General features: G+C 59.1%; 46 protein-coding genes and 1 pseudogene. 36 read left to right on the top strand and 11 right to left on the bottom strand.

Features of this window, described 5'->3' with window-relative positions; all coding sequences use genetic code 11:
- Nucleotides 1–385: 385 nt before the first annotated feature.
- Complete coding sequence (locus E4P00_RS16735) at nt 386–658, top strand: DUF1652 domain-containing protein (protein ID WP_005788459.1); 273 nt, start codon at nt 386–388, stop codon at nt 656–658.
- Nucleotides 659–738: 80 nt separating this feature from the next.
- On the opposite strand, the gene E4P00_RS16730 is transcribed toward E4P00_RS16735, so the two are convergent.
- Nucleotides 739–3,183: a UvrD-helicase domain-containing protein gene (locus tag E4P00_RS16730; protein ID WP_248132188.1), complete on the bottom strand. Its 2,445-nt coding sequence runs from the start codon at nt 3,181–3,183 to the stop codon at nt 739–741.
- Nucleotides 3,184–3,401: 218 nt separating this feature from the next.
- Between E4P00_RS16730 and E4P00_RS16725 the strand changes: the two genes are divergently transcribed.
- Nucleotides 3,402–4,097, top strand: a complete 696-nt coding sequence (locus tag E4P00_RS16725) for a pirin family protein (protein WP_032875247.1) — start codon at nt 3,402–3,404, stop codon at nt 4,095–4,097.
- A gap of 115 nt (nt 4,098–4,212) precedes the next feature.
- On the opposite strand, the gene pgm is transcribed toward E4P00_RS16725, so the two are convergent.
- From pgm to E4P00_RS16705, 4 genes are all read right to left on the bottom strand, one after another.
- On the bottom strand, nt 4,213–5,856 hold the full coding sequence (gene pgm, locus E4P00_RS16720; protein ID WP_248132186.1) for a phosphoglucomutase (alpha-D-glucose-1,6-bisphosphate-dependent): 1,644 nt from the start codon (nt 5,854–5,856) through the stop codon (nt 4,213–4,215).
- Nucleotides 5,857–5,961: 105 nt separating this feature from the next.
- The gene (locus E4P00_RS16715; protein WP_078821400.1) at nt 5,962–7,365 is read right to left on the bottom strand and encodes a PLP-dependent aminotransferase family protein; all 1,404 of its coding nucleotides are present in this window, start codon (nt 7,363–7,365) and stop codon (nt 5,962–5,964) included.
- A 36-nt stretch (nt 7,366–7,401) separates the two neighbouring features.
- Nucleotides 7,402–8,826, bottom strand: a complete 1,425-nt coding sequence (locus E4P00_RS16710) for a hypothetical protein (RefSeq protein ID WP_179119830.1) — start codon at nt 8,824–8,826, stop codon at nt 7,402–7,404.
- A 703-nt stretch (nt 8,827–9,529) separates the two neighbouring features.
- A complete protein-coding gene (locus E4P00_RS16705; protein WP_005788465.1) occupies nt 9,530–10,552 on the bottom strand; it encodes a zinc-dependent alcohol dehydrogenase family protein in 1,023 nt (340 codons plus the stop codon).
- 268 nt (nt 10,553–10,820) lie between these two features.
- Between E4P00_RS16705 and E4P00_RS16700 the strand changes: the two genes are divergently transcribed.
- The 24 genes from E4P00_RS16700 (at nt 10,821) to E4P00_RS16585 (ending at nt 38,389) form a co-directional block, all read left to right on the top strand.
- Entirely contained in the window at nt 10,821–11,735 is a 915-nt protein-coding gene (locus tag E4P00_RS16700) for a LysR substrate-binding domain-containing protein (RefSeq protein WP_032875232.1), read from the top strand.
- A 340-nt stretch (nt 11,736–12,075) separates the two neighbouring features.
- The gene (hxsD, locus tag E4P00_RS16695; protein WP_228309857.1) at nt 12,076–12,375 is read left to right on the top strand and encodes a His-Xaa-Ser system protein HxsD; all 300 of its coding nucleotides are present in this window, start codon (nt 12,076–12,078) and stop codon (nt 12,373–12,375) included.
- Entirely contained in the window at nt 12,372–13,859 is a 1,488-nt protein-coding gene (gene hxsB, locus E4P00_RS16690) for a His-Xaa-Ser system radical SAM maturase HxsB (RefSeq protein WP_248132184.1), read from the top strand. Before hxsD ends, hxsB begins: the two co-directional genes overlap by 4 nt.
- Nucleotides 13,859–15,094 carry a His-Xaa-Ser system radical SAM maturase HxsC gene (hxsC, locus tag E4P00_RS16685; protein WP_248132182.1) on the top strand — a complete coding sequence of 412 codons (1,236 nt, stop codon included), beginning with the start codon at nt 13,859–13,861 and terminating at the stop codon, nt 15,092–15,094. Before hxsB ends, hxsC begins: the two co-directional genes overlap by 1 nt.
- Nucleotides 15,091–15,699 (top strand): His-Xaa-Ser repeat protein HxsA, encoded by a 609-nt coding sequence (gene hxsA / locus E4P00_RS16680; RefSeq protein WP_032875191.1) that lies wholly within the window; start codon nt 15,091–15,093, stop codon nt 15,697–15,699. The genes hxsC and hxsA overlap by 4 nt, the downstream gene beginning before the upstream one ends.
- Nucleotides 15,700–16,016: 317 nt before the next feature.
- The gene (locus E4P00_RS16675; RefSeq protein WP_248132180.1) at nt 16,017–17,792 is read left to right on the top strand and encodes an SIR2 family protein; all 1,776 of its coding nucleotides are present in this window, start codon (nt 16,017–16,019) and stop codon (nt 17,790–17,792) included.
- Between the two features lie 344 nt (nt 17,793–18,136).
- Nucleotides 18,137–18,427, top strand: coding sequence for a type II toxin-antitoxin system ParD family antitoxin (locus E4P00_RS16670; protein ID WP_248132178.1), 291 nt, complete (start codon nt 18,137–18,139; stop codon nt 18,425–18,427).
- Between the two features lie 2 nt (nt 18,428–18,429).
- A complete protein-coding gene (locus tag E4P00_RS16665) occupies nt 18,430–18,825 on the top strand; it encodes a type II toxin-antitoxin system RelE/ParE family toxin (RefSeq protein WP_248132176.1) in 396 nt (131 codons plus the stop codon).
- Nucleotides 18,826–19,107: 282 nt separating this feature from the next.
- The gene (locus tag E4P00_RS16660) at nt 19,108–19,836 is read left to right on the top strand and encodes an AraC family transcriptional regulator (protein WP_032875173.1); all 729 of its coding nucleotides are present in this window, start codon (nt 19,108–19,110) and stop codon (nt 19,834–19,836) included.
- A 182-nt stretch (nt 19,837–20,018) separates the two neighbouring features.
- On the top strand, nt 20,019–21,083 hold the full coding sequence (locus E4P00_RS16655) for an SDR family oxidoreductase (protein WP_081883348.1): 1,065 nt from the start codon (nt 20,019–20,021) through the stop codon (nt 21,081–21,083).
- The gene (locus tag E4P00_RS16650) at nt 21,080–22,339 is read left to right on the top strand and encodes an aminotransferase class III-fold pyridoxal phosphate-dependent enzyme (RefSeq protein WP_248091271.1); all 1,260 of its coding nucleotides are present in this window, start codon (nt 21,080–21,082) and stop codon (nt 22,337–22,339) included. The genes E4P00_RS16655 and E4P00_RS16650 overlap by 4 nt, the downstream gene beginning before the upstream one ends.
- Nucleotides 22,340–22,354: 15 nt before the next feature.
- A complete protein-coding gene (locus E4P00_RS16645; protein WP_032875168.1) occupies nt 22,355–22,798 on the top strand; it encodes an SRPBCC family protein in 444 nt (147 codons plus the stop codon).
- A 3-nt stretch (nt 22,799–22,801) separates the two neighbouring features.
- On the top strand, nt 22,802–23,944 hold the full coding sequence (locus E4P00_RS16640) for an acyl-CoA dehydrogenase family protein (protein ID WP_032875165.1): 1,143 nt from the start codon (nt 22,802–22,804) through the stop codon (nt 23,942–23,944).
- Entirely contained in the window at nt 23,941–24,768 is an 828-nt protein-coding gene (locus E4P00_RS16635) for an SDR family NAD(P)-dependent oxidoreductase (protein WP_248132174.1), read from the top strand. The genes E4P00_RS16640 and E4P00_RS16635 overlap by 4 nt, the downstream gene beginning before the upstream one ends.
- Before the next feature lie 10 nt (nt 24,769–24,778).
- Complete coding sequence (locus E4P00_RS16630; protein ID WP_216091325.1) at nt 24,779–25,738, top strand: fatty acid desaturase; 960 nt, start codon at nt 24,779–24,781, stop codon at nt 25,736–25,738.
- 46 nt (nt 25,739–25,784) lie between these two features.
- Complete coding sequence (locus tag E4P00_RS16625; RefSeq protein WP_032875157.1) at nt 25,785–26,600, top strand: DUF3050 domain-containing protein; 816 nt, start codon at nt 25,785–25,787, stop codon at nt 26,598–26,600.
- 29 nt (nt 26,601–26,629) lie between these two features.
- A complete protein-coding gene (locus E4P00_RS16620; RefSeq protein WP_032875154.1) occupies nt 26,630–27,697 on the top strand; it encodes an HlyD family secretion protein in 1,068 nt (355 codons plus the stop codon).
- Nucleotides 27,694–29,211 (top strand): DHA2 family efflux MFS transporter permease subunit, encoded by a 1,518-nt coding sequence (locus E4P00_RS16615; protein WP_148853193.1) that lies wholly within the window; start codon nt 27,694–27,696, stop codon nt 29,209–29,211. Before E4P00_RS16620 ends, E4P00_RS16615 begins: the two co-directional genes overlap by 4 nt.
- Before the next feature lie 22 nt (nt 29,212–29,233).
- Entirely contained in the window at nt 29,234–30,577 is a 1,344-nt protein-coding gene (locus tag E4P00_RS16610) for a TolC family outer membrane protein (protein WP_248132172.1), read from the top strand.
- A gap of 84 nt (nt 30,578–30,661) precedes the next feature.
- Nucleotides 30,662–31,558, top strand: coding sequence for a LysR substrate-binding domain-containing protein (locus E4P00_RS16605; protein ID WP_032875145.1), 897 nt, complete (start codon nt 30,662–30,664; stop codon nt 31,556–31,558).
- A gap of 178 nt (nt 31,559–31,736) precedes the next feature.
- Nucleotides 31,737–32,978 (top strand): multidrug efflux RND transporter periplasmic adaptor subunit MexE, encoded by a 1,242-nt coding sequence (gene mexE / locus E4P00_RS16600; RefSeq protein ID WP_248132170.1) that lies wholly within the window; start codon nt 31,737–31,739, stop codon nt 32,976–32,978.
- 15 nt (nt 32,979–32,993) lie between these two features.
- Entirely contained in the window at nt 32,994–36,173 is a 3,180-nt protein-coding gene (locus E4P00_RS16595) for an efflux RND transporter permease subunit (RefSeq protein ID WP_032875142.1), read from the top strand.
- Nucleotides 36,170–37,585, top strand: coding sequence for a TolC family protein (locus E4P00_RS16590; protein WP_216091321.1), 1,416 nt, complete (start codon nt 36,170–36,172; stop codon nt 37,583–37,585). Before E4P00_RS16595 ends, E4P00_RS16590 begins: the two co-directional genes overlap by 4 nt.
- A 279-nt stretch (nt 37,586–37,864) precedes the next feature.
- Entirely contained in the window at nt 37,865–38,389 is a 525-nt protein-coding gene (locus E4P00_RS16585) for a hypothetical protein (protein WP_078821409.1), read from the top strand.
- Nucleotides 38,390–39,109: 720 nt separating this feature from the next.
- On the opposite strand, the gene E4P00_RS16580 is transcribed toward E4P00_RS16585, so the two are convergent.
- Nucleotides 39,110–40,129, bottom strand: coding sequence for an AraC family transcriptional regulator (locus tag E4P00_RS16580; RefSeq protein ID WP_078821410.1), 1,020 nt, complete (start codon nt 40,127–40,129; stop codon nt 39,110–39,112).
- A 168-nt stretch (nt 40,130–40,297) separates the two neighbouring features.
- On the opposite strand from E4P00_RS16580, the gene efeU reads away from it, so the two are divergent.
- From efeU to efeO (E4P00_RS16560), 4 genes are read left to right on the top strand one after another with little or no spacing between them, the layout of a single operon-like run.
- Nucleotides 40,298–41,143, top strand: coding sequence for an iron uptake transporter permease EfeU (gene efeU, locus E4P00_RS16575; RefSeq protein ID WP_103735213.1), 846 nt, complete (start codon nt 40,298–40,300; stop codon nt 41,141–41,143).
- 10 nt (nt 41,144–41,153) lie between these two features.
- On the top strand, nt 41,154–42,356 hold the full coding sequence (gene efeO, locus E4P00_RS16570; protein ID WP_216091320.1) for an iron uptake system protein EfeO: 1,203 nt from the start codon (nt 41,154–41,156) through the stop codon (nt 42,354–42,356).
- Nucleotides 42,357–42,369: 13 nt separating this feature from the next.
- Nucleotides 42,370–43,674, top strand: a complete 1,305-nt coding sequence (efeB, locus tag E4P00_RS16565; RefSeq protein ID WP_216091319.1) for an iron uptake transporter deferrochelatase/peroxidase subunit — start codon at nt 42,370–42,372, stop codon at nt 43,672–43,674.
- A gap of 24 nt (nt 43,675–43,698) precedes the next feature.
- Nucleotides 43,699–44,517 carry an iron uptake system protein EfeO gene (gene efeO, locus E4P00_RS16560; RefSeq protein ID WP_216091318.1) on the top strand — a complete coding sequence of 273 codons (819 nt, stop codon included), beginning with the start codon at nt 43,699–43,701 and terminating at the stop codon, nt 44,515–44,517.
- A 69-nt stretch (nt 44,518–44,586) separates the two neighbouring features.
- Here efeO (E4P00_RS16560) and pssA read toward each other — a convergent pair whose 3' ends face one another.
- The gene (gene pssA, locus E4P00_RS16555) at nt 44,587–45,930 is read right to left on the bottom strand and encodes a CDP-diacylglycerol--serine O-phosphatidyltransferase (protein WP_032875119.1); all 1,344 of its coding nucleotides are present in this window, start codon (nt 45,928–45,930) and stop codon (nt 44,587–44,589) included.
- A 125-nt stretch (nt 45,931–46,055) separates the two neighbouring features.
- Between pssA and E4P00_RS16550 the strand changes: the two genes are divergently transcribed.
- A complete protein-coding gene (locus tag E4P00_RS16550) occupies nt 46,056–46,607 on the top strand; it encodes a TetR/AcrR family transcriptional regulator (protein ID WP_005788500.1) in 552 nt (183 codons plus the stop codon).
- A gap of 56 nt (nt 46,608–46,663) precedes the next feature.
- Nucleotides 46,664–47,143, top strand: a complete 480-nt coding sequence (locus E4P00_RS16545) for a nuclear transport factor 2 family protein (protein WP_032875113.1) — start codon at nt 46,664–46,666, stop codon at nt 47,141–47,143.
- A gap of 62 nt (nt 47,144–47,205) precedes the next feature.
- Here E4P00_RS16545 and E4P00_RS16540 read toward each other — a convergent pair whose 3' ends face one another.
- On the bottom strand, nt 47,206–48,363 hold the full coding sequence (locus E4P00_RS16540) for a PQQ-dependent sugar dehydrogenase (protein ID WP_103735217.1): 1,158 nt from the start codon (nt 48,361–48,363) through the stop codon (nt 47,206–47,208).
- 12 nt (nt 48,364–48,375) lie between these two features.
- Nucleotides 48,376–48,690 (bottom strand): hypothetical protein, encoded by a 315-nt coding sequence (locus E4P00_RS16535; RefSeq protein WP_078821416.1) that lies wholly within the window; start codon nt 48,688–48,690, stop codon nt 48,376–48,378.
- 184 nt (nt 48,691–48,874) lie between these two features.
- Here E4P00_RS16535 and E4P00_RS16530 point away from each other — a divergent pair, with 184 nt between their 5' ends.
- Together E4P00_RS16530 and ligD are read left to right on the top strand one after the other, a co-directional pair.
- The gene (locus E4P00_RS16530; protein ID WP_216091315.1) at nt 48,875–49,714 is read left to right on the top strand and encodes a Ku protein; all 840 of its coding nucleotides are present in this window, start codon (nt 48,875–48,877) and stop codon (nt 49,712–49,714) included.
- Nucleotides 49,715–49,738: 24 nt separating this feature from the next.
- Nucleotides 49,739–52,258 carry a DNA ligase D gene (gene ligD, locus E4P00_RS16525; protein WP_248132168.1) on the top strand — a complete coding sequence of 840 codons (2,520 nt, stop codon included), beginning with the start codon at nt 49,739–49,741 and terminating at the stop codon, nt 52,256–52,258.
- Between the two features lie 19 nt (nt 52,259–52,277).
- On the opposite strand, the gene lpxO is transcribed toward ligD, so the two are convergent.
- The gene (lpxO, locus tag E4P00_RS16520) at nt 52,278–53,177 is read right to left on the bottom strand and encodes a lipid A hydroxylase LpxO (RefSeq protein ID WP_032875099.1); all 900 of its coding nucleotides are present in this window, start codon (nt 53,175–53,177) and stop codon (nt 52,278–52,280) included.
- 264 nt (nt 53,178–53,441) lie between these two features.
- Complete coding sequence (locus E4P00_RS16515) at nt 53,442–54,779, bottom strand: Wzz/FepE/Etk N-terminal domain-containing protein (protein WP_078821418.1); 1,338 nt, start codon at nt 54,777–54,779, stop codon at nt 53,442–53,444.
- 337 nt (nt 54,780–55,116) lie between these two features.
- Here E4P00_RS16515 and E4P00_RS16510 point away from each other — a divergent pair, with 337 nt between their 5' ends.
- Nucleotides 55,117–55,503, top strand: a complete 387-nt coding sequence (locus E4P00_RS16510; protein ID WP_032875090.1) for a TIGR03067 domain-containing protein — start codon at nt 55,117–55,119, stop codon at nt 55,501–55,503.
- A 94-nt stretch (nt 55,504–55,597) separates the two neighbouring features.
- Nucleotides 55,598–56,119 (top strand): annotated as a pseudogene (locus E4P00_RS16505) (hypothetical protein).
- Nucleotides 56,120–56,366: the final 247 nt, after the last annotated feature.

The following is a 56,366-nucleotide window of genomic DNA, read 5'->3' as shown; positions in this document are numbered from 1 at the left end:
CGCTTTTCGAAAGTGACCCGCTGTAAAAGCGGAACCAATAGTGGCCGTTACCCAAACAACGGATATGTACTCGGCTGATCCAGCACCCTGGTCGGCCCTGAGGCCGCCATCGGGAGCAAGTCGAATCCTGCGCCAGCACAGCGAACAAAATGCTTGAGATTGCCTAAATCTACCCGCCCCCCACAATGGCCAGACGACCATTCGAAGTAATGGCCTTTTGCCTAATCTGCTGTAGGACATGATCCACATCAAAATCAGGTAAAAGAACCGCCGAACGGGGCCGAAAAACTCACCTTGTACTTGCGAACGAATGCTATTTTTAAGTTCTTCGCCGTCTTGACCAACGAAGGTCCTGACCCCTGCCGCGAGCTAAAGGAAGCGCTCAATGAACAAGGTGGGCAATATGAACAAAGTGACTTTTCCCAATGCGTGCCAGTTGATGCGCTGGCATTTTCATCCGATGGGCTTCGAGGGGAGTATGGATGCCCCCGGCAGCATGATCGCCCGCCTGTTCGACCGCGCCAGCGGTGAAACATTGATCGCCATCGCCGGCATACCTTGCGCCACAGTGATGAACGCCGCTGATGTGGAGCGCATTATCGAGGCCGTGGAGGATGAGCTGGAGTGTTTTGTGCCGCCGTTGTCGTTGCGGGCCTGAATAGTATTTGTCAGCCGCCGATTACCTGATGCGGGAGCGGACAAGCCCCTCCCGCATTTTGCTGTGTGTCAGCTGAAGGTTCAGCGCTGATCGTCGAAAAACGCTTTCTTGCCATCCACCCGCTCGGATGCCCTGGGCACATTTACACCCTGGCCCTCCGACTTTTCCACATACCAGTAGCAGTGGCTGACCGCTCGGGTAATACCGACGTAGGCCAGTCGTAGTATTTCGTCCTTTTGCGCATTGTCGTACGGCTCGCTGTCACCTTCCTTTCCCAAGCCCGCCATGCGGTAGACCTGGTTTTTGTAGGGCGAGCTGGTGAGATGCTGGCAGTCCCCAAGCAGAAATACTGCATCGGCCTGCAGGCCCTTGGCGCTGTGGTAAGTGAGCTGTTTCAGACGGCGCTCGTGGACCGGCAAGCTAGAATCCACATTAACAACAGACTGAATATGCTCTTGAATCAGCAACTTATCGCTGCTTTTTCGATAAAGCATCAAGACCGTATCCCCGCGTTGATAATGCTCCAGCAACCGCCGACCGAGCGCCGCGTCGTCGCGCTCCAGCACGGTGACCGGCACCAATGCCTTGGACTCGCCACTGGCCTTGGCCTTCTTGCCGGGGATAGCCGGTGCGGTGCGCACGATATGCTCGGCCGCGTCGATGATGTGTTGGTGGCTGCGGTAGTTCTCGCCCAGCATCACGCGAGTGGTGCTCGGTGCGACAAATTCCTGGTTGAACTTCATGAAGTACTTGGGCGAACTGCCGCGCCAGCCATAAATCGACTGCCAGTCATCGCCGACACACAGCAAGGATGAGCGTTGCGCCCCACGCCCGACGTGCATGGCCGGGCCGCGACTGCGGATTTCCCGCAGCGTGGCACGGATCCACGAGACAATCTGCGGCGATACATCCTGGAATTCGTCGATCATCAGGTGTGACATCGGCCGCAGCAAGGGATCACTGAGCAGCTTGAGGTTCTCCGGGGTATTTTCGCCAAACAGGGAAAACATTCGGTTGTAGGTCATGATCGGCGGTGATTGATCGAGCAGGTGGTCTTCCAGGGCCTTCCAGAAAATGCTCAAGGCCTCGAAGAACAACCGATCCGGGTCATCCTTGGCGAAGCTCATCTGGCCCACGGCCGTCGGTACGTCCAGCCCGAGGTTCTCGATAAACCCGGCCGCCATGACAAAACTGTCCAGCAGCGGCGCCGAGGCGAGTTCACCCTTGACCTTGTAATCAAAGCCAGGCCCTGCCGTGGCCTCGCCGGCCAGACTGCTTAAAAGGCGCTTGGATGACTCGTAGTTATCCAGCCATATCAATGGCTTATTGCAGAAAGCTTGAAACAGGGTGCGCTTTACCGCCCACTCTGCGCGCACCGATAATTTTGAGTTTGGGCGGCTGATCCCGGCGTTTTCCCGCGCATCGAAACCCAATACGACCCAGGCATCCAACTGCGGGATATAGCCGTGGCAATGAAACTTGGCACTGTTGATTTCAAAGGTCTGACGGCTGGGTTCGATGCCTTTGATCGGCCAGGCGCCCGCGCGGAACCACAGGTCCTCGATCACGTCGCAGAGTTCTTCATCACGTTTGGCCGCCAACTCGGTCACGGCCATGCGCTTTTGCACGTCCGGATGATCGCGTTCCAGCTCCTTGAGCTGCAGGCCCTGGCGAGCCAGCGGCGCAATCAACTCGCGAAAACGCGCATGATGCCCCTGCAAACGGTGATAACAGGTGTTCATATGCTGGCGCTGGGCATCACTGATACGTAGATCGAAGGCATTGCTATCGGCGTCTTCAAAGCCGCCACTGAGGTTTTCGAAGGCTTGCAGCCGTTCAAAACCCGGCAGGCTGCGCACCATCGGCAGGATGCGCGAGTGAAACGTACGCACCACCGCCTGGGCTTGTTTCAGGTCAAGGGGTTGGCCCCACAGGCTCAGAATCTCCATGAGCTTGTTGATGAAGTCCTTGCGCGACTCGCGGGTGAACGTCACCACGGTCATCGAACTCAACTCAAAACCCAGGTAATGGGTGAGCAACAGGATACGCAACACCAGGGAGGTCGATTTACCTGCGCCGGCGCCCGCAATCACCGAGGTCGAGGGCGTGTCGCTGAAGATCATCTTCCACTGCGCTGTGCTCGGCTGCGCGTGGGCTGGCAGCAGGCGCGCCACATCCGCCTTCATGCGCTTCTTCACATCGGCGGTGAGCGGCAATCGCCAATCGTCGAACAGGCTGTCATCCACACCGGGCGCTCGGTGCTCATCAGGGCGAAAGTCGCGAATCAACAGGACTTGCCGGCCCTCTTCAAGACCATCGGCCTTACCCTCGCGATACCCATATTCCACACCGGCTTCATGCCCATTGCGAAAACCGTCGGCCTGGCCATGCAGCCAGGAAAACCGGTGCTGCGCGCGCAAACGGGTGAGGCCATGGCCGAACAGGCGAGCGGCCAGCCGCTTCAATAACGGCATTTCAGCCAAGGGGCGCAGTTCAGGGGGCAGATCAGGCTTTTGTTGCGGCACGCGGACTCCTGCGATGAGCTTGGCTTTGACAAGGCCGCCATGGTCGCCGGAATCGACGCTCAGTTCCAGCCAATTGCTTTACGGTCATGTAGTTAGGCGATGAAGTGAAAGTTGAAACAGGTTTAAATGATCGAATTGATGGATAGGAATCAGGCATTTTTTACGCTTTTTATCGATCATGCGCTGCTGGATGATGGGCTCATTCACAGGAGACGATCATGCTTGAACTTCGACCTTTCAACACCCTCGGCGGCGCCCATCATGGCTGGCTCGACGCCCATCACCACTTTTCATTCGCCGAATACCACGACCCCGAGCGTATGCACTGGGGCAATTTGCGGGTATGGAACGACGACATCATCGCGCCTGGCAGCGGTTTCCCCCAGCACCCGCACCGCGACATGGAAATCATCACCTACGTACGCGAAGGCGCAATCAGCCATGCCGATAACCTGGGCAACAAAGGCCGCACCGAGGCGGGCGATGTACAGGTGATGAGCGCTGGTACCGGGATCGCCCACAGCGAGTACAACCTGGAAGCCACCCCGACCAAGATCTTCCAGATCTGGATCATCCCGAATGAGGCCGGCTTGCCACCGTCCTGGGGTGCCAAGCCGTTTCCGCAAGGTAATCGTGAAGGCTTTGTGACGCTGGCCAGCGGCAAGGCTGGCGACAGTGAAAGCCTGCGCATTCGTGCCGATGCACGCTTGGTGGCGGCGAACCTGAAAGCTGGGGAAAGCGCCGAATACCGGCTGGACAACGGACGCCGGGCGTACCTGGTGCCGGCAACCGGCGTAATTGAAGTCAATGGTTTGCGCGCACAGGCGCGAGACGGCGTGGCCGTTGAGGATGAGCAAGTGTTGCGGGTGACGGCGATCGAGGACAGCGAGATCGTGCTGGTCGACCTGGCCTGATCTTGCATCATGCTGCTATCTAATGTGGGAGGGAGTTTGCTCCCGATGAGGTTATGCCAGTCAACACATCTGTGACTGACCCACCGCTATCGGGGGCAAGCCCCCTCCTACACCGTTACTGGGAAATTGCGCCGTCCACCAGCACCTGCGCCTCTTCCACCAGCTGCTTGAGGTGTTCTTCGCCGATAAAACTCTCGGCGTAGATCTTGTAGATGTCCTCGGTACCCGATGGCCGCGCAGCAAACCAGCCGTTTTCCGTCATGACCTTCAAGCCGCCAATCGCCTGGTTATTGCCCGGGGCATGGCTGAGGATCTGCTGGATGCTCTCGCCGGCCAATTGGGTGGACGTCACCTGCTCCGGCGACAGCTTGCCCAGCAGGGCTTTCTGCGCCGGGGTCGCCTTGGCATCCACGCGAATGGCAAACGGTTCGCCGAGTGCATCGGTCAGGCCGCGGTAGATCTGGCTGGGATCCTGGCCCTTGCGCGAGGTCATTTCCGCTGCGAGCAAGGCCGGGATCAGGCCGTCCTTGTCAGTGCTCCAGACCGTGCCGTCCTTGCGCAGGAACGAAGCACCAGCGCTTTCTTCGCCGCCAAAACCCAACGAGCCTTCGAACAAGCCATCGGCAAACCATTTGAAGCCCACCGGCACTTCATACAGGCGCCGGCCCATACGTGCAGTCACGCGATCGATCAGGCCACTGCTGACCACGGTCTTGCCCACCGCCGCATCGGCTCGCCAATCAGGACGGTTCTGGAACAGATAATCGATGGACACCGCCAGGTAGTTGTTCGGCGCCAACAGGCCGCCGGAGGGCGTGACGATACCGTGACGGTCATGATCCGGGTCACAGGCAAATGCCACGTCGAAGCGTTCCTTGAGACCAATGAGGCTCTGCATGGCGTAGCTGGAGGATGGGTCCATGCGGATCTGTCCATCCCAGTCCACGCTCATGAAGCGGAAGGTGGAATCCACTTCGGTGTTCACCACCTCCAGGTTCAGGCGGTAGTGCTCGGCAATCGCCGACCAGTAGCGCACCCCCGCCCCGCCCAAGGGATCAACGCCCAGGCGCAGATCAGCGCTACGGATCGCGTCCATATCGATCACATTGATCAGGTCGGCCACATAGCTGTTGAGGTAGTCATGGCGATGAGTGGTGTCCGCCTTGAGCGCCTGGGCATGGGTGATGCGCTTGACCCCAGCAAGCTTGTTGGCTAGCAGTTCATTGGCTTTGGCTTCAATCCACTTGGTGACGTGGGTATCGGCCGGGCCGCCATTGGGCGGGTTGTACTTGTAGCCGCCACTCTGCGGCGGATTGTGCGACGGGGTGATCACAATGCCGTCCGCCAGGCCGCTGGTGCGGCCGCGGTTGTAGCAAATGATGGCGTGGGAAATCGCCGGGGTCGGTGTGTACTCATCGCCCTCAGCCAGCATGACGTGCACGCCATTGGCAGCCAGCACTTCCAGGGCACTGGCACCGGCCGGCGTGGACAATGCATGGGTATCCAGGCCAACGAACAACGGCCCTGTGATGCCTTGGGCTTCACGGTACAGGCAGATCGCCTGGCTGATCGCCAGCACATGCCATTCATTGAAGCTCAGCTCGAACGAACTGCCTCGGTGCCCGGAGGTACCAAAGGCTACACGCTGGGTAGAGATTGCTGCATCAGGCTGGCCGGTGTAATAGGCCGTGACCAGTCGCGGGATATCCACCAGCAACTGAGCCGGTGCCGGTTTGCCCGCAAAAGGACTGATAGTCATGCATAAACCTCGGAAAATAAGGATTCGGAAAAAATGACAGTTTACTCAGAGTTGGACTACTGAGCGATGTTATCGATCCCACAATTCGGAAAGAAGTTTCACACATTAATCGGTCTGTGCCTGGAGCAGCGCCTGAGCCAGCGCATTCAGGACAATATCCAGATTGGGGTGGCCGCTGAACGTATGACTCAAGCGCATATGCTGGTGATGCAAGCCTAAGAGGCTGAACAACTCCCCCGGCGCAATCACGACCTGCTGGGCGAGCATGCGCTGGAACACCAGACGCATATCCACCGGCGCCACCGACTGCAACCAGAAACTTGCCCCGGCGATAGGCATTCGATAACTCACACGCCCTTGCATATGCACATCCAACCGATGGCTCATGGCTTGCGCCTGTTCCTGGAGGCGCTGGCATAACGTCTGCAGGTGCTGATCCAACCGCCCGCTCTCATATAGCCGAGCAATGGCGCGTTGCCGAATGGAGGAAAGTCGAAATGAGCGCAGCAAAAACTGGCGCTGCAACTCACTGCCCATTTGCTGCGTCAGTAGGTACCCAAACGGCGCTTCTGGCCCCAACACCTTTTCGAACGAAGAAAACACAATCAGCCGCTGCGGGTTGACCAGGTTGCGCAAAGCCGTCTGCGACGACGCGAAGCTCAGCTCACCAAACGTGTCGTTCTCCAACAACCAACAGGCGTGCCGCTCCAGCAAATGCGCTACTTGCAGCCGTTCAGGTAGCGTCAGCGCGTTACCCGAGGGCATGCTGACCACGGAGGACAGCAGCACAAGGTGCACCGGTTCGTGCTTGAGCAGGTGCTCGAACGTGGCCAAGTCGAAGCTGCCATCGGCGTGCCAGGGCAGTTCGATAACCCGCACGCCAGCGCTCTGTAACAGGCGCAAGACCAGGTAATCGCAGGGCGATTCAGCCAGCACCACCGTGCCCTCGAGGCCAAGCGTGTCGATCAGGATTTGCAGTACGCCCTGAAGATCGGCGCCGATATACACCTCGTCGGCCTGCCAGCAATGGCTAGGCGACGAGGTATAACGGGCCGCCAATGCCGCCCGTAATTCCCATACGCCAGAAGGTTGCGACGGTTGCAGGTGGTGTGGATACCTGCGCACCAGCTGGCGCTCCAGCGCAAGCAAAGCGCCATCCAGTGACCCCAACAACGCCGGCTCATCACCACTGAGCACAACCATGGTCGGGCGTCGCGCCGCCGCATACAGCCGCTCAAGCAGGTCGGCGCCCGCCATGACCGGCGGGTTTGTCGCCACAGGCCAGGCGAAATAGCCAGACTTGGCCACCGAGTAGACCCGCCCTTCCTTTTCCAGCAAGGAGTAAGCGTACTGAATCGTCGAGATCGACACGTTCATGCGTGTCGACAACTGACGCAACGACGGCAACTTGACCGGCGTTTCCAGGCTGACTTCGTTGATCAGGTTGATCATGTAGCGGTACACCGCCTGATAGGCAAAGTCTGCCTGCCGCTCTCCCCTCAGGTTCATCGCCGCTCACCGGCATCTATACGCCAATGCACGGTGCTAGCGCCCCGACACTTGGGCGATCCGGGCCTCGGGCCGGCTAAACAGTTGTTTGTGGATGCGAGAGCCGTGCGCAGCCGGCAATGTTCGCTTGCGATACAAATGCTGCAATAAGGCCAGCGGCAAACCACTGGTGTCTACCAGCCACTGATGCAACATGTCCGCAGCAGGCTTGCCCTGCAGCGCCTTGTGCAGTTCGGGCAGTGCCACCAACATGCCGGGATGGCATTGACGCAAGAAGCCCTCCAGCCGTTCGCCATGCTGAACGAAAGGCGCGAACAGCAGGCAAGTCAACTGACTTTCGTCCAGACCAAAAAACGCCTGGGCGTAGGTGGTCGACAATACCCGCCCATCCGGGCTGGACGCCTCGGTGATCAACTCAATGGGAACGCGTCTGCGCAGCATGTAGTCTGCCGCGTGACGAACAAAACCTTCGACACCGTGCTCATAGGAGAGCTCACGCAGGCATTGGGCCTGCAAGCCATACATATGAGCCATGAGCAACGGGTTTGGATAGGCTGGGTGGCTGAACTGGAACTCGAACGGGTCGCGCTTGTGAGCCAGAAACTCTGCAAGCAGCGGCGCGCGCGCGACGTCGACATCGTCGAGCAGGTCGGCAATACCGATGTAGGCTAAATGCCGGTGCCCGCCCCGGCCTGGGTTCTCGGTGCCCGCGTAGTGCTCGCCATAGAGGTCGCGGTAGCAGCCGACGCTCCATTCTTCCATGCGTGCAAACAACCCGTTGAGCGATGTCGGCTTGCCGGACGCGAACGCGAGACCGGTTGCCAGGGCATTTTTCTTCAGCCACGCGATGTATTGGCTTTGCTTGCGCACCGAATCGCCGCTGACCACCGCGTGCACACCGCCGTTCCAGGTAGCAACCCGCTGATAGAAATCGCCAAGGGCCAGATACGTGTCGTTGCGCAGGATGGCGCGAATGTCCCCGGACGTCAGGTGCCCTATCATCAGCATATTGCGCTGGCTGACTTCACGCCCGGCACTGGACGCCGGGCGCTGATGATTAAAGGGCAGTACTTCATGGTTTTCGACCATCAGCAGTTCAACCCGAGAATCATCATGGAAGAACAACGCGCCATAGCCCTGGTGCAGTGAATCAAGCGTTGCCTGAGTCATACCCGGATGCCGCAACGTTGCCACGCGCAGATGAAAAGTCTTGGGTGCACGCCCGGCGATGCTCAGTTGCGCCGCACGCAACAGCGCCAGGGTGTAACTGCTGACCTCACCCCCGCCGTGAGCAATCAGCACTTTGTAGTTGCCTACTTGTTCCATGCCACCGGCCGCTACCACAATTCGCTGGATCAACAGTTGCAGTGCGGTACGTTCGTCACGGGTAAAGTGCCCGACCAACCGTTGCAGAACTTGCTGGTAAACATAGTTCATGGCTTGCTCATGAATAGCGCTCATCGTTCTACTACCTGAATTGAAATATTAGCTTCAAGCAATTATCAATTGTCATTGCTCGACCCATTACATCTATAAGTTTGTCGTCAGTTGCATCGTGCGAGGTTGATTCAACATTAGCACCCTGCAACAAAATCGCAGGACCGCTCACCGGAGCAGTCAATGGCGCCACCGATGCTGAGTCGTGGGCGTGCACGGCTTCCAGCGCGGCTGGCCGCATGTCTTAGGAATATTCCGACAACGCCCTACACCACTTTAACTAAGCAACTAAGGAAACGTCCGACGCATATTAGTTACCCGCTCATTGTTGGCTCAGGTAAAGCGACTGCGTATTTGTTTTGCACTTTCGAGAAGGCGACCCGTGCATCGCTAGTTTCAGAGGTGCGAGACGTTAATGTCAGGTATTCAATCATTGCTCAATCCTTGAGATGACAGCGAAGACACAATTATCGGCACTCAAATAATGATTAACAGATACAGAACAACGCCTGAAAGCAGTTCAGATGGGCAGGCGACCGAACTTTTTTGGCGCGCACGCAACAGCGCCGCGCTGGAATTCAGGGCGGCGTAAGGAAAAAAGGTATTGTTTGCAGGGCGCAACACCCTCGCGGCGGCTCAACCCTGATGCGGGTTAAGCCCTGTCAAATGGCGCATTTGCCTCATAGGCTCAGACGCCAACGTATTCATTTACGAATACTCCTACAGCTCAAACAGCTTCAACCTGCAAAGCCACACGCTCACGACACGGGCATTCGTCCATGTATCGATGCGCTTCGACGAACTTACCGAACGGAAACACCGTGGTTTTCAGTGGGACCAGCACCCGATCGGCCGTCAGTTGGTTGATCTCACGCAAGGCGCGCTGCACTGCCACCTGGTCCTGGATGATGCCCAGTTCCGGCTTGCCGGTGAAGTTGCCGATACAGTGCACGAAGAACTGAATGTTCTTCTGGAACGCCGCACAGGCCGGGAACGGCGTCTGGTTGCCGCCTTGCAGGCCATACAGCACCAGGCTGCCACGCGGTGCCAGCACATCACCGAGCAGCGACATCTGCGGGCCACCCAGGCCATCGAATACCACGTCCACGCCACGGTTATCGGTGAACTTGTTGATCTGCATGAGCAGGTCTTGTTCTTCGGTGACGATGACTTTTTCTGCCCCAAGGGACAGCAGGTATTCGCGCTCGGCACTGTCTTTGGTAGCGGCGATCACCCGCACACCCAAGGCCTTGCCCAGTTGTACAAACGATGGGCCGGAACAATGGCTGGCATCGGTCACCAAGGCAAACTGCCCCGGTTTGACCCGCGCCAGATCCATGTAGGCAAAGTAGGCAATCAGCAACGGCGTGTAGTGCACGCTGGCTTCAATCGGGCTCAAGACATCCGGGTAACGGGTCAGCGCCGAACGGGGCAGGACGATCTGCTCGCCGTACACCGGGTAATCATTGGGGCTCTCGGCCGGAAAACTGGCCACCTTGTCGCCCACTGCCAAGTCATCCACGCCATCGCCGAGGGCGACAACAACACCGGCCATTTCATGACCAAGGCCCGAAGGCAAGCGCGCATGGGAAGACGCCAGGTTCTGGCGCCACAGAATGTCGTACCAGCTGATGCCAATTGCCTCGACACGCACCTGCACTTCGCCCGGTGCGGGCTGCGCGGCTGCATGCTCTTCGCATTTGAGCACCTCGGCCGGACCAAACTTGTGAAAACGGATCGTGCGGGACATCGCAAACCTCGTCAAAGTAACCTCTAATGCCATGAACTTTATCTGGGCTTTCCAGGTAAGACCACCGGTCGCCATTAATAGTCGACATGCCTGTCATTGATTCCGCGAAGGAGGAGCAGACCTCAACTATCGTAGGAAAAATCAATTAGCCGGTGCAGAGTACCAGCCTTTCCCCGTAAGATTCATGCCGGTCATGCTTCTGAATAGGACCTTATGGGTTCCTGTGTGACCGCTCACATCAAGTTTGCAGACTCTTCCAGGACACAAGATGAACCGTAACGACCTGCGTCGTGTCGACCTTAACCTCTTGATCGTATTCGAAACCTTGATGCATGAGCGCAGTGTGACCCGCGCGGCCGAGAAATTGTTCCTCGGCCAGCCGGCCATCAGCGCGGCCTTGTCGCGCCTGCGTGGGCTGTTCGATGACCCGCTGTTCGTGCGCACCGGGCGCAGCATGGAACCCTCGGCCCGCGCCGTAGAAATCTTCGCCCTGCTCTCCCCGGCCCTGGACTCGATTTCCACCGCCGTCAGCCGCGCCGCCGAATTCGATCCCGCCACCAGCACCGCCGTGTTCCGCATCGGCCTGTCCGATGACGTGGAATTTGCCCTGCTTCCGCAATTGCTCAAACGCCTGCGTTCCGAAGCCCCCGGCATTGTGCTGGTGGTACGCCGCGTCAATTACATCCTGATGCCCAGTCTGCTCGCCTCCGGTGAAATCTCCATCGGCGTCAGCTACACCGCCGACCTGCCGGCCAACGCCAAGCGCAAGGTACTGCGGCGCAGCCTGCCAAAACTGCTGCGCGCCGACAGCGTGCCCGGCTCGCTGAGCCTGGACGACTTCTGCTCACGCCCCCATGCATTGGTGTCATTCGCCGGCGACCTGAGCGGGTTTATTGATGAAGAGCTGGAGAAACTCGACCGCAAACGCCACGTAGTACTGGCCGTGCCACAGTTCAACGGGCTTGGCACCTTGCTGGCGGGTACCGACATTCTGGCCACCGTGCCGGATTATGCGGCTGAAGCGTTGACCGCGGCGGGAGGGTTGCGCGCCGAAGACCCGCCGCTGCCCGTGCGCTCGTTTGAGCTGCATATGGCATGGCGGGGGTCGCAGGATAATGATCCGGGGGAGCGGTGGTTGAGGTCGCGGATTCAGATGTTTTTCGGGGATCCTGAGAGTCTTTAGGCTTTGTCGGGCAGGTTGTTTAGCTGATCATTTCTGGCTTTTCATAGGCCATGGAGATCCATTCACTTCCAGTGGATTGCTACATTGGGGGCAAATCTGAGGGTATGCTGGTTTGAAAAGAATGCCCCCAGCCTGAGGCCAAGCAGGCTATTGATGAGGATGGGTGAACTGAGGGAGATATGAACCCTCGGCCCTACCCCGTATCAATGGCCGAGCCGTAGTGAGCGCACCACCCACCACGCTGAACAAATGCGTGCAAATGTAAAAAATTATGATGGCATAATGCCTCGGCAACCTGCAAAATCCACACGTTTCCAACGGATTTGAAGGAGCGGTTCCGATGACATGGCCAGTCACGCTGAAACTCGACAGCGCAGTCTACCCGCTCAGCGTGGTGAAACGCGCCGCTTATTCCCTGGCCGACACTGTCGCGATCCAGGTCGGTATTGAAACCAATCAGATAAGCATCACGGCCCACCCCGCTGAAGCAAGGCTAACGCTTTCCCCGGAGCAGGCTCACTCGCTGATCCTCCAGCATCTGAACGACTTCGCCCTACGCGACCATATAAACCGCGAAACAGCAGGGTTGCGCGAAGTCCTGGCCCGAGCCGCGCTCGCTGGATGTGGGGTTTCGCAGTGACACTGATTGCGACAGACGCCAAGCACTACCGCTTGCTGCCTTTTCGATTCATGCGCATGAACACGGGACATGACCGTGACATCCTACTCACCTCCGATACCGGTGAGTACATGCACGTGAACGACGCGCAATTACGAGCCCTCAGTTACTTCGACGTTCAAGCAAGTACGCCTTTTTACAAGGACCTGCTGGCCCGCCACTTCATCTACGAACCCGGCCGCCACGACCCGTTCCCAGAAATGGCCGCGCAGTATCGCAGCCGCAAGGACTTCATCTTCCAGGGCCCTGCACTGCACTTGTTCGTGGTTACATTGCGCTGCAACCACACCTGCCAGTACTGCCAGGTGTCGCGGGCCCCTCTGGGAGGATCCGGCCACGACCTGTCGGAAGCGGATGCACAGGCGGCGGTCGATCGCCTGTTCGAATCGAATGCTCCCGCCCTGACTGTGGAGTTTCAGGGTGGCGAGCCGCTTCTGGCCTTCGAGCGCGTCCGCCAGATTGTCGAATGGGTCGTTGAACGGAACGTGGTCGAACAACGGGATATCCAGTTCGTCATCACCACCACGCTGCACCACCTGACGGAGGAAATACTCGACTTCGCAGAACAAAATCGCATCCAGTTTTCGACCTCGCTCGATGGGCCCGCGCCCTTGCACAATGCCAACCGCCCTACCCCGTCACGAGACTCCTACGAACGCACTGTAAAAGGCATCCAGTGGGTCCGTGAGCGCCTTGGCCATGATGCAGTTTCCGCGCTGACCACGCTGACTTCAAGAAGCCTCGAACAACCTGAAGCGATCATCGATGAGTATGTAAGCCAGGGCTTCTCCAGCATCTCGCTTCGGCCTCTGAGCCCTTATGGGTTTGCCACCAAGAGTGCCCATCGACTTGATTATCCGATTGAGCGATACCTGGCCTTCTACAAGAAGGCACTGGACTATTTGCTGCGTATCAACCAGCAGGGCGTGTACCTGTCGGAGAGTTACACGAGCCTGCTGCTGAAGAACATCCTCACGCCCTTCTCCTCCGGCTATGTGGACCTGCGCTCCCCTGCTGGCGCAGGCACTGCGGCGTTGGTTTACAACTATGACGGTTATGTCTATCCCTCGGACGAAGCCCGAATGTTGCTGGAGATGGGTGAAGATAGCTTGAGGCTCGGCACCGTACAGCAACACTTGTCTGAACTACTGGCATCGCCCGTCATGGAGGCATTGCTTGCCAGTGGTGTTGCGGAGGCACTGCCGGGCTGCTCGGACTGCGCACTGGTCCCCTACTGCGGCGCAGACCCCATCGAACACTATGCGCGCCAAGGCGACCCAATCGGACACCGGGTGTTCAGCAGCTTCTGCAAGAAAAACATGGGACTGCTGAAGCATTTATTCGGCCTGCTTCGCGATGGCGACGACAACGCGCAGAGGGTGCTGTTGTCCTGGTTGAACAGGCGCTCCTACAGCGATGTTCGGTTCCCGGGTTACAGGGGCTGATGGCGATGCTGCGCAAAGACACCCATTTCGAAATCCATCACCTGAATGAGCCAAAGCTGCTCAAAGTCATCACCCTGGATGAGTTTATCGAACAAGGCCTGGCTGTATGTGCCGGAAACGCTGAGGTCGGTGAGCTGCTGCTTTGGCTGCCAAACCAAGAACGGCTACGGAGCCCGAACCTGCTTTCATTGCCCGTGGGTGGATTCCTGACCCCAGAGCCATTGATTGGCGACTTCGACAGCGAGCGGCTACACCTGCACACACCCAAAGATGCGGATGTCGTGCAGCCCGGCGATGTCATTGCCATCACACCAGGCAACGCTTTGGTGCGAGTGCTGTATCGACGAGGCTCGGACAGCAACCTGCTGTTCATGACCGATCGTTGCAACAGCCTCTGCCTGATGTGCTCGCAGCCACCCAAAGATATCGATGACCGTTGGCACATCGAGGAAAACCTTCGGCTGATCGACCTGATGGACCCGGGCGAGGAAAACTTGGGCATCAGCGGCGGCGAGCCAACACTCTATCGCGACGGCCTACTCGAAACTCTGGCCAAGTGCAAAGCCGTTTTGCCGCAGAAATCCATTCATGTGCTCAGCAATGGGCGCCTGTTCAAAGATCCGAGCTGGATCCAAGCACTCTCTACTATCGACCACCCTCAGTTGAGCTGGGGTATTCCGCTGTATGCCGACAATGCCGAAGACCATGATCATGTGGTGCAGGCTCCCGGCGCGTTTAGCGAAACCCTGCAAGGTCTTTACAACCTGGCGCGTGCCAACCAGATCATCGAGATACGCGTGGTGCTCAATCGCCTGACCACGCCACGCTTGCCAGAACTTGCCCACTACGTGTTCAGGAACCTGCCCTTCGTGCGGCATGTTGCGCTGATGGGTATCGAGAGTACCGGCCTGGCCAGGAAGCACTATGAAGAACTGTGGATTGACCCGCTGGACTATCAGGAGTCGTTGAGCCAGGCCGTGTATTTCCTGTTCAACCGCGGAGTGCCGGTTTCGATCTACAACTTGCCCCTGTGCCTGATCCCGGCCCACCTCTCGCGTTTCGCCCGCCAGAGCATCTCGGACTGGAAGAACCTGTTCATCGATACCTGCCAGCAATGCGCTGCCGTCAAACATTGCTCTGGCTTCTTCAAATCCCACACCGACCGCTGGCAGAGCCGCGGCGTACAACTACTATCGACCGAGGTCTTTAGCGCCTATGCAAGGAGTGCACAGTGAAATTGCTCGATCGCTGGAAAGTCCTCATCAGTGGGATCAGCCTGCTGCCAATGGCAAGTACCACCCTGGCACAGGCGGGCCATCTGTCGCTCGCGGATGCGAACTGGCAACCCCCCGACAAGCTACAGCCCCCGGTATTTGCCGATACGCTCAATGCGCCAAACACCGTCAACATCTATGCGGCACATCGCTCGCACAGTTCTCACCGGTCCCACAGTTCGCACAGTTCTCACTACAGCGGCTCGGGTGGCTATAGCGCACCTCGCTACTACAGCCCACCCGCTACCAGCACCCGAAGCTACAGCGCGCCGAGTGCTTCGAGCAGCATCCCAAGCAGCAACAGCCTTTATCGGTCGTCTGGCACTACCAGCGGGACAAGTTCGAGCACTTCAAAGAGCCGCGCGACCAATGAGCAGAAAAGCAACCTGGTCACCCGTGTGCAGACCGCGCTGATGGTGCGCCAGTATTACCAAGGCACCATTGATGGGGTGATGGGCAAGGCGACACGTGGTGCGTTGATGGCCTTTCAGATGGACAGTGGGCTGACCGTGAATGGCCGGATGGATACACCATCGCTGAATGCGTTGGGGATCAAGATTCCATAAGTTGTTGGCGCTGATGCGATTTTTGACGCCGGCTACCGGAACTCATTGACCCACCCGAGTACTCAAGAAATGATTACCTTGCGGGTGATTTCGGAGGCAGCGTGTGGGTCAGTCAAAATCAGCAACCTGGGTCAAAATCGCATCAGCGCCGACAATCATGGGCTTATCTTGCACCGCAAATAGGTCGATTGGCTGGAGATGCAGCAAGTCGTCACCAGCCACCGTCGCTGCCACCGACCGACACGGATCTGACTACTCTTAGATAAGCCGATGCTCGCGCAGAAACCTCGCCTCCCCGCTGAAATTTAGGAATGTGCATGACTGCTGCCATCAGTGATTCAACAGCCCAAATCGCGTTTTCAATGTTTGAAAACAAAGGCGTCTACGCAGTGCTTCTTGGCTCGGGGGTATCACGCTCGGCGGGAATACCGACCGGCTGGGAAATCACCATGGAGCTGGTGAAACGATGGGGCATAGCGTCTTGTGCCGGCGAACAGGAAGATTGGCTCGCGTGGTACGTAGGTCAAACAGGAGAGCAGCCCAATTACTCCACGTTGCTCGAACGCCTGGCGACAACCCAGACTGAGCGGCGAGCGATGATTCAAGGCTTTCTGGAACCTAGCGAAGACGAGTTAGAGGATGGCCTTAAACTGCCTACCCCCGCACATCGAGCGATCGCTGCGATGGTCAAAGCGGGTTATGTGCGCGTGATCATCACGACGAACTTCGACCGACTCATGGAAAATGCACTTCGCGATGTCGGCGTTGAGCCAACTGTCGTCAGCTCAGAAGACACCCTCGGAGGAGCGGAGCCACTCACTCATGCGTCCTGCTACATCCTGAAGATCCATGGTGATTACAAGGATGCCAGGATCCTCAATACCGATGGGGAGCTGGGCAAGTATCCGCCAGCGTTCAATACGCTGCTTGACCGCATCATCGATGAGTTTGGGCTGATCGTCGCGGGCTGGTCAGGTGAGTGGGATCATGCGCTGAGGGCGGCGTTTTTGAGGGCGCCCTCCCGTCGCTATCCGACCTACTGGCTTTCGCGAGGAAAATTGAGCGAGCGTGGCCAAGAGCTCATCACTCAGCGGCGCGCCAACGTCGTGACGGGTCTGGATGCCGACACCTTCTTCGATGGGCTGAACCTCAAACTGGAAACCATCCAGCAATCCCGCCTGCAGAACCCAGCCGGCATCGAGTTGACTCTCGCTATGGCCAAACGCTTTATGGCCAGACCCGAACACAGGATTCAGCTCGATGATTTAGTGACAAGCCAGGCTCATCAAGCGATCAGCCATCTGGCTCCTCTCTTCACAGAACGACCTCAGGGCAGCACGGCCAAGGACTTTATCGATCTGGTTGAGATATACGAAGCGGCCATCGAGCCACTAGCACGCCTTTGTGCAGTGTTAGGGCGATGGGGTGCAGGTGTTGAGCATTCGATCGTTTTGGATGCGATCAAGGGCCTGCACGCTGCGTCTCAAGTCGAGCAGTCAGGCTGGGTAGCTGGGCTTGCATTGAGGAGTTACCCGATAGCACTTGTTACCTATGCGTATGGCATGGGACTTGTGCGGGCCAATCGCCTGAGCGAGCTAAACGAGCTGTTTAACACGACCCTTATCAACCGGCGCGAAATGCCTTTCCCTGTGGGAGTTGATCTATCACCGTTCTACATTGAGGGAGCCAATGGCCTGCTTGAATTATGGAGGAGCTTCGAAGACCAAAGTAGAGCTCTTACCCCTTTGTGCAACCGACTCCATGACCGTCTTGCGCCTCGGTGGGCGCCTGACTTCGCAGGTCTGCAGGATCACGGGCTGCTTTACGAACGGTTTGAGTTTTTCAGTTTCCTGTTCTTCTGCGAGCAACGCGGAGTCAGTGAAGAATCGCTCGCGGATGCCGTGAAAAACCACGATTTCAAAAGAATCGCATTGGGCCGGCTTTCCTGGCATTCAGAGACCATCAACCGCTTCGCTCACGAATATGCGACCGAAGAGTACAGGGCCCCGCTGCTGGCAGCAGGGTTCGCACTTGGGTCGCAAAGCTACCTGGAGCAAATTCTTGAAGGACTGAAGCGGCTGTCCAGGTACTGACGCCTCACGCATTCCAATTAATGCAAATACGATTCAAATGGGGTACATGCGTTTGCTGCTGAAACTCTTAGACAAGTTTTGATTCTGGCAGCAGGCATCGAGGGAGGTGATTTATGCGTTCTTCATCAACGAACGAGGTAGCTTGCTGACTGCCTGTAGGGCTGCGTTGGGGCTATTCAGTCCACAACGCCCCCCCCTGCGACAGCCTTTTTTCGAATGGAGCAAAGGATGACGCCGTACGACACAGTCCTTCAGATTAAAATCCAAAACCATGTGTTCGTAAGCAAAATGGCATAATATGCCAATGATCGCAAGAAACTGTTTACCGAAAGCTGGAGCTCATTATGGCAACGAGAAACGTTGTACTTACCCCTCACCAAGAACAGGTTATTCAGGATCTGGTGCAGTCCGGCCGTTATCAGAATGCCAGCGAAGTGATGCGAGAAGGTTTGCGTTTATTGGAGCAGCGCGTCGCCGAAGACACCGCCAAAATTGAGGCACTGCGTCAGGCGACCTCGATCGGCATCATGGATCTTGAGCACGGGCGGTTTACTCAGGTGAACGAGGGTGATCTGGAGCACTACCTCGAGAGCTTGAGCCTGGAGGCAACCCTCCCTGCGAGAGAGAAACACTGAGCATGCCGCAGTATCGGATTTCCAACGCGGCGCGTGCCGACATTGTCGACATCCTTAGGCTCTCCCAGACGCAGTTCGGCGATCAAGCACGCCAGCGCTACCAGGCGCTGATCCTCGCGGCGCTGCAAGCGCTTGCCGACAAGCCTTATCGCATTGGCAGCCACGACCGCGATGAACTTGCACCGGGCCTTCGCAGCTATCACCTCATCTATTCACGCCAGCAGGCCAAACAAACCCATGGAACGGTCAAAAGCCCACGCCATATAGTGTTCTATCGTGTGACAAACGACGACGTGATCGAGGTCGTCAGACTCCTTCATGACGCCATGGAAGTGCAGTTGCACTTGCCTAACGACTGTTTAGCGACCTGGCCCAACGGCTTAACTGGCCAGGAATAGCGAAGTCCGTCGGAGATCGCCATTTGCGATCACTCGCACACTCGGTATGAATGGGGGGCAAAAGTGGGGGCAAACGAAAGTGTTATCGACCTGAAAACATTGTCCCAGAGCCTAGCCAAAATGTTCTTCGGGGATCCGGATAGCCTCTAGCGAGCGTCGGCTTGATATGCACTCGCTGTGCAACGAAAAGACAGCGACCCAGCGCCGCGCTTGAATCCAGCCCTGCGCAGGCCTACCCTGCACGCGTCGAACAATCACCCAACACGTCAAGGAAGACTTCAAATGTGGGATGGCAGCGTTACCTTTGGCGACTCGTGGGCCGGCTACATTGGCCGTGCGGATCAAAACACTGCTCACTCCCATGTCGCCATCCAACTGTGCATCGGCGTAGGTCACCCCGCCACCCTTGAGTTGCCCGGAAGGGTGCTCCGTGCGGCAGGTGTGATCATCGGTCCCAACGTCGAACACCGTGCCGTGGCGGAGAGTCATCCGGTAGCGTTTTTATATGTCAGCCCGGACACGGCGTTGGGCCGTGCACTCAATGCGTTGCTCCAGGACGATGGCATCGCCCTGGCCAGTGATGAACTGCTGACGTGCTTTCGCCGTAGTACATCCCTGTCGCACTTTGTCGATGCCCTCTCGCGTTTGCTGGCAATTACCCCGCCGATCGACCATAGGCTCCACAAAGCCCTGAATATTTTGCGCCTGGACCGCGACGGCCCAGGTTGCGTCAGTCGCGCTGCCCAGGCGGTGGGGTTGTCCAGCCCCCGGTTGCGCTGCGTCGCCACCCACCAGATGGGGGTTTCCCTCTCCCAGTGGATCATCTGGAACAAATTGGAACGGGCCTCCAAATCCCTGGCCGGCGGTTCGACGTTATCGGACGCGGCCGCCGACGGCGGTTTCTCCGACCAGGCGCATCTGGCTCGCATGATGCGCCGCATGATTGGCATGACGCCGCGCACCGCCGCTGAGGTTTTGCGTAAGACAAGCGTTTCGTTCAAGACGCACTGATATCAAAACGCCAATATCGATCGCATCTTATTCGCGACAACGTTAAGCGCTGATCACCTCCTCCCAGAGCACCTCAGCGCCACCGAAAGTGAATAGAAGAGTGTTCGCCCGGGGCACCTGTGCCTGCAATTCGGCGAAACGCACCATGAATTCTTTCGATGAATCCGCAGGATGCGCCCTACATGTCAGCACAGCAAAAACTAACCGTCCTTCTCACTGGAGGCTCAGGGGTGCTCGGTGAGTCACTGATCGACTGCCTGGCAGAGGACTTTCACCTGGTCTGCCTGGCGCGCAAGAGCCGTATCCGCGATCCCCGAGTGGAAGTGCTCAAGGGTGATATTTGCAGCGCTGACCTGGGCTTGGCCTGCGACGTTTATGCGGCGCTGGTTGAGCGTGTCGACTGGGTGATCCACGCCGCGGCAGTGACGCGCCTGGACGGCGATATCGATCAGATCTTTTCGGTGAACTACCTCGGCACCGAAAACGTCGTGGCCTTCGTGCAGCAAGCCAAGGTGCCGCTGTATCACATCAGCACCGCCTTTACCCACCCTTGCGACTATTACGAAGGCGTGCAAGCGGAAACGCCATACGAAGTCGCCAAGCGCCAGGCCGAAACCCTGGTGCGCTCGGCTGGCATCGATGTGTCGATCTTTCGTCCATCCATCATTATCGGTGACGCCAGCACCGGGCATATGCCCAACTTTCAGGGTTTCCATATGACCATGGGGCTGATGATGTCTGGCGTACTGCCCATCGTACCCTGCCCGCCTGCTGGCTATGTCGACCTGATCGCCCGTGACGTCGCGGCCCGAGCGATTGCCAACGCGCTGCACCAGCGTTTGATCGGCGACGACTACTTTCTCACCAGCGGCCCACAGGCTCTGGATCTGACGGGGCTGCTGGACCTGATGTGCCAATCCATGGAAGCCCAGATGCAACCCTTCACACGGCCACGCTGCATGGCGCCGGATATTTACGAACGGTTGATCCGCCCGGTATTTCTGCCGGCGCTGAGCGGCAATATCCAGGCTGCCCTGACCCGTGCCACTCAGTTGTGCCGCTATGCCTGCCTGCGCACGCCACTGCCCACTTCATTGCCACAGTTACTCGGTGAGCCGGCGTTCAGCCAGCGTGATGTTGGCCGCGAGTTGCTGCTGTCGCTCAACCACCTGGCACCCAAGCTGGGGGCACTGACGCGCATGCTCAAGCAGCCGGTGACACCGAACACAGAAGTGAGCGTGGCATGAACCCGACAGTCATCGAACCCACCCTCGACGCCGCACAGGTCGACCAATACCTGCGCCAACACGTCAACTCGGGCTACGCACGCCTCGCTTCGCTGATGAACCTGCCGATCGAGCAATCCAGCCGTGGCGTCTACATCTACGACGAGCAAGGCCGTCAATATCTGGATGCAGGCGGCTATGGCGTGTTTTTCCTCGGGCACGGCCACCCGGTCGTCGTGGAAGCGGTTACTCGGCAACTGCAGCAAAACGCTTTGGCCAGCAAGTTGTTGCTCAACCCGCAACAGGCCTTCGCCGCACGTGCCCTGGCAGCGCAGTGCCCGGGCGACCTGGACTATGTGTTCTTTTGCAATTCAGGCGCCGAGGCCACCGAAGCCGGCTTGAAGCTCGCGCGCCTCAACGGTTGCCGTCGTACGCTGTCGACCTTCGGGGGGTTCCACGGCAAGACCCTCGGCGCCCTCGCCGTCACCGGCCGCGAGAGCTACCGAGAACCCTTCAATGGGTTGCTCAGCGACAGCGAGTTCGTGCCGTTTGGCGACAGCGTCGCACTTGAGCAGCAACTACGCGCATCGCCGGACAAGGCCTGCGTGATCCTCGAACCGATCCAGGCCGAAGCGGGAGTCATTCTGCCGCCATCGGGTTACCTCAGGCGTGTGCGCGAGCTGTGCAATCAGTATGGCGCCGTGCTGATTATCGACGAGATCCAATCTGGCCTGGGCCGCACCGGCTATTGGTGGGGCTGTGACCAGGAACAGGTGGTGCCCGACATCATGCTGGTAGGTAAAAGCCTGTCCGGCGGTTGCGTACCGGTGAGCGCCATGGTCGCCAGCGCCACGATCTATGCGCCGTTCAATCGCAACCCTACGGTCCACACCTCGACCTTCGGCGCCAACCCGCTGGCCATGGCGGCCGTGCAGGCCACGCTGCAAGTGATGGTGCAAGAAGACCTGGTCGCGCGTGCCCGGTTACTGGGCCAGGACCTGCACGCCCGCTTCAGCGCGCTGTTGCAACAAAGAGGTTGGGCCGAACGTGTGCAACTGCGCAGTGCGGGTTTGCTGTTGGGCTTTGAGTTCGCCGAGGCCTCAATCGCCGCCAATATGGTCATGGCCCTGATCGAGCAGCGCATCATTGTGTGCCACTCGCTCAATGATCACCGGGTGATAAGGCTCACGCCGTCGCCATTGCTGACGGCCCAGGATTGCAACTGGTTGATCGAAGGCTTCACCCAGGCACTGACCACTTCGATGCCATCCCTTTAAATGGAGTTTTCCCCCATGCAAGAAGTCAACGTGCAGGCCCATATTCCCCATGCCTGCGCTGATGAAGTATTTGCGGTGATCAGCGATTTCAGCAATTACGTCGAGCTCTGCGAGTCGGTGCGCGATATCAGCATCAACAAGGTCAGCGACCAGGTGTCGTTTACGTCCTGGGAGGTCAACTTCCACAGCGGCATTCTCAAGTGGCAGGAGCGTGACACCTTCAATGCCGACACCCGGGAAATTCATTTCGAGCAGATGGCCGGCGACGTCGATCACTTCTCCGGCACCTGGCACGTCTTGCCGGACGGCAAGGACGCGATCATCTCCTTCAAATCGCGCTTCGACCTGGGCCTGCCGATGCTCGCGGACATGCTCGACCCTGTGGCCAAACAAGCCATCCGGGACAACATTCACTCGATCATCACCGGCCTGTTTCCGGCGAGCTACTTAAAGGCCTGAACCATGTCACTGTCGTTACTGAATCGCTCACGCGATCTGCTTCAACGCTACGCCCCTGGTTTTGACGAGCGTCTGGCGGCCATTCCTCCGGCCCAGCGTGAGGCGCCACAGAGCGAGGTCATCGCCCTGTTCAAGCAACATGGCCCGGTGGGTTTGCTGGTCAACCGCGAAGCCGGCGGGCTGGGCGCGAATATCCTCGACGCGGTGCATGTGCAGATCGCCCTGGGGGCCCGCTCGCCCTCGCTGGCAGTGGCCAGCACCATGCACCAGTTTTCCGTGGCGAGCTTATTGGCACTCACGCAGAACGGTGGCGGCGCCGAAGGCCTGTTGCTGGCTGCCGTCGCGCAAAAACGCTTGTTGCTGTCTTCGGGGTTTGCCGAGGGCACCAGCGGAGCGGGCATTCTCGACTCGGCCATGCAAGCGGTGCACACCCCAGAGGGGGTGTTACTCAGCGGCAGCAAGAAGCCCTGCTGCCTCGGACAGTCGATGGACTTGCTCACCGCCAGCTATATCCGCCAAACCCCTGGCGGCGAAGAGCTGATGGTCGCATTGATTCCGGCCACTGCGCCGGGCATCAGCCGTAATCCCTTCTGGCAGAACAGCGCCTTGGCCGGCGCTGAAAGCATCGAAGTGCGCCTCAACGAAGTGCTGGTGCCCGAGCGCATGGTGTTTTCCGCCGGTTACACCCACCAGCTGGGCGACGTGCAAACCGTGGGTTTTATCTGGTTCGAACTGTTGATTTGCGCATCCTATGTGGGTGCCTGCGCCGGCCTGATCGAGTCGGTCACAGACGCCGCCCGCTGGACCGCGCATCACCGCGTGGACCTGGCAGCCGACCTGCAATTGGCGATCAGCGCGCTGGAAGGCGCGGCCCTGGATATCGAGCGCAACCCACAGGACTTGCCTAACGTGCTGGCCCGTCTGCTGCTGGTGCGTTACGGCATCGAGCAACGCCTTGCCCAGCTCTCCGACCAGGCTCACGCCATGTTGGGCGGGATGGCGTTCATCACCAGCAACCTGAGCTCCAACGGGTTGATGGCCTGCCGCGGTCTGCAATTTCATCCACCGGCCAGGATCTCGATGGCGACCAACCTTGACACCTACTTGTCCGCATCAACCTTCAGCATGACCGGAGCGCACTCATGAATCTGCTCGGAAAAACCATTGTTATCACCGGCACCGCGCGCGGCCTGGGTTTCGCAGCGGCCTGCAAACTCAAGCAACTGGGCGCCACCGTGATTGGCCTGGATATTCTCGCACCGCAAGACAGCGGTCTGCTGGACGCGTTTTATCAAGTCGACCTGTGCGACCGCCACGCCGTGGCCAACGTGATCAGCGCCATCAGCACCGATTTCGGCGACATCGACATTCTGGTCAATAACGCCGGCACCCTGACGCTGGAACGCGGCGAAACCGGCGTCACCGATGAGGTGACCCGCGCGGTGGATGTCAACCTGTTCGCGCCTTGGCAACTGACTTCGGGGTTCCTGCCGGGGTTGCTGCGAAAGCGCGGCAAAGTGGTCAACGTGTCCTCACTGTTCGCGCTGGTGAATGCACCCTACGTGGCCGCCTATGCTGCGAGCAAACGTGCGCTGAGCGCTTATTCGGATGTGCTGCGCATGCAGTATCGCGGGGAACTTGACGTGGTCACGGTGTACCCGGGGTTCATCGACACGGCGATCCACTTGCCCGCGCAGCGTGTTGGCCTGTCGGTCAAACGCCTGGTGACCTTCAAGTGGGGTGACAAGACCCTGCTGTCCCTCGAAGAAAAGCTGGATGCCGCCGCGAACGGCCTGGTACGTGCCTGCCAGAAAAATGGCCTGCGCAACCGGGGGCTGACGTTCATGGGCACGCTGGCCATGTATACCGCACGCAGCGTGCCGAGCGTGGTGGATGGCTTTATCGCCATGCGCCTGCGCACGCTCACGCGCGGCGGCCACCTGGTGCTCAACCCTGAACTGATCGAGTAAGCCGTCGCCAATGGCCAGCCACCTGCACCCCAAGCCCCAGGTCCGTCTCGACCGCGCCTTGTTCAAGGCCCGGCCGAGGGAGTCCTTGCTGATCATCGCCTACGCCTTGAGCCTGTACCTGTTGCCACTGGCACTGTTTGTGTGGGTGACGACCACAGCTTCCACCCTGTGGACGCTGGTGTGTTTGCCGTTGGTGGTATTGGCGGGATACGGGTTATTTCTGCAAGCGATCCTTGGGCATGAAGGTTTCCACTTCAACCTGAGTGCGAACCCCATGCGCAGTTGCTACCTGGGCATTGCCACCAGTTCGCTGCTGCCGGGGTTCTATGTGACCGGTTACTTTGTAGACCATTGGCAACACCACCGTTACAGCAACAGCACGAAGGACCCGGACTACCGGCTCTTTTCGCGTTACCACACACTGGTAAGCCGCATCACCCTGTCGCGCTTGATCGCCACCTTGAGCTATCTGCAGACCACCTGGCGCCTGGCGTTCGGGCCATTGGGCAATCCCTCGGCGCTGCCGTTGAGTTCAGCCCAGGTGCAATGGCTGGCGCGCTGCAATATCGCCTGTCAGGTTGTATGGCTCAGCCTTTATGGGCTGGCCATGTGGCTCATCGACGGGTTGCTGCTGGGGTTTTCCTTGAGCCTGGCGGTGGCGTTCATGCTGTCGGCGGTCAATGCCTATCAAGAACATGCTTTCGACGCAGGCCCGCACTTGCCGCCAGCGCGTTCACGCACTTCGCGCCTCAACACCTGGCTGCACGCGGGTTCGAACTTTCACCTGGAACATCATTTTTACCCCGCGGTGCCTTGCTGGCGACTGCCCAAGGTACACCGTCAACTGCTGGACGCGGGGTGGTACGAAAACCGGCAATACCTGCTGGAAAAGCACTTCGTGCGGTCTTTCCGGTATGCCACCGGGCGCCACCCCTACCGTACAAACACGGTAAACGACACACACCCTTAATTTCCGCTGGATTTTCTGCCTGACCCTTCAGGCCGCAGGAGCACGCATGCCTTTTGATATCGATAGCCACATTGAAACCGAGCGCGAGCAGCTGTTCAGTCACCCCTTGTTCGCCAGTATCCGCACCGTAGAAGACGTGCGCACCCTGATGGAATTTCACGTGTTCGCCGTCTGGGACTTCATGACCTTGCTCAAGCGTATCCAGCGCGACCTCACCTGCGTGGAGTTGCCCTGGGTACCGCCGGTACACATCACCGCCGCCCGCCTGATCAACGAAATCGTGGTCGGTGAAGAGACCGACGAGCATCCCGAGGGCGGTTTTATCAGCCACCTGGACCTGTACCTCGCGGCCATGGATGAAATCGGCGCCGACAGCAGCGTATTCCGCCGCTTCCTGGCCGCTATCCAGGCCAAGGTTCCGCTGGCCAAGGCGCTCAACCACGGAGAGATTCCAACGGCGGCCAAAGTGTTCATGTGCCAGACCCTCGATATTGCGCAACACGGCAGCACCGAAGCGGTCCTGGCGTACTTCTTCTTCGGGCGTGAAGACATTATCCCCGACATGTTTGGTCGCCTGCTGTCGCAATGGTCGGTCAGTGAAAGCGAGGTACCGATGCTCACGTATTACTTGAAGCGCCACATCGAGATGGATGGTGACGATCACGGCCCGGCGGCCAAACGCATCATCGCCGAAATCGTCACCAGCCCCGCGCAACACCTGCACATGGTCGAGAGTGCGAAAACCGCAATCAACTCACGGATTGACCTGTGGAATGGCGTGCATCAGTTCCTGCTGGACAAGGCTCAGCCGACGGTGAGCCGTCCTGCGCGGGAGGTCCACACCGTTTCTGAGCCTGCTTGACCTCAACGTGCATCGACAGGGAGTACCACATGACCAAAGGCAAGTTGATAAAACTGACGCTGTGCGGCGTCGTGGTCGGCGGGTTGCTGATACTGGGCTGGCAGCGCTGGCAGTATTCCAGCACCTACGTGAGTACCGACAACGCCGAACTCGACGGGGTGATCATCCCGGTACGGGCCAAGCTCTCGGGCGTGGTGATCAGTGTGCCGGTGGTGGACAACGTCACGGTACAAAGCGGCGACCTGCTGTTTCAGATCCGCGACAGTGAATACCGCTACCAGCTGCAGCAGCGCGAAGCACAGTGGCAAGCGCTGCTCGCCGCCGCCGGGCGCGCAGGCGTGCCGGGGGCGCTGGACAGCCAGGTGCTCGGTGCAGTGGCCATGCGCGAGGCCGCGCAAGCGGCCCTGGCTCAAGCGAGCGCCAACCTTGAGCAAGCGCGTAACGACTACCAGCGTGCCCGTCGCCTCGGCGCTCAAGGCGTGCTGAGCACCCAGGACCAGGAAGTCGCCAAGGCGCGTTTCGATGCCCTCAGCCATGCCCAGGGGGTAGCGCGCAGCAACGCCCAGGCCGCGGCCCAAAGCACCTTGGCCAACAAGGCCGAACTCAAGGTGCAGGACTATCGGATCGCGGCCGCGCAAGCTGAGCTGGAACAATCCAGGATCCAGCTCAACGACACCCGCCAGACCGCGCCGTTGCGCAGCATTGTCTCGAAAAAAGAAGTGGAGCCTGGCCAGTTTGTAGTCGCCGGCCAAAAGCTCATGAGCCTGATCGCCACCGAACCGCTGTGGATTACCGCCAACTTCAAGGAGACCCAGGTGGGCCGCGTGCGCGTCGGCCAGAATGCCCGAGTTACCGTGGACGCCTTCCCCGGGCACGCCTTCGACGGCGTCGTCGAAAGCCTGGCACCGGCCACCGGGGCGAAATTCTCATTGCTGCCCCAGGAGAATGCCACGGGCAACTTCACCAAAGTGGTGCAGCGCGTGCAGGTGCGCATCGCGCTCAACGCTGTGCCGGATGACTACAAGTCGCTGTTGAGCCCGGGCATGAGCGCGTTCGTCGAAGTGGCCGCACCTGACGACGCCGGCCAGACGCTATGAGGTCGCCCTACCTGATTGCGTTTACCGTCACGCTGGTCTCGATGATGGAGCTGCTCGATGTCACCATCGTCAACGTCGCGATTCCCAGTCTGATGGGCACCTACGGGGCGTCGGTGGATGAAATCTCCTGGGTCTCCACCGGTTATGTGGTGGCCAACGTGGTGATTCTTCCGGTCAGTGGCTGGCTATCGGCGTGGTTCGGCCGGCGTACTTATTACCTGGTCTCTACTGCGCTGTTCGTACTGGCATCGTTGGGTTGCGCGATGTCTGCCGAACTCTGGCAACTGGTCGCGTTTCGGGTGCTGCAAGGCCTGGCGGGCGGCGGGTTGCTGGGCATTTCCCAGGCCATCATCTACGACGTGTTCCCCAAGGAAAAAGTCAGCAGCGGCATGGCGTTGTACGGCGTGGGGGTGATGATGGGGCCAACCCTCGGCCCGACCGTCGGCGGCTACCTGATCGACACCTTGTCGTGGCACTGGATCTTCTTGATCAACTTGCCGATCGGTGCCGTGGCCTTGTTGCTGTGCTGGCTGTGTATCAACGACTCGCCCAACGAACAAAAACCTTCCAGCGTCGACTACAGCGGCTTCTGCTTGCTGGCTCTGGGCGTCGGCAGCCTGCAGATCCTGCTGGAGCGCGGCGAACACTGGGACTGGATGGCGTCCAACTGGACCGTAGCCTGCCTGTTGCTCAGCAGCTTCAGCCTGGTGGGCTTCTTCTGGTGGGAGCGGCGTGTGGCCAACCCAATCGTTAACGTCGCACTGTTCCAGAATCGCGAGTTCCTGATGGGATGCATCTGTGCATTTTGTGTGGGCTTCGGGCTGTACAGCACGTTGTTCATGGTGCCGCTGTTCTTGCAGACCTTACTGGCGCAGAGCGCTTACCAGAGCGGGCTGGTGATTTTCCCCGGGGCAGTGGCCAGCGCCATCAGCACCTTGGTGATCGGCAAGCTGTCCCAGGAAAACAAGATCGACGAGCGCGTGTTCGTCACGCTGGGCATCGTCATGTACTGCTATGCCATGTTCCTGCACACCCAGTTCACCCTCGACAGTAACCCGGACACGCTGTACTGGCCCTTGGTGATCCGCGGCCTGGGCCTGGGCATGATCTTTGTGCCGCTGACCAACCTGGCGATGCGCCGCCTGCCGCTGACATTGATCTCCGGTGCTTCAGGCGTACTCAACCTGATGCGCCAGTTGGGGGGCAGCGTGGGTATCGCCATCGCAGCCACCCTGCTCACACGGTTCTCGTGGGAACGCTACCGCCTGCTTTCCGAACATGTCACCGAATCGAGTCTGGTTGCCAGCGGCTGGGGAGGTGTGGAAACCGACCCGCTGTTTCTTTCCCTGGGCCTGGCGAGCCATCAACAAGCCCTGGCCCTGATGCCTTACCTGCAAGCGCGCGAACAAGGGCAAATGCTGGCGTTCAGCATGCTGTTCGGCACCTTGGGAGCGGTGATGGCCATCGGGATTCCCATGGTGCTGATGATGCGCAGAAGCCACATCAGTCGATAAATCTTTCAGTGGAGCACACCCCTTGCGTATTCCAGGTTTGCATCTCAACACCACCTCGCTGCTCACGCCCCTGTATTGGCTGGCACTCGCCTGCGCGCCCACCCAGGTATCGGCAAATGACTTGTACCACCTGTACCAGAAGGCACTGACCCACGACATGCAGTTCGCCGCCGCACAGGCCCAGCAATTGGCCACGGCAGAAAAGGAACCGCAAAGCCGTGCCAACCTGCTGCCAGACCTGTCTGTCACCGGCGGCGCGGCCTGGGTCGATGCCGAGGACTCTTCCGATTATCATCGCAATCGCAATAACACCAACGCCTACGCGGTGGTCCTCACACAGCCGCTGCTGCGTTGGCAGAATGTGATCGCCCACGACCAAAGCAAACTGTTGATCAGCGCCAGTGAACTGCACACTGAACAGGCGCGCCAAGCGCTGATGCTGCGCGTTGCCCGCGCTTATTTCGACGTGCTGCTCAATCAGGAACTGTTGAGCACCCGCACACAACAGCTACAAACCCTGCGCCAGAGCCAGACGCGCAGCCAGCGACTGCTGGCCGACGGGGCTACCACCGCTAACGCGCTCGCGCAGGTTCAGGCCAAATACGACCAGGCATTCGCCGAACAGATTGCCGCCCGTGGTGCATTGGACATCGCCAACGAAACACTCACCCAATTGACTGCCGCACAGGCGGGGCCGTGGTCAGGCAAAGAGCCGCAGTTCAGTGCCCCGGTGCCCGCTGTCATCGATGATTGGGCCACGACCGCGCAACAGGGCAACCTCGCCGTACAGGCGGCGCAGATTGCCCAGCGCCTGGCCGAAATGGACATCGACAAGGAACGGGCCGGCCATTTGCCCACCCTTGATCTGATCGCCGCCCATGGCCGCTTCGCCTCTGTCGGCGGTGATGTATACGATGTGACGTTACCGGAAAATCGCTATAACCAGACCGTGGTCGGGGTCAAACTGAGCGTTCCGCTCTACAGCGGTGGCCGCACCAGCAGTCGCGTGCGCGAAGCCCATGCACTGCAAAGCAAGGCAGCGGACGAAGTCGAAGACGCACGCCGCAACGCCGGGATGAAGGCCCGTCAGGCCTACCTGCAAGTCACCAACGGCATGAGCCAATATCAGGCACTCAAGCAGGCCTTGAACTCCAGCCAGATCAACCTCGCCGCCGTGACCCACGGCTTCGAAGCCGGTTCCCGCATCAACACCGACGTACTGGATGCGCAACAGAAAGTCACCGATACCCAACAACGCCTGGCCCAACAACGCTATGCGATCCTGATGGCCCAGTTGCACCTGTTGGCGTCCACCGGCAACCTGAGCGACGCACGCCTGCGTGAGGTCAGCCGTACACTGAACTGACGCGCGGATGAAAGCGCTGACATTCGCTCAACGTAGGGCCTGAGTTGGATTAAGCTGGGGCATCTCAAAAATGGAACACTGCCCATGTTCGACCTGAACGAACTCTTCCTTTACGCCAAGGTGGTCGAGCACGGCGGCTTTGCGGCGGCGGGTCGAGCGTTGAACCTGCCCAAATCGACCCTGAGTCGCAGAGTCGGTCAGCTTGAGGCAAGGCTTGGGGCTCGGCTGATACAGCGTTCGACGCGCCAGTTCCAGGTTACCGATATCGGCCAGGCTTATTATCGACATTGTGTGGCGATGATTGCCGAGGCCGAGTCGGCAGAAGATGTGGTGGCCTTCAACAAATCAGAACCTCGCGGCTTGATTCGCCTGAGTTGCACCACCGCGCTGCTCAACTATTGGGTGGCGCCGATGCTGGCTCAATTCATGGCGCAATGCGGTAATGTCGAGCTGAATGTGAAGAGCTTCAACCGTAAGGTCGATGTGATTGCCGAGGGTTATGACCTTGCCTTGAGCCTGTGTTTCCCACCCCTGGAAAGCAGTGAACTGGTGATGAAACTGCTCGGTAAAAGTACTCAGGTGCTGGTGGCGAGCGCGGCTTTTTTGCAGGACTATGCCCTGCCCTCGCAACCCGCCGACCTTGCCGGGCTGCCCACCGTGCACTGGGGCAACCTGATGATTCAGTACGTGTGGGAGCTGACCGGCCAGGATGGCGCGACGACGCAGATCCAGCACACGCCGCGCCTGGTCAGCGATGATGTGCCGACTTTGAAAAACGCGACACTGGCGGGAGTAGGCATCGCCAACCTGCCATGGGTGGTGGTCAAGGAGGATGTCGCCGAGGGGCGTCTGGTTGTCTTGCTGCCTGAGTGGCAGCCCGTGCAAGGCGTTATCACGGCGGTATTTCCATCCCGGCGCGGGCTGATGCCGTCGGTGCGCGCCTTGATCGACTTTCTGGGTGAAGCATTCGATGCACCTTAGGCAACAGTCTTTTGTCATCAAGGCTATTGATAGCTCCCTAACGAAACCCCCATGCTAGAGGGCTGACTCCCCTCTTATATCATTCCGAATGATAGTTACCTTTGCTTCATTCGATTCGTGACATAGCACCCCGCCGCGCATGATCCGCCCATCTCAAATACATTGGCGGATGCACCTCATGGAACAGTCACTCAAACTTTTGCGCTTCCCCCTGGCGATTCTGGCCGTGGTGGTGATGAGCGCGTGCGGCAAGTCTCCCGAACAAGCGGCCGCCATGCCCCCAGCCAAGGTCAGCGTGGCCAAGGTACTGGAACAGCCGGTCAACGAGTGGGACGAATTTACCGGACGGCTGGAAGCCCCGGAAACCGTGCAGATTCGTCCTCGGGTGTCCGGCCAGATTGACCAGGTCGCTTTTACTGAAGGCGCTTTGGTCAAGAAAGGCGACCTGCTGTTCCAGATCGACCCGCGCCCGTTCCAGGCCGAAGTGCGCCGCCTGGAAGCCCAGTTGGCTCAGACCAAAGCCGCCGCCACCCGCAGCGAAAACGAAGCGCAACGCGGCGAACGCCTGCGCCAGAGCAATGCGATCTCCGCCGAACTGGCCGACTCGCGCACCACCGCCGCCCAGGAAGCCCGCGCCGCCATGGCCGGGATCCAGGCGCAGTTGGACCTGGCCCGCCTGAACTTGAGCTTTACCCGTGTCACTTCGCCGATCAGCGGCCGCGTCAGCCGTGCCGAAATCACCGCCGGCAACCTGGTGACCGCCGACACCACTCCGCTGACAAGTGTGGTATCCACCGACAAGGTCTACGCCTACTTCGACGCCGACGAGCGTGTGTTCCTCAAGTACACCGAACTGGCCCGTGAAGGCCGTCGCGGCGCAACCACCCCGGTGTATCTGGGCCTGTCCAACGAAACCGGCAACCCGCACCTGGGCCAGATGAACTTCGTCGACAACCAGGTCAACCCGTCCACCGGCACCATCCGTGGCCGTGCGGTGTTTGACAACAGCAAGGGCGAATACACCCCTGGCCTGTATGCGCGCTTGAAGCTGGTCGGCAGCGGCACCTACTCCGCCGTGCTGATCAACGATGAAGCCGTCGGTACCGACCTGGGCAAGAAGTTTGTGCTGGTGATGGACGGCGACAAGCCGGCTTACCGCGCGGTGGAATTGGGGCCCAAGATCGAAGGCTTGCGCATCGTACGCAGCGGCCTGACCAAGGACGACACCGTGATCGTCAAGGGCCTGCAGCGTGTGCGCCCCGGCTCACCGGTCGCGCCGGAAACCATTCCGATGGCCAGCAAGGAAACCCTCGCCGCCTTGGCCCAACAACGACAAGCGCTTGAAGCCAGCAACCTGGAGCAAGTGGCGCCGGAAACGACCGCGCCCAAGCTCGCCAGCACTGCGACTCCACGCGGTTAAGGGATAAGACTCAAGATGAATTTTTCCAAGTTCTTCATTTCGCGGCCGATCTTCGCAGCGGTGCTGTCGCTGTTGATCCTGATCGCGGGTGCAATCTCGCTGTTCCAACTGCCGATCAGCGAATACCCGGAAGTAGTGCCGCCGACTGTGGTGGTACGCGCCAACTTCCCGGGTGCCAACCCCAAAGTCATCGGCGAAACCGTGGCCGCACCGCTGGAGCAGGCCATCACGGGTGTCGAGAACATGCTGTACATGTCCTCGCAGTCCACCGCCGACGGTAAGCTGACCCTGACTATCACCTTCGCCCTGGGCACCGACCTGGACAACGCACAGGTGCAAGTGCAAAACCGTGTGACGCGGACTCAGCCAAAGCTGCCTGAGGAAGTGACACGCATCGGTATCACCGTGGACAAGGCTTCCCCCGACCTGACCATGGTGGTGCACTTGACCTCCCCGGATCAGCGTTACGACATGCTGTACCTGTCCAACTACGCGATCCTCAACATCAAGGACGAACTGGCCCGTTTGGGTGGCGTCGGCGATGTGCAGCTGTTCGGCATGGGTGACTACTCCCTGCGTGTTTGGCTGGATCCGAACAAGACCGCCTCGCGCAACCTGACCGCTACCGATGTGGTCACGGCGATCCGCGAGCAGAACCGCCAGGTGGCTGCCGGTGCCCTGGGCGCTCAGCCTGCGCCGAGTGACACCAGCTTCCAGTTGTCGGTCAATACCCAAGGCCGCCTGGTCACCGAGGAAGAGTTCGAGAACATCGTGATTCGTGCCGGCGCCAACGGTGAAATCACGCGCCTCAAAGACATCGCCCGGGTCGAGCTGGGCTCCAGCCAATACGCGCTGCGCTCGTTGATCGATAACCAGCCGGCCGTTGCGATTCCGATCTTCCAGCGCCCCGGCTCCAATGCCATCGACATCTCCAACGATGTGCGCAGCAAGATGGCCGAGCTGAAAAAGAGTTTCCCGGCGGGCATGGATTACCGCATCGCCTATGACCCGACCATTTTTGTACGCGGCTCTATCGAAGCGGTGGTGCACACACTGTTCGAAGCGCTGATCCTTGTGGTGCTGGTGGTGATTCTGTTCCTGCAGACCTGGCGCGCCTCGATCATTCCGTTGGTGGCGGTGCCGGTATCCTTGATCGGTACGTTTGCGGTGATGCACCTGTTCGGATTCTCGCTCAACGCCCTGTCATTGTTCGGCCTGGTACTGGCCATCGGTATCGTGGTGGATGACGCGATCGTGGTGGTGGAGAACGTCGAGCGCAATATCGAACTGGGCCTGGAGCCATTCCCGGCCACCGAAAAAGCCATGAGCGAAGTTACCGGCCCGATCATCGCTACAGCGCTGGTGCTGTGTGCGGTATTCATTCCAGCCGCTTTTATCAGTGGCTTGACCGGGCAGTTCTACAAGCAGTTCGCGTTGACCATCGCGATCTCGACCGTGATCTCGGCGTTTAACTCGCTGACGCTGTCCCCTGCCCTGGCCGCCGTGTTGTTGCGCGGTCACGATGCGCCGAAGGATCGCTTCTCGAAGTTCCTCGACAAGCTCTTCGGTGGCTGGCTATTCCGTCCCTTCAACCGCTTTTTCGAAAAGGCCAGCCATGGCTACGTGGGTACCGTACGCCGAGTGATTCGCGGCAGTGGTATTGCCCTGTTCGTATACGCCGGGCTGATGGTGCTGACGTTCTTCGGGTTTGCTCACACCCCGACCGGTTTCGTACCGGCCCAGGACAAGCAATACCTGGTGGCCTTCGCTCAACTGCCCGATGCTGCAAGCCTGGACCGCACCGAAAACGTGATGAAGCGCATGTCGGAGATCGCCCTTAAACAGCCCGGCGTGGAGGCCGCGATTGCCTTCCCGGGCCTGTCGATCAACGGCTTCACCAACAGCCCGAACAGCGGCATTGTGTTTGTGACCTTGAAGCCCTTCGATGAGCGTAAAGACGCGAGCATGTCGGCCGGGGCGATTGCCGGGGCGTTGAATGGCCAATACGCCAACATTGAAGAAGCGTACATGGCGATCTTCCCGCCGCCACCGGTACAGGGCCTGGGCACCATCGGCGGGTTCCGTCTGCAGATCGAAGACCGTGGCAACCTCGGCTACGACGAGCTGTACAAAGAAGTCCAGAACGTCATTGCCAAGAGTCACAGCGTGCCTGAACTGTTCGGCCTGTTCACCAGCTACACAGTGAACGTGCCGCAAGTCGACGCCGCCATCGACCGCGAAAAGGCCAAGACCCACGGCGTGGCGATCAGCGACATCTTCGACACGCTGCAGGTCTACCTGGGTTCGTTGTATGCCAACGACTTCAACCGCTTCGGGCGTACCTACCAGGTCAACGTGCAGGCCGAGCAGCAGTTCCGTCAGGACTCCGACCAGATCGGCCAGCTGAAAGTGCGCAACAACAAAGGCGAGATGATCCCCCTGGCGACCTTTATCAAGGTCAGCGACACCTCGGGCCCGGACCGCGTGATGCACTACAACGGCTTTATCACCGCTGAAATCAACGGCAACGCCGCACCGGGCTACAGCTCCGGCCAGGCCCAGGCTGCGATTGAAAAGCTGTTGAAGGATGAACTGCCCAACGGCATGACCTACGAGTGGACTGACCTGACCTATCAGCAAATCCTCTCGGGCAATACCGCGCTGTTCGTGTTCCCGCTCTGCGTGCTGCTGGCGTTCCTGGTACTGGCCGCCCAATACGAAAGCTGGAGCCTGCCGCTGGCGGTGATCCTGATCGTACCGATGACGCTGCTGTCGGCCATTACCGGGGTGATCATCTCGGGCGGCGACAACAACATCTTCACCCAGATCGGCCTGATCGTACTGGTGGGCCTGGCCTGCAAGAACGCGATCCTGATCGTCGAGTTTGCCAAGGATAAACAAGCGGAGGGCCTCGACCCGCTGGCCGCGGTACTGGAAGCCTGCCGCCTGCGTCTGCGGCCGATCCTGATGACCTCGTTCGCGTTCATCATGGGTGTGGTGCCGTTGGTATTGTCCAGCGGTGCGGGTGCCGAGATGCGCCATGCCATGGGTGTGGCGGTGTTCTCCGGGATGATTGGTGTGACCTTCTTCGGTCTGTTGCTGACGCCAGTGTTCTACGTACTGATCCGTCGCTATGTTGAGCGCCAGGAAGCGCGCAAAGCGGCCAAGGCCTTGAAGCTGGAGACACAGCAATGAGTGTGAAAGTATTCCTGCCGAGCTTGCTGGTACTGGCGCTCGCCGCCTGTGCCGTAGGCCCGGACTACAAGACCCAGCAACTGGAGGCGGCCAACATCACGGCCGCCGCCGACAGCAAAAGCTACGACCATGCCAAGTACGAAGGCATCTGGTGGCAGCAGTTCGAAGACCCGACGCTCAACCAGCTGGTAACCCAGTCGCTGAGCGGCAACCGTGATTTGCGCGTAGCCTTTGCCCGCCTGCGGGCAGCACGGGCTATCCGTGACGACGCGGCCAACGACATCATGCCAGTGGTCACCTCCCGCGCCAGCAGCGATGTGGGCAAGGGCCAGATTCCCGGCCAGACTACCAAGCGTGTCAACAGCGAGCGCTATGACCTGGGCCTGGACATGGCCTGGGAAGTGGATTTGTTCGGGCGCATCCGCCGCAACCTGGAAGCCAGCGACGCTGACCAACAGGTGGCCGAAGCCGACCTGTACCAACTGCAAGTCACCATGATCGCTGAACTGGTGGATGCCTATGGCCAACTGCGCGGGGCGCAACTGCGTGAACGCATCGCCCTGGACAACCTGAAGAACCAGCAAGAATCACGCACCATCACCGTCAGCCTGCGCGATGCCGGCGTGGGTGATCAACTCGACGTCGAGCGTGCCGACGCACGCCTGGCGGCGGTGGAAGCCAGCGTGCCGCAGCTGCAAGCCGAACAAGTGCGCGAGCGCAATCGCATCGCCACCCTCCTCGGCCAGCGTCCCGACAAGCTGAGCGTGGACCTGAGCCCCAAAGACCTGCCGGCAATCGCCAAGGCCCTGCCGATTGGCGACCCGGGGCAATTGCTGCAACGGCGCCCGGACATCCTCAGCGCCGAACGCAAGCTGGCCGCCGCCACCGCGCGTATCGGCGTGGCCAAGGCCGACCTGTTCCCACGGGTCAGCCTCAGCGGCTTCCTCGGCTTTACCGCCGGACGTGGTTCGCAGATCGGCTCGGCTGCAGCGAATGCCTGGTCCCTGGGCCCGAGCATTACCTGGGCCGCGTTTGACCTGGGCAGTGTGCGTGCGCGTTTGCGCGGTGCGAATGCCGAGGCCGACGGCGCCCTGGCAACCTACGAGCAGCAAGTGCTGCTGGCCCTGGAAGAGTCCGAGAACGCCTTCAGCGATTACGGCAAGCGTCAGCAACGCCTGGTGTCTCTGATCCGCCAAAGCGAATCCAGCCGCGCCGCCGCCGACCTCGCCGCGATCCGCTACCGCGAAGGCACCGTGGACTTCCTGGTACTGCTCGACGCCCAGCGCGAACGCCTGGCCGCAGAGGACTCCCAGGCCCAGGCCGAAGTGGATCTGTATCGCGGCATTGTGGCGATCTACAAGGCCTTAGGGGGTGGCTGGCAGCCGGATACGGTGGTGGCCAGCAGCAAGTGAGGTAAAGAGCTCCTTTGGTTGGTCGCATCCAGCCAATTTTTAGCCCTGCGATCCATTCGGTCGCGGGGCTTTTTTTTGCCGGGACGTCCTAAAATGTTGAAAGTAACTTCTGTAAGTCAAATAAGAAGGCCTTCGTAGGTAATGTCCTAGTCCCGCGCTGTACCTCGCCGTCAGGCTTTAATGCCTCACAACCAACTCACATTTCAGACGCCACGCGCCATTAAAGTAATACGCACATGCGTCGACAACGAAGTGTCACTTACTAATGGAGGAAGGGACATGGCTATCTTGTTGACTGCTGAACAGATGCGGTATACCAAGGCAACCAATGCGTTCGCGATCAAAAATCCAGAGCAGACAATGAATGCATTCACAATTACAGAGAAGAAGGTGGCAGCTGACACCCTACAGCTCAATGATAACAATCAAATCACCCAGCTGAAGGCTTATTTGAAAGATTATGACATGACGTCCATAAGTTCAGATGACCTAAGAAAAGTAGGGCGCACACTATTTGAGCACGAAATGATTGATATCTATGCATTCAGAATGTTCATAGGTGGTAATTTGCATACCGATGCGAAAGGTGTTCCAACAGAGACGCACGTAAAATTCAACGCAATTGCCTTATTTAATGAGCGACTGGTGGAGTACAGTGAATTCCTGGAAGACAACCCTGCAACCGCAAACGAGCATACGTTGAGATGGCGGCAGGGAATGGTTGCAGCTAATCACGCCATGGGGGCACTGGTCTATTTTGTAAACTCTTCCAATACGGCTTTATCCATAGATGAAAAAGCTTGATTCAGATGCTCGCAAATAGTGCGCCAATAACCTCGTGGCGCACTGTTTAGCTTAACGACTCAGCGACCGTATCGTGCGGTGCCAGAGTAAGATTGCACCTCCGAACCAGAATTAATCATGACGACTCGATAGGTTCCAAACACACCTGAGAAGGACGTACTACTTCCAAAGGTTCCAGCAACATCTCCCCAGGAAGCCCCGGTCTGCTTTTGAATTATCAACTGCGGCGCCCTCCCCCCACCGCTTGTGGAAGCAGAAACATCAATGGTCGCACCAGCACACCCATTAGCCGACGTTATTGTGAACGGACCATAAACTGCCGTTTCCACGCCTGGCTGCAAAAGCCCGCTATAGCTATCAGTTATATACAGACACAAGGCAGACACCTGAGCAGACAAAAGCATTAACGCAAGACACGGCAACGCAATAAGACCTTTCATAATCTCACCTCAAATCAATAAATAATTCATTTGAAAGCAGCTGATCACTTTATTTGCCCATAAGCGCACTCCACGATAAAACCTCGGATCCCAGTACGCGAAGTTCAATGTTCACCAAGCAGACATTAAGTGCCCGAAAACATGGATAGGAACACGTTGCTTACAGTGCACGAAATCAAGCGCCAAATATGCCGGCCGCGTCCTAAAATATCGAAGGAGCGTTCTGTCATACTGGGGTGAAGGAATGAGTAAGAAATGTCTTACTTGCGCATAACGAAGGTTAGAACCGACTCGAGTCGCTCAAAATCAAACTCCGATAATGCCCCGGATTCGACCCCGCCCACTTGCGAAACGCCTTGTAGAACGAACTCGCATCGGCAAACCCCAGCCGCGTGGCAATCTCGGCAAAGCTGATCTGCGGTTCAGCCAACCACACAATCGCCAGTTCTTTGCGCACACTGTCTTTGAGGCCCTGATAAGTCTGCCCCTCTTCCGCCAGGCGCCGACGCAGGGTGGACGCAGAAATACATAGCCTGGCTGCAAGGCCCTCCGTTTCCGGCCAGGTGTCGGGAGGCATCTGCCGAAGGTCGTGCTTGATGCGCGTGGCGAGGCTTTCAGGGTCGCGGTATTTGACCAGGATGTTAGCGGGTGCATGGGCCAGAAAACGTTGGAGCTCCTGCTGACTGCGTTTGATCGGCAGGTCCAGGCAGTCGGCAGAAAAGATCATGCGGGTACGAGGTCGATCAAAGCGCAGGTTGTCGGAAAACATTACCTGGTAATCGTCACAGAAGTCCGGCTGCGCGCAACGCAGCTCAATGGCCAGGATCGGGATGCGACGCCCCGCCAGCCAGCACGCAACGCCGTGGACGATCATCCAATAAGTGAAATACGTGAACGCACGCTTGGGCTCATCGGGTTCGAGCAGGACGATCTCCGCCAGGCTCTGTTGGCGAACCAACTGGCCTGGCATGTGCTCCAGCATCAACGAAAGAAACCCCAGGCCGGTTTCCAGGCCCGCCGCCAGGCTAGGTTGCGCCATGGCGGCGCGACACAGAAACGCCAGGCTACCGGATTTGAGTGCGCGCGGGTCCATGCCAAAAAACTCGTCATCCCTGCGCCGCGCCAGCAAACGCCAAAGGCGCGCATAGGCCGTGGCCGGGACACGGGCATTGGGCTGCTCAAGCAACGCAGGGTCAATCCCGACTTTGCTCAATGCCTCGACAGTGGCCGCACCAGGCGCACAGCTCTGCAACAGCGCTTCGCGCACAAGGTGGATGGAGATGGTGTCTTTTTCCGACATGGGATGTTGAGTTATCCGACTGCAAACCAGGTGGCCTGCATCATAAGGGCGGTCGCGCTTCGCCACCACTGTTCAGCCCTCGTTCAGCAAAGGTCAATATTTCTTGTTTAGCAATGAGTATCATTATGTTACAACTTAGCTTCCTAACTAGTTACGCCCTGGTGCCCGATGCTCGTTCCTTTTTTAATCATGCTGCGCGAAGGCATTGAAGCCGCCTTGATCGTTGGCATCATCGCCAGTTACCTGCAACAGACCGGGCGTGGCCAATGGATGCCCGCCGTGTGGATCGGCGTATTCCTTGCCGCTGCCCTGGCCTTGCTGGTCGGTGGCGGCCTTGAGTTGGTCAGCGCTGAATTCCCGCAAAAGCAGCAGGAATTGTTCGAAGGGATCGTAGGGCTTGTTGCAGTGGGCATCCTCAGTTCCATGGTGTTCTGGATGCGCAAGGTGGCGCGTTCGATCAAGCATACCCTGCACGAATCCCTTGACCTCGCCCTGACCGGCTCCAGGAACCAAGTGATCGCGTTGATCGCCATGGTGTTTTTCGCCGTGGCCCGCGAAGGCCTGGAGACTGTATTTTTCCTGTTGGCCGTGTTCCAGCAGAGCGAAGGCCCGGGCGCGCCGGTCGGTGCCCTGCTCGGCCTGATCCTGGCCATCGTCGTCGGTTTCCTCATCTATTCCGGCAGCATGCGCCTGAACCTCGGCGCGTTTTTCCGCTGGACCGGCCTGTTTATCCTGGTGGTGGCGGCCGGCATTCTCGCCAATTCGGTGCAAGCCCTGCATGAGGCCGGTGTGTGGAACCACTGGCAAACCGTGCTGTTCGATTTCAGCGCTGCGCTGCCCATGGATAGCCCGTTGGGCTCGGTACTGGCCGGCATGTTCGGTTATCAGGAGGCGCCGACCGTCAGCACCCTGGGTGCCTATGTGATTTACCTGGTGGTGGCCCTGGTGATGTTCTTCCTGCCCTCGGCCCCCGCCAAGCCTGTCGCCACGACTTCTTCCGTTTCCAGCCAGTAAGGACCGTCTCTTGTCCAACCCAACCCCTCAATCGGCCCCGCCATCCCGCGCCTTGCGCTGGGGTGTGGCCGGCTCGGTGGTGGTGATGATCGCCGCCGGTGGCCTGTTCTACTACGCCTCGCAATTGGCCGCGACCAAGCGCCAGACCAACCACAATGAAATCGCAGTCACGATTCACAGCCACGCCTGCGAGCCCAGCGCCCTCACCGTGCCGGCCGGGCGCGCAAGCTTTCGTATCATCAACCGCTCCGACCGTGCGGTGGAGTGGGAAATCCTCGACGGTGTGCTGGTGGTCGAGGAACGGGAAAATATTGCTCCGGGCCTGAGCCAGGTGATCAACGCCAATCTGTTGCCCGGTGACTACGCCATCACCTGTGGCCTGTTGAGCAACCCGCGTGGCACCTTGCATGTCACCCCCACCGCGGAGTCCGACGCCCAGGCCAAGGCCAAGCCGTCGATGGTGGCGTTTATCGGCCCGTTGTCGGAGTTCCGTGTGTACTTGAGCGGCCAGAGCGGTGCACTGATCAAGGCGGTGACGGCGCTGCAACAGGCTATCGACGCCGGTGATCTGGCCCAGGCGCAGGCCCTGTATGTGCCGGCCCGTGAGGCGTATCAGCGCCTGGCGCCTGCCTCTCAACGCCTGGCCGAATTGGATAACGCAATCAACGCCCGCGCCGACTACTTTGAAAAGCGCGAGCAGGACCCGGCCTTCAGCGGCTTCCATCGCCTCGAATACAGCCTGTTCCAGCAACACAGTCTCGACGGCCTGGCGCCGGTCGCGCAACGCCTGGTGGCCGACGTCACCAAGCTCAAGCAACAATTGCTGGCGCAATCGCTGCCCCCAGAGCAACTGGTGAGCATTGTGGTACGCAACCTCAACAGCCTGGCGGATGTACGTGCCCGCAGTGGTGAAGAGGAGCGCTACAGCCATATCGATCTGAACGGCTTTGCCGCCAACCTGGACGTCGCTCGTAAAGTGGTCGACTTGATGCGCCCGCTGCTGGGCAAGTCCGCAGCCGGCTTGCTGCCCGATATCGACAGCGCGCTGAATGCCTTCGACGCCGAACTCGCTGCATTCAAAGTCGGCAATACCTACAGCACGTACGACAGCATCGCCGCCGATCAGCGCCAGCAGATCGCCGACAAGGCCAAGGCACTGGCCGCCGCACTCGATGGAATCGACCCCGCCCTTGGCCTTTCCGGCCTGCAGTGAGACGAACGCATACATGAGTGATTCAAAACAGCTAAACCTTGCGCGTCGCCGCGTCCTGCTGGGCATGGCGGCCACCGGCGCGGCCATCGCCGGCAGCACCTTGACCTGCCCGGCCATGGCCGCAGCGGCCGAGCAAGTCACCAGCGCTCCGCGCAGCGACAAGACCCACGACCACCAGGCTTTTTTCGGTCAGCATCAGAGCGGCATTGTCACCCCGCGCCCGGCCTGCGGCATGGTGGTGGCCTTCGACGTACTGGCCAGCGACCGCGAGGACCTCGAACGTTTGTTCCGCACCCTGAACGAGCGTATCGCGTTCCTGATGAGCGGCGGCACCGTGCCGCAGGTCGACCCGAAACTGCCACCCACCGACTCCGGCATCCTTGGCCCGGTGGTTACCCCAGATAACCTGACCATCACCGTGTCGGTCGGCGAATCGTTGTTCGATGAGCGCTTCGGCCTCAGTGCCGTCAAGCCCAAGCGCCTGATCCGCATGGTGGGTTTCCCCAACGATGCACTGGAGCCGGCGCAGTGCCACGGCGACCTGAGCCTGCAGTTCAGTTCCAACACGCCCGATACCAACATCCACGCCCTGCGCGATATCGTGAAAAACCTGCCTGACTTGCTGCTGGTGCGCTGGAAACAAGAAGGCAGCGTGCCGCCCCAGGCCCCGGCCAAGCCCGGCGAACCGGCGCAGAGTGCGCGTAACTTCCTGGGTTTTCGCGACGGTTCGGCCAACCCCGACTCCAACGATGCCAAGGCCATGGACCAGATCGTCTGGGTGCAACCGAGCAGCGACGAACCCGCCTGGGCGGCCCATGGCAGTTACCAGGCCGTGCGTATCATCCGCAACTTTGTCGAGCGCTGGGATCGCACCCCACTGCAAGAACAGGAAAGCATCATCGGCCGCGTCAAACCCACCGGCGCCCCCATGGATGGCCAGCATGAAACCCAGGTGCCGGACTACAGCAAAGACCCGCATGGCAAGTTGACCAAGCTTGATGCGCACATCCGCCTGGCCAACCCGCGCACCCCGCAGACCCAGGCCAACCTGATCCTGCGGCGGCCGTTCAACTACTCCAACGGCGTCAACAAAAACGGTCAGCTGGACATGGGCCTATTGTTCATCTGCTATCAGGCTGACCTGGAGAAAGGCTTTATCAGCGTGCAAACGCGGCTCAACGGCGAACCGCTGGAGGAATACCTCAAGCCGGTCGGCGGCGGGTATTTCTTCACCTTGCCCGGCGTCACCGGCCCTGAGGATTTCATCGGGCGCACGCTGCTTGCTGCAACGCACTCCACCACCCCTGCCAAGACCTGAAACACACCAGAGCGGAATGCCCCCATGAAGAAGTCGTCTATCGCGTTGTCGTTGTTAATGAGCCTTGCGCCGCTGGCTGCCTTCGCCGCTACCGCGCCGCTCGACCTGGTAGGCCCGGTATCGGACTACAAGATCTACGTTACCGAGGAAATCGGCGAACTAGTCACCCAGACCCAGGCGTTTACCAACGCCATCAATAAAGGTGACCTGGCCACCGCCAAGAAGCTCTATGCGCCGACCCGCGTGCACTATGAGGCCATCGAGCCGATCGCCGAGCTGTTCAGCGACCTCGACGCGTCCATCGATTCGCGTGTCGATGACCATGAAAAAGGTGTAACGGCCGAAGACTTCACCGGTTTTCACCGGATTGAATACGCGCTGTTCGCGCAAAACTCGACCAAGGGCCTGGAAGCACTGACCGCCAAGCTCAATACCGATGTGAACGATCTCAAGACGCGGGTCGATGGCCTGACCTTCCCGCCGGAAAAAGTCGTCGGCGGCGCTGCGGCGCTGCTGGAGGAAGTCGCTGCCACCAAGATCTCCGGCGAAGAAGACCGCTACAGCCATACCGACCTGTATGACTTCCAGGGCAACATCGACGGTGCGAAGAAAATCGTCGATTTGTTCCGTGGCGAGATCGGGCAGCAGGACCAGGCGTTCCTGGCCAAGGTCGATAAAAACTTCGCCACCGTGGACAAGATCCTGGCCAAGTACAAGACCCAGGATGGCGGCTTTGAAACCTACGACAAGGTCAAGGACAACGACCGCAAGGCCCTGGTAGGCCCGGTCAACACCCTGGCTGAAGACTTGTCGATGCTGCGCGGCAAGCTGGGTTTGAATTAAAGGCTACCGGCAAAAAAAATACCCAGGCCCTGTTGAGGGCCTGGGTGTTTTTTGCCTGCGGGATAACGGCTACAAAATGCGGTACAGCAAACGCTCAATGCGCACTCGGCTGACCCGACGCAGGAATTTACCCACTGCCGGCGGGTAATCAACCAACGTCTGCAATTGCTGGTAGCCCCGGATACGCGTGGTGTGCTGGAAAATCTGCGCCAGCTCGGTACGCCGCGGCTCCAGCCATTGGCCCTTGGGGTCGTCGATCAGTAAGCCGTTTTCCAGGTCGAGGCGAAATGCCCTGGGGTTGAGGTTGTTGCCGGTCAGCAAGGTATAGCGCTGGTCAACCCACATGCCCTTAAGGTGGTAGGTGTTGTCGCCATCGCGCCACAGGTGCAGGTTCAACTGGCCGCTGTCGATCATCGGCTGGTGACGCTTGGCAAAGCGCCGCAGGCTGATCTCATATAGATAAGGCAAGGCCGCGATCACCTTGAACGGCTCGCTGGGCGGAATATAGAAGTCGTTGGCCGTCTTGTCGCCGACCACGATGTCGATCTTCACCCCACGTGCCAGTGCGCGGTTGATCTCGCGGGTCACCGGCAACGGCAGGTTGAAATACGGGGTGCAGATGGTCAACTGCTGCTGGGCGCTGGCGATCAGCTCCAGAATGACCCGGCTCAGGGGGTTGTTCTTGCCAACGCCGAGCAACGGGCTCACCGAGAGGTGACCATTGGGCAACTGCCCGGCCGTGGTGTCATAGGCCGCGTGCTTGAGACGGCTGCGCAGGTCGCCGATATCGTTGCGCAGGCTGCGGGTGGTCGGCGGGTTGGGCAGGTCCAGGCGGTGCACGGCCTTGGATGCCACCAGGCCGTGCTCGATCAGGTGTTGCATAGAATCGGCCAGCACCTGGCTATGGATCAGGTGGTAACGATCAAAGCGGTACTTGTCGAACTTGTGCAAATACACATTGTTGAGGCTGGCGCCGCTGTACAGCACGCTGTCATCGATCACAAAGCCCTTGAGGTGCAATACGCCAAACAGCTCGCGGGTTTGCACCGGCACGCCATACACCGGCACTTCGCTGGCGTGGCTTTGCGTCATGGCCTGGTACCAGGCGCTGTTGCCCGGCTGCTTGCCGGCGCCAATCAAGCCACGCTGGGCGCGCAACCAGTCGACCATCACCACGATGTCCAACTCCGGCCGTGCCGCCTTGGCAGCGTGAAGCGCGTCGTAGATCTCCTGCCCCGCTTCGTCGTGCTGCAAGTACAAGGCGACGATGTAGATGCGACGCGTCGCCTGGGAGATTTTTTCCAGCAGGCAGCGACGATAGGCATCGGCGCCGGACAGCACCTCGATGGCCTCCGGGGACAGCGGGAAACCGCGTAGTTTGGGCAACAGGGAGCGTTTGAAGAACGACGGCATAGGGCTCGCAATGGGTCGAATCCGAAGAGGTCCAGAGCTTACACCATGGGGCTGCTCAGGTCTCGCCGTACGGCATGGAAAAAAGCCGGTTGACCAAGAAGAACGATCGTTCTACTGTAGTAAGCATGAACGACATAACCCGCGACATTATCCTCGACGTCACCGAAAAGCTGATCTATCGCCATGGCATCGCCGCCACCGGCATGGACTTGCTGGTAAAAACCGCTGGCGTATCGAGAAAAAGCATTTATCGCTATTTCGCCAACAAGGACGAGTTGGTGATTGCCGCCCTGCAGCGCCGCGACGAACGCTGGATGCAGTGGCTGCGCAGCGAAGTGGAACGCAGCGACAACAGCGGCGAGCGCTTGCTGGCGCTGTTCAGCGCCCTGAAAAGCTGGTTCGGTTCCGCGGATTTTCGCGGCTGCGCCTTTATCAATACCAGTGGCGAAACCGGCAACGCTCAAGATCCGGTGCGCCTGCTGGCCAAGGCCCATAAACACAAACTGTTCGAGTACGCACTTGAACTGTGTCAAGCACATGGCACCCCCGACCCGCAACAGCAGGCCGCGCAACTGCTGATCCTGATCGATGGCGCCATTACCGTTGCCCTGATCATGGGTGATTCAACAGCTGCCGATAATGCGCAATGCATGGCGCGAACGTTATTGGGACTTTGAATTCTCGGAATTGGCAACTTCTATCATTCAACCCTATTGTTTTAAGGAGCCACCCCATGTCAGCCAATGCACAAGCCCGCCCGCCCCTACCGCCCTTTACTCGCGAGTCAGCCATCGAAAAAGTCCGGCTGGCCGAAGACGGCTGGAACTCCCGCGACCCAGAACGGGTTTCCCTGGCCTACACCCTGGACACCCAGTGGCGTAACCGCGCCGAATTCGCCCACAACCGCGAAGAAGCCAGGCAGTTCCTGAGCCGTAAATGGGCCAGGGAACTGGATTATCGATTGATCAAGGAGTTGTGGGCGTTCACCGGCAACCGCATCGCCGTGCGCTATGCCTATGAGTGGCATGACGACTCCGGCAACTGGTTTCGTTCCTACGGAAATGAAAACTGGGAGTTCGATGAGAACGGCCTGATGGCCAACCGCTTTGCCTGCATCAACGATAAGCCGATCCAGGAAAGCGAACGCAAGTTCCACTGGCCGCTGGGGCGTCGCCCGGATGATCATCCGGGCTTGTCAGACCTAGGGCTGTAGCTCTCTTACCCTCTGTAGGAGCGAGCTTGCTCGCTCCTACAAAAAGCGATTACCGAAGGGCATCAGTCCTGATTCAGCCCGACCCGATACAACACGCCATTATCCTCATCCGTCAGCACATACAGAAACCCATCCGGCCCCTGCCGCACGTCACGAATTCGCGCTTTCAACTCGCCCAGCAAACGTTCCTCGTGAACGACCCTGTCACCCTCGAACTGCAACCGAATCAACTCCTGAGTGCCCAGCGCACCGATAAACAGATTGTGCTGCCACACCTTGAACCGGTCGGCGTCATAGAACGCCATGCCGCTGATGGCCGGGGACTTCTCCCAGACATGATGGGGCTGCACCGTGCCTTCTGCCGTTTTGCCCTTGGCTTCGGGAATCGGTAGCAGAGAGTAGTTGATGCCGTGGGTCGCCAGCGGCCACCCGTAGTTCTTGCCGCGCTCGATGATGTTCACTTCATCGCCCCCACGCGGCCCATGCTCGTTTTCCCAGATCGTGCCGCTCCACGGGTTCAGCGCCAGGCCCTGTGGGTTACGCTGGCCGTAGGACCAGATCTCGGGACGTACACCGGGTTGACCGACGAAGGGGTTGTCATCCGGTACGCGGCCATCTGGATAGATGCGCACAACTTTGCCTTGCAGCTTGTCCAGGTCCTGGGCGGTCGGGCGGTCGTTGTTCTCGCCCAGGGTCACGAACAGATAGCCGTCACGATCGAACGCCAGGCGCGAGCCGAAGTGGTTGCCGGTAGACAGCTTGGGCTCCTGGCGCAGGATCACCTTGAAGTCCTCCAGGCCGCTCATGTCAGCAGACAGGCGCCCGCGCCCCACAGCGGTTCCGGCTTTGCCATCCTGCCCGCCGCCTTCGGCGTACGACAGGTAGACCATACGGTCCTGCTTGAAGTCTGGTGACAACACCACATCCAGTAAACCGCCCTGCCCCTTGGCCCAGACTTGCGGCACCCCCTTCAACGGAGCGGAAAGCTTACCGTCGGGGCTGACAAATCGCAGATGCCCGGGAAGCTCGGTCACCAGGAAGCCCTGCTGATCCGGTAGAAACGCCAGCGCCCATGGATGATCCAGGCCTTTGGCGATCGGCGTGACGGTGATGCTGCCTTGCTCGCTGGGGAACTGCTGGCTATCGGCGGCATAAACGGTGGTCAGCGGCAGCAGCGTGGCGGCACAGACAGCCGCTAGCAGAGTTTTGCGTAGAAACATAAGGCGAAGTCCTTACCGGCGATTGCCGTTGGCATCATAGGTGGGTGCTTTGGTTTCGGTGGCCGGGCGACTGGGAGCTACGTCGCGCTTGGGATACGTATTGCCGATTCCGCGGTTTTCCACGGTCGGCCGAGGGCCGGTGGGCGCAGTCTGGATACCGCCGGCCGCAGGTGCATTGGGCTGAGTGCCCTGCATGCTATTGGGGTTGGCCCGGTGAATCGGGCTGTTATTGGTGTCGTATTGGCCCGGCAGGTTTTGCGCCTGGGCCCAAGGCGCCAGGGCCAGGCCCAGCGCAAGTACTGCAAGATAACGTACATAAGCATTCATGACGGAGCCTCTCTATGCCGAGTACTACGTGCTTTCGATAACACGCTACGCCATGGGTTCGGGTTGCGACACTAAATAGTTTCTCATCAGGTGTAACACGATCTGTCCGAGCATCTGCCCGCCGAAACTTTTGCCGCGGCCTGCGAGTCACCAGAACAGGCTCACTTTTTAAGGAATCGGAGTTATGCCACGGGCAATCTGGAAAGGCGCTATCAGTTTCGGTCTGGTTCATATCCCGGTGTCGCTGGTCTCGGCGACATCTTCCCAAGGCGTTGATTTCGACTGGCTGGACAAACGCAGCATGGACCCGGTCGGCTACAAGCGCATCAACAAAACCACGGGCAAGGAAGTCACCAAGGAACATATCGTCAAGGGCGTCGCCTTTGAGAAGGGCCGTTATGTGGTGCTCAGCGAAGATGAAATTCGCTCGGCCCATCCGAAATCGACCCAGACCATTGAGATCATCGCGTTTGTCGCCGCTGACCAGATCCCCCTGCAAAACATCGACACGCCCTACTTCCTGGCGCCGGACAAACGTGGCGGCAAGGTCTATGCACTGCTGCGCGAAACCCTGAAGAAAACCGGCAAGGTCGCCCTGGCCAATGTGGTGCTGCATACCAAACAGCACTTGGCCGCGTTGATGCCGCTCGAATCGGCCCTGGTACTGGTGATGCTGCGCTGGCCCGCAGAAGTGCGCAGCCTGGACGAGCTGGAACTCGGTGCCGATGTAACCAAACCGACCCTGGCCAAGGGTGAATTGGACATGGCCAAGCGCCTGGTGGAAGACATGAGTGCAGACTGGCAACCCGACGAGTACCGCGACAGCTTCCAGGACAAGATCATGGCGCTGGTGGCGAAAAAGGCCAAGGCCGGCAAGATCGAAGACGTGGAGTCGAGCCAAGACAGCGAAGTGCGCAAATCCGCCGATGTTATCGACCTGACCGAACTGCTTAAACGCAGCCTGGCGGGCAAACCCGCGGCGAAAAAGCCCGCCGCGAAGAAATCCAACAAAAAGGCCTCTTGAGCCTGCCATTGACTGGAGCGCGACATGGCAAAGCCCCTGAGCGAATACAACCGCAAGCGCGATTTCAAGATCACCGCCGAACCCGCCGGCAGCTCACCCGCCAGCAAGCGGAAAGCCTCGGCGCTGAGCTTCGTGATTCAAAAGCATGATGCGCGCAACCTGCATTATGACTTTCGCCTGGAACTCGACGGCGTGCTGTTGAGCTGGGCGGTGCCCAAGGGCCCGAGCCTGGACCCAAGCCAGAAGCGCCTGGCGGTCCACGTTGAAGACCACCCCCTGAGCTATGGCGGTTTCGAGGGCAGCATCCCAGCCGGCCAATATGGCGCAGGCGATGTGATTGTGTGGGACCGAGGTATCTGGCAACCCCATGACGAGCCGCGCAAAGCCTATGCGGCCGGCAAGCTCAAGTTCACGCTGGTGGGCGAAAAACTCGCTGGGGATTGGACCCTGGTACGCACCCGACTCAAGGGTAGTGGCGACAAGGAGCAGTGGCTACTGATCAAGGAAAAAGACCAGCAGGCACGCCCCGCTTCTGAATACGATATTGTCGACGCCGAGCCTGCCAGCGTGCTCAGCGATGCGGTGGTCGGCACGCCCAAGGCCAAGGTCCAAGTCAAAAAAAAGCCAGCGCCAAAGGCCAAGGCCCGCACGCAAGTGAGCGCCATACCCGAAGAATTTGCCCCGCAATTGGCGACCTTGGTCGATCGCGCCCCCGAGGGCGATTGGAGCTACGAGATCAAGTTCGACGGTTATCGCATTCTCGCGCGCATCCATGACGGTGAAGTGCGCCTGTTCACTCGCAACGGCCACGACTGGACCGAACGCCTGCCGCGGCAGGCCAAAGCCTTGCAAGCCCTCAAGCTCAAGGACAGCTGGCTGGATGGCGAAGTGGTCAGCCTCAACGGCGACGGGTTGCCGGATTTCCAGGCGTTGCAGAATGCCTTCGATATCGGCCGCAGCCTGGACATCGTCTATTACCTGTTTGATGCCCCCTTCCTGAACGGCCGTGATCAACGCGAAGATCCGGTCGAGGAGCGTCGGGCTGCGCTTAAAGCTGCGCTCGCCGGCAGCAAAAGCAAACTGCTGCGTTTCTCCGAAGCCTTTGCCGCCAACCACCGCGATATTTTCGAAAGCGCCTGCGACCTGGCGCTCGAAGGCGTGATCGGCAAGCGTGCAGGCAGCCCCTATGTGTCCCGCCGCAGTGCTGACTGGATCAAGCTCAAATGCCGCCTGCGCCAGGAGTTTGTGATTGTTGGCTACACCCGCCCTCAGGGTTCGCGCAGCGGGTTTGGCGCGCTGCTGCTGGCCGTCAACGATGAAACCGGGCTGGTATATGCCGGGCGTGTGGGCACCGGATTTGATCAGGCCACGTTGAAATCCATCTACGCCAAGCTCACGCCATTGGAGCGCAAGGACTCGCCCTTGCAAAAGCCTTTGACCAGCACCCAGGCCCGTGGCGTGCATTGGGTCGAGCCGCGCCTGGTGGGTGAAGTGCAATTCGCCGAATGGACGCGTGAAGGCGTGGTGCGCCAGGCGGCCTTTGTGGGGCTGCGCACTGATAAGCCTGCGTCGCAGGTCATTCATGAACAGCCGCGTGCGGCAAAGTCGGTCAATGCCTCGAAGAAGCAGAAAACCGATAAAGCCGACAAAGCGGTGAAGAACGTGAAAATCACCCACCCCGATCGCATTATCGACAAGCACAGTGGCACGCAAAAACAGCAATTGGCGCAGTTCTACGCCGACATCAGCGAATGGATCCTGCCGTTCCTGCGTGGTCGCCCTGTGTCGCTGCTGCGCGCACCCGAAGGCATCGAAGGGGAGCAGTTTTTTCAGAAGCACTCTGAACGCCTGGCAATTCCCCACATCAAGCAACTGGATCAGGCCCTGGATCCCGGTCATGCACGCCTGATGGAGGTAGACAGCGCAGAGGCGCTGGCCGGCGCCGTGCAAATGGGCACTGTCGAGTTGCATACCTGGGGCGCCACTACGGACAAGATTGAAACCCCTGACCTGTTCGTCCTGGACCTCGACCCGGACCCGGCCCTGCCCTGGAAATCCATGTTGGAAGCGGCCGAACTGACCCTGTCGGTGCTGGATGAGCTGGGCTTGCAAGCCTTCGTCAAGACCAGCGGCGGTAAAGGTCTGCACCTGATCGTGCCGCTGGCCCGGCGTGATGGCTGGGACGCCGTCAAGGCATTCGCCAAGGCCATTGCCCAATTTATGAGCCAGCAACTGCCCGAACGCTTTACCGCCACCAGCGGCCCTAAAAACCGTGTGGGCAAGATCTTTATCGACTACCTGCGCAACGCCCGTGGCGCCAGCACTGTGGCGGCATACTCCGTGCGTGCACGGCCGGGTCTGCCGGTATCGGTGCCGGTCAGTCGGGAAGAATTGAAAGGATTGCGCGGGGCCCAGCAGTGGACGGTGGCGAACCTGCATGAGCGTCTGCAGGGGTTGAAGGGCGACCCATGGGCCGGCTATGCCAATCGGCAGAAAATCGGCAAGAAGATGTGGGACAAACTGGGCGCAAAACCACCGCAGTGATTCGCGCCCGGCACAGGGTTCAGATAAGAATGAAGATCAGCGCCAGACCGGCAAAGATCGCCCATTTTTCCAGGTAGTAGCGTGTGCGGTTGCGCTTTTTGAGCTCTTTGCCGCGCAGGCGGATCTTGTACAAGCGGGTAAAGGCGCGGTTGAGGCCGCCGGTCTTGTCGCCATCATCATTGGGCGAGCCTGCAGCGGCCATTACATTGCGGCTGAACCAACGGTTGAATGCCGCCGCCCAGCGGTACTTCATCGGGCGTTCGATATCGCAGAACAGAATGATGCGGTTCTGCTGGGTGGTGTTTTCTGCGTAGTGAATGTAGGTCTCGTCGAACATCACCGGCTCGCCGTCGCGCCAGTAATAGCTCTCGCCATCCACATTGATGTAGCACCCTGGGTCGTTGGGCGTATCGAGCCCCAGGTGATACCGATAGGAGCCCGCGTAGGGGTCACGGTGGCGCACCAGCTTGGAGCCCGGTGGCAGTTCGGCGAACATCGCGGCCTTGATCGAGCCGATCCCTTGCACCAACTCGGTGGTGCGCGGGCACAGCTTCATCGCCGAAGGGTGGCTGTCGCCATACCACTTGAGGTAAAAGCGCTTCCAGCCCGACTTGAAAAACGAGTTGAAACCCACGTCGTTGTACTGATCCGAACGTTTGATCTCCCCGGCCCGCATCAGGTTCTGGCCTTCCTCGCGGATCTCTTGCCAATGTTCCTGCAGGGGGCTCAGGTCTGGAAAATCGCTGGGCGACAGATAGGGACGGCTGGGCTGCTTGGAGAACAAGTACAGGAAACAGTTGATCGGCGCCAGGAACGTCGAGTGATCGCTAAGCTGGCGACCCAGCTTGTGTCGCACCCGACCACGCAGGTGTACATACGCAATGGAGGCAACGTAGAGAGCAACAATGATGAGTTTCAAGGGATTCGTCACAAGTCAGGGAGAGAACAGGCTGCTCCTGCGGGCCCACAACGGCCGAGGATGGATATGCAGCACCTGAAATCACAATTCACGTACAGGTAACACGGCAGGCTGGGCGACCTTGCGGCGTGTAACCATTGGCCGTTATTTAGCCATACTTTGTAACCAAAGGTTAACTAAGAATTGTGAAAAGCTGTCTACTGAGTGTGCTGGGGTGGGAACAGGCGGGCTTGTGCGCCCGCCTGTTTAAAGGCATTACTGCGATTATTGCGGCGCGTCTTTACCGTCACGGCGGGGCAAACTAGCGTCTGCCAACGCGGTATAGGGGACAACCTGGCTACGACTGCGGATAAAGTGGCGGATCAAGGCGATCATCAGCCCCAGCAACAGGCCGCCTACCAGACTCAACGCAATGACCAACGATTTTTTCGGCTTGATCGGCGCCAGAGGCTCCTGGGCGCGGCGGTCGACCGTTACCAGCTTGAGGTTGCTCATGTCGATGTTCAAGCCACGCAGCCTGGCAACTTCAGCACGAAGCGGCTCGACGTCCTGCAGGAATATGTCCTCATTGCCGCGCTTGCGCAGCACCTCGACTTCGCGGTTGCTTTCGAGCAGTTGCAAATCCTTGCCAATCTCGGCAATTCGCGGGTTGGTGAAGTCATCGCTGGTGCGCTGTTGCAGCGCAGCGCGTTCGGCTTCCAGAGCCTCGGTGCCCATGAAGTACAGCGGGATCTTCTGATTGTTCACCTCTGTGCGCATGACCTGGCTCGACCCACTGCGCGTGGAGTCCGCCATGGAAGATGGTGTCGTCGGGGTGCGAATGCCCATGGACTTGGCAATAGAGATGGCTTCCGCCAGCTCGGCCAGGCGATTGGTACGCTCCATCTTCATCTGCAAGCGCAGCGCGCTGAGCTCATCCTGCAACTGGGCACGCTTGAGTCGGTCAGCCTCGAGCAACTTGGCGATCTTGGATTCCTTTTCCGTATCGTAGTTGTCACGGGCGGCGTCGATCTTGCCTTTGAGTTCGCTCAAGCGGTTATTGACGATCACCTTGAGGTCGGCGCCAACCTGCTGACGCTCGGCGGCGATGGCGTAGTCTACAAAGCCGTTGAGGATCGCGACACCATCAACGTCTGTCGGATATTGCAGTTCCAAGCGAATATAGCTGCTCAGCGAGTCTGATTTCTTCGGGTCCGGCAAGATCAGGTTGACAGAGTTTCGATTGAACGCCTCAAAGCTTTGCTCAAGGCTCTGCCCCGGCTTCTTGAACGCCTTGAACAATTCCTCGTGTTCCTTGAAAAATCCCAAGCGCGCCTCGTAAGAGTCTAACTGTGCTCCCACTTTCATCAGGGCGTCAGCGGGAGGCAACTTATAGACTTCCGAACGGTTCAACGCATCCAGTTCATTGATTGCCGCAGGCCGCAGCACACTGCTGACTTCATAAGTCTTGGGTGCCAGGAACGCGTACCCTGCCCCTAATACGCCCACCAGAAGCGTACATCCGACTACCAGCTTTTTTTGTCGCCAGATGGCGTGAAACAATTCAAACAAGTCAATTTCATCAGACGCTACGGAGGGCGGGAGCGGGGAAGTGCGATTCAAAATAAGAACACCTTAAAATAATACTAAAAGGCCATCATTCTCAGAAACCTAAATGGCTTCAAAATCAGGGACAACGCCCTGGATACGCCGGACCGGTGGCGATGTGACCACTTAGCGAGCCGAAATATCCCACATTTCCAAGGATTATTTCGGTTTTATATCGAGGAGTAGTACAAATGGCGCAGCATTGTCGGACTTGCGCGCTTGCAAGCATAGTCAATAGAACATCAAAATGCTGTCAAATAGCTGTCTTCTAAAGAAAAAACTTATCCGCCTACGTCGTGGTTGCGTACCTGATGCAACGGGGCGCTTCCCTGATCAGCAATAAGGAATTTGCATGCTGTCTGTTTCAACTCTCGATTTACGCGGCTTACAAGGCACCTGGGAGCAGACTGCCCTTGAAGACAGTGGCATCCTCAACCCCGCCGACGCCCACAGTGCGCCAGGGGCTATTACCACCATCACGGGCGATTGCTTCGAAGTGACCACCGTCAATGGTGATCAACTGCTGGCGGGCCGTTTTTTCCTGGATGCCAGTACCACGCCCAAAAGCATTACCTGGATTGACGCTATCGGCGATGACGCGGGCAAGCAGCTTCCCGCCAGTTACCGGCTCGACGGCGATGATTTCGTATTTATCGCAGCGGATGAAGGCATGCCCAGGCCCACCGTATTCAGCACCGGCCCTGGGCAAACCATGCGCACCTTTGTGCGGCGCTCATGAGTTACCTCTGTAATTAGATGGACTCGCCCAAGCCGAGGCGTCTATGCGCCACGGTGGCATTCTTATAGAAGCCAACGACAGCGAGGGCGAGCCCATGAAAAAGCATACGACGATCAATCAGTCTTTGTCAGCCGATGTATCTACTTGCGTAAACGTCGCGGTAGACCTTGCCAAAAAGGTCTTCCAGGTGGCCGGTGAGAATGCGCTCGGACAGGTGATATTCGAGGATCGGATTAAGTCACGAGAGGCCTTTCAAACCTTTCTTCTTAAGCTTCCAGCAAGCGTGACGGTGCTGGTGGAAACCGGGCCAGGTGCTCAGGCATGGGCGTGATTACTGCAGGCATAGGGCAATTTCGGCAAGATGAGCAAGAAGGGTGATGCGTATTTGCGCAGCCTGGCGGTCCAGGGGGCCCACGCCGTGTTAAGACAGGTGCGACCGGATTCAGAACAGCCCGACGACCAGTGGCTACAGCGTTGGGTATCTCGCCTAGGGCGCAAGGAGGCGGCGGTGCGTTTGGCCAACCGCAACCTGCGTATCCTCTGGCGGCTCTTGCAAAACGACCAGACTTATCGACGTCAGCCAGGCAATAGTCAGGAGGCTGCGATGAGCCACTGATTTACAGAGTTCTGCCACCGGGGCGTTTAGCCGCTCCAACCCGTGCTAACGAACATTGACCTCTGGTCAGACCGTCGCGAATTGATGCCTGTGCTCCTACCGGCCCTTGAGGCCTTTTTGTAATGGGCAGATCGCGAGCTGATCCAATGTTGGCCAGAAGCTGTTTGGAGCTTCCTCGGATAGGCCTGATACATAGCCGACTACCCGGCCCACTGACCGGTGCTGATGGGTTACCTGGGGCTGTTCG

It is taken from the genome of Pseudomonas sp. B329 (assembly GCF_023127835.1).
Lineage (GTDB): Bacteria > Pseudomonadota > Gammaproteobacteria > Pseudomonadales > Pseudomonadaceae > Aquipseudomonas > Aquipseudomonas synxantha_A.
The sequence above is the reverse complement of the archived record's forward strand: the minus strand, read 5'-3'. Positions and strand labels throughout refer to the sequence as shown.

Coding starts and splice junctions, on each gene's coding strand:
- hxsD (WP_228309857.1), top strand. CDS start 12,076: ATGACATGGCCAGTCACGCTGAAACTCGACAGCGCAGTCTACCCGCTC.
- E4P00_RS16700 (WP_032875232.1), top strand. CDS start 10,821: ATGAACCGTAACGACCTGCGTCGTGTCGACCTTAACCTCTTGATCGTA.
- E4P00_RS16540 (WP_103735217.1), bottom strand. CDS start 48,363: ATGTTTCTACGCAAAACTCTGCTAGCGGCTGTCTGTGCCGCCACGCTG.
- E4P00_RS16670 (WP_248132178.1), top strand. CDS start 18,137: ATGGCAACGAGAAACGTTGTACTTACCCCTCACCAAGAACAGGTTATT.
- E4P00_RS16595 (WP_032875142.1), top strand. CDS start 32,994: ATGAATTTTTCCAAGTTCTTCATTTCGCGGCCGATCTTCGCAGCGGTG.
- E4P00_RS16605 (WP_032875145.1), top strand. CDS start 30,662: ATGTTCGACCTGAACGAACTCTTCCTTTACGCCAAGGTGGTCGAGCAC.
- E4P00_RS16705 (WP_005788465.1), bottom strand. CDS start 10,552: ATGTCCCGCACGATCCGTTTTCACAAGTTTGGTCCGGCCGAGGTGCTC.
- E4P00_RS16640 (WP_032875165.1), top strand. CDS start 22,802: ATGTCACTGTCGTTACTGAATCGCTCACGCGATCTGCTTCAACGCTAC.
- efeB (WP_216091319.1), top strand. CDS start 42,370: ATGAGTGATTCAAAACAGCTAAACCTTGCGCGTCGCCGCGTCCTGCTG.
- E4P00_RS16650 (WP_248091271.1), top strand. CDS start 21,080: ATGAACCCGACAGTCATCGAACCCACCCTCGACGCCGCACAGGTCGAC.
- E4P00_RS16625 (WP_032875157.1), top strand. CDS start 25,785: ATGCCTTTTGATATCGATAGCCACATTGAAACCGAGCGCGAGCAGCTG.
- E4P00_RS16530 (WP_216091315.1), top strand. CDS start 48,875: ATGCCACGGGCAATCTGGAAAGGCGCTATCAGTTTCGGTCTGGTTCAT.
- E4P00_RS16545 (WP_032875113.1), top strand. CDS start 46,664: ATGTCAGCCAATGCACAAGCCCGCCCGCCCCTACCGCCCTTTACTCGC.
- mexE (WP_248132170.1), top strand. CDS start 31,737: ATGGAACAGTCACTCAAACTTTTGCGCTTCCCCCTGGCGATTCTGGCC.
- E4P00_RS16675 (WP_248132180.1), top strand. CDS start 16,017: ATGACTGCTGCCATCAGTGATTCAACAGCCCAAATCGCGTTTTCAATG.
- E4P00_RS16535 (WP_078821416.1), bottom strand. CDS start 48,690: ATGAATGCTTATGTACGTTATCTTGCAGTACTTGCGCTGGGCCTGGCC.
- E4P00_RS16665 (WP_248132176.1), top strand. CDS start 18,430: ATGCCGCAGTATCGGATTTCCAACGCGGCGCGTGCCGACATTGTCGAC.
- E4P00_RS16645 (WP_032875168.1), top strand. CDS start 22,355: ATGCAAGAAGTCAACGTGCAGGCCCATATTCCCCATGCCTGCGCTGAT.
- pssA (WP_032875119.1), bottom strand. CDS start 45,930: ATGCCGTCGTTCTTCAAACGCTCCCTGTTGCCCAAACTACGCGGTTTC.
- E4P00_RS16550 (WP_005788500.1), top strand. CDS start 46,056: ATGAACGACATAACCCGCGACATTATCCTCGACGTCACCGAAAAGCTG.
- E4P00_RS16725 (WP_032875247.1), top strand. CDS start 3,402: ATGCTTGAACTTCGACCTTTCAACACCCTCGGCGGCGCCCATCATGGC.
- efeU (WP_103735213.1), top strand. CDS start 40,298: ATGCTCGTTCCTTTTTTAATCATGCTGCGCGAAGGCATTGAAGCCGCC.
- hxsC (WP_248132182.1), top strand. CDS start 13,859: ATGGCGATGCTGCGCAAAGACACCCATTTCGAAATCCATCACCTGAAT.
- E4P00_RS16660 (WP_032875173.1), top strand. CDS start 19,108: ATGTGGGATGGCAGCGTTACCTTTGGCGACTCGTGGGCCGGCTACATT.
- E4P00_RS16615 (WP_148853193.1), top strand. CDS start 27,694: ATGAGGTCGCCCTACCTGATTGCGTTTACCGTCACGCTGGTCTCGATG.
- pgm (WP_248132186.1), bottom strand. CDS start 5,856: ATGACTATCAGTCCTTTTGCGGGCAAACCGGCACCGGCTCAGTTGCTG.
- E4P00_RS16655 (WP_081883348.1), top strand. CDS start 20,019: ATGTCAGCACAGCAAAAACTAACCGTCCTTCTCACTGGAGGCTCAGGG.
- E4P00_RS16580 (WP_078821410.1), bottom strand. CDS start 40,129: ATGTCGGAAAAAGACACCATCTCCATCCACCTTGTGCGCGAAGCGCTG.
- E4P00_RS16620 (WP_032875154.1), top strand. CDS start 26,630: ATGACCAAAGGCAAGTTGATAAAACTGACGCTGTGCGGCGTCGTGGTC.
- E4P00_RS16635 (WP_248132174.1), top strand. CDS start 23,941: ATGAATCTGCTCGGAAAAACCATTGTTATCACCGGCACCGCGCGCGGC.
- E4P00_RS16510 (WP_032875090.1), top strand. CDS start 55,117: ATGCTGTCTGTTTCAACTCTCGATTTACGCGGCTTACAAGGCACCTGG.
- E4P00_RS16710 (WP_179119830.1), bottom strand. CDS start 8,826: ATGAGCGCTATTCATGAGCAAGCCATGAACTATGTTTACCAGCAAGTT.
- E4P00_RS16735 (WP_005788459.1), top strand. CDS start 386: ATGAACAAGGTGGGCAATATGAACAAAGTGACTTTTCCCAATGCGTGC.
- E4P00_RS16715 (WP_078821400.1), bottom strand. CDS start 7,365: ATGAACCTGAGGGGAGAGCGGCAGGCAGACTTTGCCTATCAGGCGGTG.
- efeO (WP_216091318.1), top strand. CDS start 43,699: ATGAAGAAGTCGTCTATCGCGTTGTCGTTGTTAATGAGCCTTGCGCCG.
- E4P00_RS16630 (WP_216091325.1), top strand. CDS start 24,779: ATGGCCAGCCACCTGCACCCCAAGCCCCAGGTCCGTCTCGACCGCGCC.
- E4P00_RS16590 (WP_216091321.1), top strand. CDS start 36,170: ATGAGTGTGAAAGTATTCCTGCCGAGCTTGCTGGTACTGGCGCTCGCC.
- ligD (WP_248132168.1), top strand. CDS start 49,739: ATGGCAAAGCCCCTGAGCGAATACAACCGCAAGCGCGATTTCAAGATC.
- E4P00_RS16585 (WP_078821409.1), top strand. CDS start 37,865: ATGGCTATCTTGTTGACTGCTGAACAGATGCGGTATACCAAGGCAACC.